Genomic DNA, 57,671 nt, shown 5'->3' with positions numbered 1-57,671 from the left:
TGGCCCACTGATCTTTTACCATGTGTCGAACTAATGTCCGCATGAAGCTTAAGTTACTAGAAAAACCTGCACCTAAACGCTCTAAGTCCATCGCTTGTGAAGCTGGACGCAATATGATTTGACTCATGCTAATACCTCAAAAAACCTATGCTGTGGATGCTTGGGAGAGTTCAAATGTGAACTCCAAAACAAAGGCAGATGTTGGGCTGCTACCTCGGTCCGAAACCCGCCGCACAAAATTCTAACCAGTTACCACCCATTATTTTTTCTACTTCTACCTCATTAAAGCCTTTTTCACGCAGCCCTAACACAATATTCGGGAAATCTGCGCTGGTTTTAAACCAGGATAGAGGTTCAGGCCAAGCCGCATTGTTTGCGGAACCTTCACCATAGTCCATTTGTTTAGTCCAACGGCCATTGCGCATCCATTCTAAAATTGAAATAGGCTGATTAAGACACAAGTCACTACCCATGCCCACCCGATCAATTCCCATTAAATCCACAGTATCTGCAACCATGGTACAAAATTCATCTAAACGACACTTTGGCCCATTTTTAAGATGAAATGGGTACATACTAAACCCAAGCAGACCTTCACTTTCGGCCAAGGCAGACAACACTTTGTTAGATTTGTTCCGCTTGGCAGGCTCAAAAAATGTTGGATTAGCATGGCTGATAACAATCGGGCGCTGTGAAATTTCAATCGCTTGTAGGGTGCTTTCCTCAGCACTATGAGACATATCAATAACCATGCCCACACGATTCATTTCTGCAATAACAACCTTACCAAATCGAGAAATTCCAGAGTCAGTAGCCTCATAACAACCCGCTCCTAAAAGGCTTTGGTTGTTATAGGTTAACTGCATAATACGCACACCAAGCTGGTGAAAAATAGCCACTAGATCAATATCATCCTCAATAGGTGAACAGTTTTGGAACCCGAAAATAATGCCAACCTTGTTTTGAGCATGTGCAGATTGAATGTCTGCTGCAGTGTGAACAGGCATAATCAAGTCGTTATGCATTTCAAACATGCGGTTCCATTGGCCAATATTTTGCAGCGTCTCACGACTAAGCTCATGATAAGCAATAGTCACATGGACAGCACTTAAGCCACCCTCTCGCATCTGCTCAAATACTTCACGGCTCCAATGGCTATATTGTAAGCCATCAATCATCATCATTTTGCTCATTCTTTCCCTTTTCCTATTGCCCATCAGCTGCGCATAAACTTTGCATGAAAATCATCAAAACTTAAGGTTTAAGCCGTTATGATCCGCATAAAAGTAATCAAGCTTTCATGTAAGTGGTCTTCACTTCGGTGTAAAACTCTTCAGCATATTTACCTTGCTCACGAGAACCAAAGCTTGAATTCTTGCGGCCACCAAAAGGTACGTGATAATCAGTCCCCGCAGTCGGTAAGTTGACCATGACACAACCAGTTTTAGCATTACGCTTAAAGTGGGTGGCGTATTTAAGAGAGGTAGTACAAATACCTCCTGTTAAACCGTACTGCGTGTCATTCAATGCTGCCAAGGCTTCGTCATAGTCTGCCACTTTAATAACACAGGCTAGAGGAGCAAATGCTTCGTCTCGGTTAATGCGCATTTGATTCGTGGTATTAATAAATAATGCTGGCGTCATAAAATAACCTTTGCTGTCATCAAACTCACCACCACAAACCAGTAGACCCCCTTCGTCTTGAGCTAGCTTAAAGTACTCTTTATTTTGTGCAAATTGCTTAGCGTCTGCTGCTGGGCCAATAGTTACACCTTCTTCCAGTGCGCCACCAACCTTAAGCTTGACCATACGCTCTTTAACTTTAGCCACAAATTCATCATGTACCCCAGCAGTCACAATCAAACGAGAAGATGCCGTACACTTTTGACCAGAACCTCCAAAAGCACCATTAACGGCGCAATCTGCTGCGTTATCTAAATCTGCATCGTCCAGCACTATCAAGGCATTTTTGCTGCCCATTTCTAGCTGGAACTTGGTGAGATTACTAGCAGCCGCCACCGCTACACGCTTACCTACTGCCAAAGAACCCGTAAATGTGATGGCATCAATAGTCTCTGAAGTAATTAATTTTTCACCTACGCTAGAGCCAGAACCCATTACTAAATTAAATAGGCCTGCAGGAATGTCTTGCTTGGCAATAATTTCAGCAAGCAACACAGCACTGGCTGGGGTTAGGTTAGCTGGTTTCCAGATCACTGCGTTACCGAAGGCCAAGGCAGGGGCAATTTTCCAAGACGCTGTGGCAGTTGGGAAGTTCCAAGGACTAATTACAGCCACGACACCCATAGGCTCACGGCGGACATCGATTTCTACACCCGGACGCACAGAGTCTGCAGTGTCGCCCATTTGGCGCAATACTTCAGCAGCATAATACTGAAAGAACTGACCGGCCCGATAAACTTCACCGCGGCCTTCTGCACGAGGCTTACCTTCTTCACGTGAGAGCACTTCGCCAAGCTCATCACAACGCCCAATCATTTCATCACCAATCGCTTGTAACACACGCTGCTTAGCTTCTAATCCTGTGGCCTGCCACTCAACCTGGGCCACACGGGCAGCTGCAATAGCTTGATCCACTTGTTCAGCTGACGCTTGAGCAAACTCACCAACAATTTCACTATGGTCTGAAGGGTTAATATTTTTAACCGTTGATTCTCCATCTACCCACTGACCAGCGATGTAGTTCTTTTGTACTTGGTTCATGTTAGCTCCTGTTTTGCCTTAACTGGCATACTTTTATATTAGTTAACCGCATTTTAAACCGACAGGCTTGATAATAATAATTAATTAAATGTATTATTTGATAAGTTTAACTAAAAATCGAACTATAGGGTTAATGCCATGCTGCCAGATATAAAAATAGCTCAAATTAACACTTTTTTAACTGTAGCCCAGTGCAAAAATTTTCGCCAGGCGGCAAGCCTCCTTTGTAGGTCTCAGCCAGCTGTGAGTTTGGCCATAAAGCAGCTTGAGCAATCACTTGGAGCAGCTCTATTCAACCCTGAGCGCCATGGAGAACTCAGCGCCTTTGGTATAGCTTTTTTACCGGAGGCAAAAGCCCTTTATAAACATTATGAAACCACCTTACATAATGGTTTGAGTATGGCACAAGGCCAGTCTGGCATTATTAAGTTGGGTGTTTTACCGTCTGTTGCAAAAACTGTACTCACCCATATTCTTCGCGCTTTTCTAGCACAACACCCGCTAGTTCACCTGCAAGTGCAAGATGATAATGGTGATAACTTAAGAGATAAGGTGCTCGATGGACGGATTGACCTAGCCATTAGTAGTATTTGGCAAACCGAACTAGACCTTCACCATACTCACTTATGCGCAGACCGCGTGGGCCTTGTCGCCCGTAAAGCTCATCCGTGGATGCAGATAGGCAATGATATTAATTGGATAGAACTAGGCCAACAAAAACTTATTCGCAATGGCACCACACCACTAGTTGACAATACCCCTGCACAAACGTTTTTATCTGCCCCAATGCAGGTAACCCATATGACTTCACTAATTGCTATGTTGGAAGCAGGTGCAGGTATTACTACGCTGCCATGGATGGCTTTTCCAAAGGACAACGATGAACTTGCATTTAGGCTAATTGAAGAACCACCTATAAGACGTCAGATTGCCCTACTTAGCTCTCGCCATCATCAACAAATGCCAGTAGCTGCTGCCCTAAAAAAAATAATCATCGACACATTTAAGCAACGAGGCAAACATCTTGAAAGCCCCAAGCAGCTAATCACCTAATCACCTTGGTTAAAAGCATGGTGTTTTAGTGCTCACTTAAGCACTCGCTATAGGCAAATAGTCCGGGTGCACCGCCGGTGTGTAAAAACAGAATGCGCTGCGAAATATCAAAATAGCCGTGCCGAACTAGGTCCAACAGCCCTGCAAAAGCTTTACCAGAATAAACTGGATCCAAAAACAGCCCCTCAAGGCTAGCGGCAAGTCGCACGGCTTCGATCATTGGTAATGTTGGGGCTCCATAAGCTAAGCCATAATATTGATCAAAGCAAATCACATGGTCTTCATGTAACTTGGGTTGCTGAAGTAAAGCTTGCACTTCGTGCACTAAAGCCAACACCTTTTGGCATTGCTCACCACTGGAGCGGCTAACAGTAACACCTAACACTGGGATATCTTGCCCAGCTAAAGCTAAGCCTGCCAACAAACCTGCTTGAGTTCCAGCACTGCCCGTAGCTAAAACAATGGCATCAAAGCTGAAGCCCTGCGCCTGTATTTGTTGTGCCAATTCTAAACCACAATTAACGTAACCCATTGCACCAATTGCATTACTGCCGCCTACCGGCACAACATAAGGCTTTTGACCTGAGGCCCTAAGGGTTTGGGCACGCAGAGCCATCACCGCGTTTAAGTCTTGGCCTGCAGTGAGATGATGCACCCTTGCACCAAGTAATTGGTTCAGCAGCACATTGCCAGAGTGGTTGTAGTCTGGCTCTGAAACACCCTCTACATCCTCTAAAAACAGCTCACAACCGAGCCCTACCCGCGCTGCTGCTGCTGCAGTTTGTCGCGCATGGTTTGATTGCAAACCACCAGCAGTCAACAAAGTGGTGGCTCCCTCAAGCTGAGCATCGGCCAGTAAGTATTCTAATTTTCGGGTTTTATTGCCGCCAAAAGCAAGACCGGAGCAATCGTCTCGCTTGACCCATAGCTCAGGGCCTTTGTGCATAGCATTGATTCGTAACATAGGCTCAAGTGGCGTAGGCCAATGGCCCAATTGGATTTTAGGATGCGATAGCTTATGCATGCAAAAGTCCTTTGGGTTTATCCCGCTTGATTACTGGCTATAAGCTAGGTTTCGAATCTGACTTTGGAGTTCATTTAAAAGTCGGTTAGTGTCCCTGCGAAAAGCTCTTACAGATTCAGCAGATTGTTCCATCAAATAAACTCGCTCGTCCATTTCACTAGCATTTTGTTCGATCGCAGTTAACACTCTAGCTTTGCTCTCAAGGATGCCAATTCGATTGGTAATAATATCCAAATCATCATCCGTGGTAGAGCCTTCAATTTGTTGCAATAAAGTTTCCACCGAAGCGGTCAAAGCAGTAAGCTCTCTGGCATATTGTTGTTGACGCAAAGCTTGGCTTAGGTTTGCTTCGCGCTGTTCTGACAAGGTTTCATCTTGCGCCGCTAGATCTTTGGCATGCTGCTGAGCAAGCTGAGCTTGACCAATGTCAGTTTTATGCTGGTCTGACAAGGTTTTATCCTGCGACGCAACCCGCTTTAACACCCCAGATAATTTATCTTGTAACAATTGTAATTTATTTAGCTGATCTTCTACCTGCTGCACTACCAGCTGACCATTTTGACTCGCTTCTTGTATTTGGACTTTCTGCTTAGCAATAGCGGATCGCTGAAGGCTCACTTTCTCATTTTGAGTCTTCAGTTTCTCATTTTGAGTCTTCAGTTTCTCTTGATGTTGCTTTACTGTTGCGGTGTTATTATCAATTGCCTTTTGATTTTCTTCTATCGCTGGGCGGTTGTTACGGTAGGCAACACCCCACAACTTATCAATCTCTGTATCGACGAACTTATTACGCTCTTTAGCCCTATTATCAACAAGCCTTACCTGTGCTTGAACAACAGTACCAGATTTATTTGAGTTAACATCTGTTGCTACTACCAAGGCTTCCAATTCACCAATGCGTTTACGCGCATGATCAAGCTCTCCACGAGACACCATCAAGAGCAGGTCCACATCTGTTAGTTTGTTATAAGACCAATAACCACCACCCAGCACACCAAAAAACATGCTGACAACCAAAACCCATAGAATTCCATTATTCTTTGCTACTATTTGAGGAGAACTAGGCTGCATTGCACGCGGAGACGCAATGGGCCTGCCACTATCCCGACCACCTCGCCTAGAGGAACCATCGGCACCTTCATTATTAGCATTACCACCTGCAAGATTAGTATTACCCCCTACCGAAGCTGAAGAAGACTGTTTTCGAGTCCCTTTAATTTCATCTGAATCGGGCATTAAGCTAGGCAAATCACCGATATCGTCATTTCTTGGCATTTACTGAGTGTCCACATTATTAGCATCAAATTTACAATGCTAAACATAGCACGATATGAAGCGTTTGTTGACACTCAGTTGCTTGCTTTTTCCTAGTAAACCCAAATTTTTTACAAACAACTTATGTTCTAGCGGTATACGCAATTGACACAGCTGAATTTATTAACGTATAATTTAATTAGCTTTATCTAATATAAAAGGTTTAAATCATGCTTGAAGCATTCCCAATACAGCCCCTTATCGGTGGTATTTTAATAGGCATAAGCGCTGCATTGCTGCTGGCGTTTAATGGCCGCATCGCGGGCATTAGTGGCATTCTATACAATTTGTTATTTAACCCACTCAGCAGTTCTGAAAGCGGCTGGCGCATAGCTTTTCTTTTAGGCCTTCTTGGGGGTGGTTATTTGATGCTGCCTGCAGCATTTGAATTACGCAACGGTTATTCACCTATTTTGCTCGTCGTTTCAGGTTTAGCTGTCGGTATAGGCACACGCATAGGCAACGGTTGCACCAGTGGGCATGGGGTCTGTGGCATTGGCTCAATGGCAGGTAGGTCTATTGCTGCTACAGTCACCTTTGTGGCCACAGGCATTATTACAGTCACTGTATTACGCAGTTTTATGGCATAAGGAAGGATCAAACATGCAACGTTTAATTATCGCTCTCATATCTGGCCTTATTTTTGGTGCCGGCCTAGTGATCTCAGAAATGGTAAACCCGGTTAAAGTGCAGAATTTCCTTGACCCATTTGGCAATTGGGACGCAAGCTTAGCCTTCGTTATGGGTGGAGCTGTGGCAGTCACTTTATTCACAACACACTTTATTATGAAACGTAAAACACCCTTATTTTCTGACCGCTTTTACATGGCTGTTAAAACCAGTATTGATCGGCGTTTAATTTTAGGGGCAAGTTTGTTTGGTATTGGTTGGGGACTCAGTGGTTATTGTCCTGGCCCTGGCATCATTAACGCTATGATTAACCCTTCTGAAGCTATGGTATTTTTGCCAGCATTGATTATTGGAGGTTGGATAGGTCAACGCTATTCTGCGTAAATCAAGGCTTAAGGTACGGCGTTACTAGTTATGCTGTAAGCAAAGCATCCATTCGCTGGATACTCCCCATTAGGCCTTTAACAGTATCTTCTAGATCTTTAAAGGCCCCTTCTGCCATCGGAAAAATACCACTTTTGCGAGGCAACTGCCCTTCTGTTTCTGCCAAGTAGCTCAGCCTTGGAATAAAAATCCATTGTAACCATTCGGCAAAGCTCATTAAGTCACAACAAAAAGGTTCAGTGCTCAGCAGGGCTTTTTCAGAGGGCGCAACATCACTCCATAAGCCAATAGTTTGCAATTCTAATTGTAAAATCCCAAGTTCTCGCAGAACATCTTGATGCAAACTGGCCATATAGCAAATATATATAATGTATCGAAGCTTTATTCTACCTTACCGCGGATTCAATGGTTAGCAAATTTTGGCAAATACAGATGATCTAAAGCTGACACTTGTTCTAGGCCCGCCAAATAGCTAAACAGATAAAACCTTAGTTACCTTTGGCTTGCTTGATAATTGCTATTTTTAACCCCAATCACCTGCTTACGGCAGTCTTGTTAAGCACTCAGAAAAATGGCATTATTTCAGCCAAAATTAGAGTGAAGCTTAGTTATGGTGAATCGTTTTAAATCACTTTATGATGCCCAAGGTTTCTTAACTGGAGTGCCTATTATTAAGCCTTCAGAGGCCTTAGCCCACCGCTCTATATTAGAGGCCGTAGAGGCTGAGAGAGGGCCTATGCATTATCAATTTAAAGCCCACACAGCAATGCATTCAACGTATCAACTAGCTATTTTACCTAAGATTCTTAATATTGTTGAGCAACTGATTGGTCCAGATATATTGCTTTATAGCGCAGCTTATATTGTTAAAGAAGCTAATACAAAAAGTCACGTAAGCTGGCACCAAGACCTCACTTATTGGGGATTAGATTCAGCCGCCCAAGTAAGTGTTTGGCTAGCACTGTCTGACGCTAGCGAAGCCAGTGGCTGTATGCATATGATTCCTGGTAGTCACAAACACGGACAACAAAAACACCACAACACACAAGATAACAATAATGTGTTGCTAAGCGGGCAAACTATTAATGACATAGACCCTAATCAAAGCATCGCCGCAAGCCTCAAAGCAGGACAAGCCTCGTTTCATCATGGGTGGACCATTCATTGTTCCCAGCCCAACCTCACTAATGACCGCCGTATTGGCCTTAACATTCAATATATTAGCCCCGCTGTAAAACAACTTAAACAACGACAAGATTCTGCAATGTTAGTAAGGGGCGTTGATCACTATGGCCACTTCCAAACAGACCAACCGGCTCAGAGCAATTTTGATAGCAAGGCATGGCAAAAACAAAAAGCCTTAGATGATAAACTTAAAGGCATCCAAGGCAATACAACCTAATAAAACTGGAGCACAAGCAATGGCCACCGTTAGTTTTACTCAAATGAAACATGGCACTCGCCAAGATTACGCAATGTTGCAAGCCCTAGAGCACTCGTTTTATACCAAAACAGCTCAGCGATTGCATGACGAACTTGAACGTCAAGGCCAAGACAGCATCGATGGCTATCTTATTAGCCGCTTAGAGCACGGTTTGCAGTCTGCTACCAGAGCATGGAGAGACGGTGCAAATGACGATTGGGTAGTAGCCGCTTTGTTACATGATATTGGTGATGGTCTGGCACCACAAAATCATGACCGAATGGCTGCAGAAATCATTCGCCCTTTTGTTAGCGAGGAGGTGACTTGGGTCATTGAGCACCACGGGGCATTTCAAATGATTTACTACGCGCACCATTTAACCGGTTGGAACCCCAACGAGCGCGACCAATACCGTGATCATCCTTATTACCAAACTGCAGTGGATTTTTGCGAACGCTGGGATCAAAATTGTTTTGATCCTAACTATGACAGCCAACAATTAGACTTTTTTGTACCATTTTTAGAACGCGTATTTGCGCGCAAAGCCTATGCTGCAGAATTTATCAAACCTGCTGATAACCAAGGGTTACCTAAAGCATTGGCTGCCTCTTAAGCCATTTCATCTTTAAAGAGGGAACATCCGGGTTAAAAGCGTTGCGCTGCAAAGGCCGATATATCAACGCTACAGGGCTTGTCATCTATAAGCTCACTAATTAACTTACCGGTAATGCCCGATAAGGTGACACCAATATGGCCATGGCCAAAAGCGTAATAGATGTCTGCATCTTTACTTGACTGGCCAATAACGGGCATAGAGTCAGGCATGGAAGGTCTAAAACCAGTCCACTCGCCATCATGGTCTTTTAGTTGTGGCAATAATGTTTTTACGGTGTCTGCAATGAGCTTTAAGCGCCTTGGGTTAGTGGGGTTATTAAGACCAGCTAACTCAACGGTGCCAGCGGCTCTTAAACCATCATTCATAGGCGTCATGTAAAAGCCCACGTCAGCCCAACCGACCGGCCGATTGAGAACCTGCTGTGCGCCCTGATACATTACATGATAGCCCTGCTCCGTATCCAGGGGTAGTTTATCGCCTACCTGCTGTGCCAAAGACTTTGACCAAGCACCTGCAGCCACCACCACTTTATTGCATAACACGCTCGAATCTTGCAACTGCACCTTGAGCTCATTCGCACTAACACGATCAATACCCAGTGCCTTATTGCTAATGATTTTGCCACCATTGGTAATCACTGACTCCCCCATACGCTTTAATAAGTCTAAAGGGCTGAGTAAGTGTTGCGCATTTTCAAAAAATAAACCCCGGGCATAAATCGGCTTTAAATGCGGTTCTAAATCTCCAACTTCAGCCTTCGTTAGTTCTGTCACTGAAATGCCATGACGGCGCCTTAAATCAATGTCAGGCTTTGCTTTAACAAAACCAGCCTCGCTGCCATATAAATATAAAGTGCCGTTTGTGGCGACTAAGTCATGCCCATTAGCAGCCTCAATTAGTGGGGCTAAAGCACTGTGGGAATGACTTAAGAGGACACTTAACTGATGGCCGATTTTTTCCACCTGAGAGGGCCTGCTAGCCCAAGCAAAGCGTAATAACCAAGGTGTAAGCCAGGGTAAATATGACCAGTCAATTGATAAAGGGCTGTTGGGGTTGAATAATAGTTTAGGGATTTGTTTAATGGTGCTGGGCGTACCTACAGGAATATTAGCGTAAGTTGCAATAGTGCACGCATTGCCAAAATAAGCCCCTTCTTCAAATGGTTTTGGGTCTATTAAAGTCACCTTATGACCACTTTTTTGTAACCACATTGCAGTGGCAACACCGACAAAACCGGCACCAATAATAACCACATCTTGAGGCTTTAAACAGGCTTCTTTCATGCTTGTATTGTTCTCGTTAGCGATGGTGTTCAGCCAACACCATCGCAGCGCCGCGCTCGGCAATCATCATGGTTGGCGCTGAGGTATTACCACTGGTCAAGCACGGCATAATAGAGGCGTCCATAACCCGTAAATTGTCCATACCAATAACTTTTAGTGTTGCTGGGTCAACTACTGACATAGAGTCCGTACCCATCTTACACGTACCCACTGGATGATATACAGTAGTGGCGGTATGGCGCAGGTAGTCAAGGATCTGAGCATCGGTTTGAACCTCTTCACCAGGCGCCATTTCTTCACCGCGCAAATGATCAAACTCTGGGGAGGCTAGTATTTCGCGAGCCTTTTTAACACCTTCCACCAACGTTTGCTGATCTTGTTCGTGGGCAAAAAAGTTATAGTCAATCAGCACATTGCGTTTACTACCATCATTGGCTAACTTAACACTGCCACGGCTTATTGGGCGCAGCACACAGGTGAACACCGAATAGCCATGCCCCCACTCAAATTTCTTACCTCTGTGGCTGCGATACAAAGGAGCAAAGTGAAATTGGATATCGGGGTCAGTATCAGCATCTATCGCTAGCGTAGTTTTTGCAAAACCACCGGCCTCTACATAATTGGTTGTCCACCAGCCCTTGCGGCCCAGAAAATATTTAAACGGTGCGGGTAATACATGGGGTAATAACGTTTTAAACGATACACCCATAGAGTCTGCCTTTGAAGACCGGACAGTAACCATGCTATCTATATGATCCTGCAGGTTCTCACCCACACCCGGCACGTGGTGGTGACAGTCAATGCCTAACTGTCGCAACTCCTCTTTATTGCCAATTCCTGAAGCCAATAAAATGCGTGGTGACAAAATGGTACCACCACAAAGAATGACTTCTTTATTACAAGATAACTGCTGTTGCACGCCAGCGCGTTCAACCATTAGGCCCTCTGTCTTGTTACCTGAAATGATGAGATCTAAAGCTTGTGTATGAGTCATAATGGTTAGGTTAGTGCGGTTTTCAATAGGCTTTACAAATGCTGTATAGCTACTCACCCGCTGGCCACGGTCTTGCTTAACGTTATAAATGCCCAACCCCAACTGGGATACGCCGTTAAAGTCTGTATTTTCTGGCAACCCCGCGGCTTTACCAGCCGCTACAAACACCTTGCCTACCTTATTTGCATCCTGCTGTTTAGACACCTGTAACTCGCCATCAAAACCATGATATTCAGCACTTTGACCAATTTGATTAGCCTCCATTTTTTTGAATACAGGCAAAACATCGTCATAGCACCAGCCATCACACCCCAAAGCCGACCAACCATCATAATCATTACGATTACCTCGAATGTAGACCATGCTGTTAATAGCGCTGGAGCCTCCAAGGGCTTTACCACGGTTAACGTCCATCACTCGATTACAGAGGTTTTTCTGCGGTACAGTGACAAAGCTGTAATCATATTTTTTATTGCCGTACAAACCAAAAATGCCCGCTGGAATACTCACCCAAGGGCTTTTCCCATTGCCACCCGCTTCAACCAGGCACACGCTAATGTTGGGGTTGGCGCTAAGTCTGTTAGCCACCACGCAGCCTGCTGAGCCGGCACCTACAATAATGTAATCAAATGTGGTCATACATCTGCCTATAATTTAGTTTTAATATGGTACGATTTAGGCTGAGTTAAAGCGTCAAAACCTAAACTCGATAAGGTGCAGCCTTTACCAGTGTTTTTAACACCCGCCCACGCCAATGCAGGATCAAGATAGTCACATCGGTTAATAAAAAAAGTACCGGTTTCAATTTGATCACCCAGCGCAATACCTGTATCCAGATCTTGGGTAAAAATGGCCGCAGTTAACCCTAAATCACTATCATTCATTAACCCAATGGCTTCTTCATCATTAGCCACTTTCATAATGCCTACCACGGGACCAAAGCTCTCTTCAGTCATCACCCGCATACTATGGTCTACCTGCGTTAGAACTTGAGGCGCCATGTAAGGGCTTCCAGATTGATCCATAGCAAATTCACTGGGTTTGATCTGTGCTACCGCTCCTTGTTGGAGCGCGTCAGCAATTTGCTGACGTACAAAATCAGCAGCAGAAGAACGCACCATAGGCCCAAGAGTAATGGCTGGGTCGTCAGGACGCCCCAAATTAAGCCCTTTGGTTAAAGCAACAAAACCGTCTAGGTACGCGTCATACACCGATTCATGCACGTAAATGCGTTCTAACCCGCAGCAAGACTGCCCAGAATTAAAAAATGCTCCATCTACAGTAGATTCAATCGCATAGTCCAAATCTGCATCAGCGCGAATGTAAGCGGGATCTTTCCCTCCCAACTCTAATCCCACACCAATAAATTGACCTGCAGCAGCCCGTTCAATTTTTCGGCCAGCAGCCACAGAGCCAGTGAAGGCGACATGATTAACCTTACCTGAGGCCACTAAAGTTTCCGTGGAATCATGGTCCATATGTAAGTATTGCAGTACTCCCTCAGGCAAGCCTGCCTGAGTAAAGGCTTGGCAGATTCGCTCAGCACAAAGTGGCGTTTGGCTAGAGTGTTTCAAGATGACACTGTTGCCTGCCAGTAAAGCCGGCACAATTACATTAATCGGCGTGTGTAAAGGAAAGTTCCAAGGGGCGATCACTAAAATAACGCCTACAGGCTCTTTACGGATATAGCGTATAAATCCCTCTTTTTCAGCTTGCTGTATGGGCGCAAGAGTGGTCTCGGCGATAGCAATCATATAGTCTGCCCGTTCAGCAAAACTGTTTACCTCCCCGGCGGCATACTTAATCGGGCGCCCCATTTGCCAGCAAAGCTCTTGAGAGATCTGGTGTTTATTTGACACTAACGCTTGCACAGCCAAAGTGCACAGGGCTTTGCGTTCATCAAGTGACACCTTGCGCCATGCCTTTTGAGCTGTATGAGCTAAGTCTAAGGCAAGGGTAATCTGCTCAGGGTTGGCATAGTCACGTTCAAGGTAAATACTTCCGTCTACGGGTGAAATAGTTTGTTGCGTGTTTAACATTTATATTCTCTGTGAAGCCAACACTAGGTGTTTAGCAAGGTAGGATGCCATTTGCGCGCGCTGTGCCGGTGATGCAATTAGATCATTGCGGATTTCTAGCATGACATTGGCTAAGCCACGGGGTAAGGCATGATGCTTTAATGTGTGGGTGACCCCATCGGTGGCTGCATAAGGCTGATTACGCTGAATATTAAAACGAGTATCCGTTGACACCTGGTGCAAGAACGCATCGGCAAAGCGAGAATCTTTATCATGTAGCACACCAATTTCAACCTGGCGCCGTTGCCCCAAAAACACTGGCGTAAACGAGTGAATAGTAATAATAATAGGCATTTCCATAGATGCTACTTTTTTTGCCACAGCTGCTTCAAAGGGACGATAATAGCCTGTCACTCTGCTTAGCTTATCCGCCTCGCAGAGGCTAGCATTGCCGGGTATAGGCTGGTTTTCTGATGCAAGGGGAATGGCAGTAGGCGATTCTGGTGGACGATTGCAGTCATAAATCAAGCGAGATACTGGTGCTGAAATTAAAGGAGCGTCTAGCAAGATAGCCATCTCCTGTGCCGTTTCTATGGCGCCAGGGTCCCATGCTATATGGCTTTCTAACTGCTGCTGAGTTAAACCCAAAGCATTAAATTTAGCTGGAATAAAGTTGCTCGCATGTTCGCAAATCAATAAAATTTGCGCTTCACTGGTATCATTAAACACGTTTACCATCGCCACTTCTGACACACTCATAAGAAATAAGCCACGCTTATCCCGCTGCCAAACTGAATCACAGAACCGTCCTAAACGCTTGAATTAAGGTGCTATATAAATAATCATTAATGGGTATTTGACGACTCAAAATAGTCTCCAATATAAACTTTATGTATAATATTGTTCTTGATCAAAGCTTCTGTCAATATATTTTCATAATTTATTTCACGATGATATATTCAGTGATAACTTAACTTTACTTAGGGGCGTTTATATGTCAAAAATATCAGTTTCAGAACGACTCGAAACCCAGTTTAACCAACTGACTCGCGCCGAACGCCAACTTGCTGATACCATTTTACGCAACTACCCTGCTTCGGGATTAGGCTCAATAACAAGTATTGCTAAAAAAGCAGGTGTCTCCACCCCAACAGTAGGAAGGCTAGTTCAAAAGCTAGGCTTCAGTGGGTTTGCCGATTATCAGCAACAATTGCACGGCGAAGTGGAGAGCACGCTTTCCAACCCCATTGCCAAACATGACAAATGGACCACTGATGCACCAGAAGAACATATACTGAATCGTTTTACTAATGTGGTGATGGATAACATCCAACAATCTTTAGCTAATATTGACATTCAAACATTTGATAAAAGCTGCCGACTGCTGGCCGACCCTAATCGCTGCGTCTACGTTATTGGTGGACGAATTACCCACGCTTTAGCCGATTATTTTTTCCTTCATATGCAGGTAATTAGGCCTAATATCACCCACATTGAAACTACATCAAATGTTTGGCCACACTACCTATTAAATTTAAAAAAAGGCGACGTTATTGTCATTCTTGATGTAAGGCGCTACGAAAACAACACCTTAAAGCTAGCGGAAATGGCTGCCAAAAAAGGCGCAGAAATTATACTGTTAACAGACCAATGGGTATCCCCAATAGCCCGGCTAACCGATATCGTCTTTAGTGCGCGAATCGTAGCGCCATCGGCATGGGATTCGTCAGTAGGTAGTTTATTACTAATAGAGACAATGATTGCACAAGTACAAGAACTCATATGGCCACAAGCTAAACAGCGCATAGAAGAGCTAGAGTCTCTATTTGACGACACTCGGCTGTTTCGAAAATTTGTTTAACCCCTAGGGTAACACCTCAACGGTATCGCCAATAGCAATTGGCCCAGCCCGAACCACAATAAGATTAATACCAAACCCCACCCCACCCTCCTCTAAACCCCGGTAGGTCGCCAGAGTTCTCAAGGGCTCTTGGTGCTCATGCTTAGTGAGAGAAACAGGGTTAATGGTGGTCAATACACAGCGTTCACAAGGATAGGTTACTTCTAGCTCACATGCACCAATACGAATTCGTTTCCAGTCATCTTCTATATCAGCAATAAGGTTACTGACGACTAAATTAGCACGGAATCGATCCATGCCAATGGCCTCGTTTAGCCGCCCATTTAAGGCCGCTAATGAAGCTGTGGTAGTAAGCAACAATGGTTGTGCGTCTGCAAATGAAGCAGTCTGAATAACCTCACTTGCCTGCAAACTAGCACTATAAACTAACCTGCAGGGTAACCCAAGGTAGTCACTCAGGGCTGCGTCTAACGCAGGGTTTTGTGGCCACGCAGGCATTAATTCCTCAGCCCAGTGTTTAACCAAAACAGGGGTATTAGGCAGAGGAACTAAGGGGATCAAGAAGTCCTGTTGTGGCAATATGACACGTAAATTAGAGCCCTCTATACAACTGAATACATGTAACAACTTGGGGTATTTGCGAGATGTCATCATGGCGTTGTTAGCGTCAATCACCATCCAGTTTCGATCAAAGCCAATACCTGTAGGGAACAAATAACCAGCTTTAATGGATATGGGGTGGGTAGACTTAATGGGGTAGGTATTAATTTCTGATAGGTACATTATGCCTCTCCTTGGGTACCCAATAATATGCAGCATCAAAGCATAAGTCTAGGCGTGAATTATCGCCCATAACTTGCACAAGCACCCAAAGAACAGCCAAGATGGGTATTTTAGGCTAACAGCCGCCAGCGTGTTGGCGCCAATCGCACAATGGTTACGGGGATAGTTCGTATCGATAAATTCGCTTATTGTCACTAGCAGACGAAAACAAGCAGTCAAACCCATTGTTAGATATATTTAACGCTATGCATGAGTTAGTCATTAATTCATAGGTTTGCATGGTATTGCTGCAGTTATCTCGGCCTAAAGATTCAGTCTCGCTAAACAGAAGACGGCTACCCTTTTGTTGCCAAGTATACTGTGCTTGGTAAAGAGCGCACTGACCTGCATCGTCATTAATTTTATAGTGCCCTGCGCCATCCGACTTTAAAGTTTCAGTGCCCACAGCCAGCCACTCACAGCCATCACTAAGCACTTTTAGTTGATAACGACCTGCTCTAATACGCTGGTTTGATAACCCATCTGGCGTAATAACAGAGGTATTAAAATCGAACCGAATACCTTTTTCTTCTGCGGCCATTTGCATTGTTACTTCAGCTTCCGTGCCATACAAGGTTGCAATACTGGTATGTAGTTCAACACAATCACTGGCTTCAGAAACACCTATATTAGCAACTAAGCCTAAGGCTTTATTAGCGACCTCAGCCATTTTTTTATAATTTACAGAAGTGGCAAAAAAACCCTGTTTATTAGGCTTTTCAAATGTCATAAGCCGAGCAGTTTTAGCTGCCGTTGAACCATTAAATATAACCACATGCTGGCCTTTTTGGGCTATTTTTGGGTTTAAGCCCAAGGGTAAGTTTGCTAAATTTAGAGCAACACTTGACCCATCTGAAGGCACTTCAACACCCTCTAACTGAGGCACAAATGAGACCAAACTTGATAATAGCTCAGGGTATTCTGTGGTCACTGAAACAATTGCATCGATAACAAAATGACCATTGGCTAGGGCAGAAAGATCTATGTCGTAAATGGCGCCAGCAACACCACTTACACCTTGCCCGGCTGCGGCAGCTACCATCAATACTGAAAGTTCAGTAGACATTAACTCAGCTTGCATTGCTATGAGTTCCTCACAGTCAAATTGGGCAGACAGTGCCTGCCTTCTAACTTGGCTAATAACTGGCATCAAGGCGCTCATATCCAGGCCAAAAGCAGTTGATAACAGCACATCTTTAGACGATAAAGAGTAACTAGGAAGGCTACCATTAAGCTTTTTAAGGGCACGTGTTAGCGCTTTATTTTGCATTTGCAACAGCATATGGCCGTTAAGCTGCGTACCATTTTTTTGTTGGCGCATGCGGTCATAGCCGAACACTAACTTAGGCACAGACTGAGCCAACGCCAACCAATCACGTCGGCAATCAACAGAAACCCCTGACATCACCTTTTGGCCAGAAAGTGCAAGCAAATCTTCTCCCGCTTTACTACTGCGCGGATCAGTCACAAGTCTTGCCACTTCGTGCACATTAATAAATCCAGCCGTGTAGTTCAAAAAACCTTCAGCCTCTCGCACTGCCGCCATGCCTTGGCTATCTGCAAGAGAGTATGCTTCGGGCAATAGGCCTAACACATCCAAACGTCGCGCTTGAGAAAGCTGCGCAGGCATTAGGGCCACACTTGCTACATTATCGTTTACGGCTAAAGCCAACCACAAATCAAAACCAAGATCTTGCTTGGTTTGTAACACCCAGTAGTTAACCGTGTGGCGTCCCCAAACCTGTGTTTTATGCTCTACGCCAGTTTCCTTACCCGCCTTAGTGAAGGCGTTAATTAACGCAGTGTCATCATTAATAGCCAGTTGTAACACAGGAATTAATCCGTCTAAATAAACTGCACTGGCCAAATTATTATTCAGGCCGTAGTAGCGACGTAAAGCATCATGCCCTTTATTGTGAGCTTCTAAGCTATGCTTTAACAAAGCTACAAGGAAATTAATTTCTTCACTGTACTGGCTAGCGCTCAGCGCTTCCAATTGGTCTTTTAAAAGCTCTAACTCAAGGCTATAAATAGCTAAGCTTTGGGTTACAGCGGCCATTTCTTTGTCAACCAGCCCGTCGACATAGAAGGGTGTATTAGCTGGCGCATTGCGTTGGAAATTAAGCAATACATCGGGGTTAGAGTAAGCCGCAGCGCTTGTCAGCGACAATAACGACCCGCCCAACACCATTACTAACGCCCATAGGCGCATCATAATTCTCATAGGCCACTCCACTACAGTGAAAAATTTAACCTCATAATTAAACCACCTTATCAGAGTAAGCCAGACCAAACTAGATAGACAACCCGCCAACCTTTTAAGGCACCTACCCTACTTGTTGCAAAGTATAGTGGCCTAGTAAGCAGCACACCGCTGTGCTTCACTAGTAGGTTTATACTGGCCCGTGTTATTTAACTTAAAATCTTGCGACTTAACGGCCGTACCGGTTCGATTCTGGCTACTGGAGCAGTATTTCCTTTTTATAAATCAATTAATTACTAGTAAACCTTGTTTGATCTTCTGTCCAGATTTCATATTTTTTTATAAAGTAGACGTATGGTAGGCATGTGGATGGCTAAGAAGAAAACTGATTTGGGCTAACGTTATTAGTGACAAATGAGAATAATTTTCTTTTGATGTTGTGAGGGTAAATGTACACACACCAAATATACGTCATAAACCTATAACACTGAATGCTCACATAGAAACCTAACGCCCGAACAAAAGGCCGAGCGTCAGCGACGTCCAGCCCGTAGGGCGATTTTTAATGCGCTTGTTATGCATTGGCCACACACCCACCTTCTTTTAGTACGCGAATGGTAGATGAGGGATTGTTTTTAAGTGCAGCTACAGGACGTATTGGCCGTGGCACAAAATTACCTGAGCAATTTGGACAGGTATGATTAAGTATACCCTCAGCGCACTCGACGCAAAATGTGCATTCAAAAGTGCAGATTACTGCCTCAGTTGATTCCGGAGGTAAGTCCTTGTCACAGCATTCACAGTTCGGTCGAAGTTCTAACATCGATTTGCCTCCTTCTTAGATGCATAACGCCTCAATAACCGGCGCAGCTTTGCAGCGTCCGGCGCTGAAGGCGCCTAGTTGATTGGCTTGTTATGGGGCTTTGCATTAATTTTGGGCTAATGTTTCAGCCTCCCAGTCTTTGTACGTTTGCTTTGTGCCTTTTACTTTCCAGGCAATTAGACCAGACGTAGACCGACCATTACAGACTGCACCTGCAGCACTTGTGCTTGGGAAAGCATAACTCTGAGTGAACACTTTATGCTTGCCTTGATCTACTAGAATACCTTGTTCAACCAACTTATCATGATATTTCCAGTAGTAAGATTTTTCACTTCGATCTCCGATGTATTCTGCTCTTGCTAGTGAGTCTTTTTGAACAATAAATTCACCTTTTTCTAGAATTGCAGTTGCAACTATTCCTTCCTTTTTGAGCATAAGCTCGAATACTTGGCTATCTTGAGAATCTTGAGACTTAACAGCTTCATTTTGCTTATCTGGTTTTGTATTGCTAGTGAACAAATCAACTCTTATTGCGGGGAGCACCATAAGTAATTGCGAAACAAAAGTTTCCATATTGGCTTGGGCCGCTTCGGAGAGGCTCGGTAAAGATGGGTTTGTACCATTTTCAAGTTTTGTATTTGCAGCTGAAATGCCTTCTTGCACAAGCCTTGATTCAAGATACTGAACGTGAGCCTTGTGTAGATTGTTGGCAGCAGATGTAATTAATACAACTCTTGTCCACCAATCCTTTTTTGCATCATGGCTCTTTATTCGAGCAGCAATACTTTCGCCTTCACCAATGTAAGCTAAAGGCTCTTCATCTTGCTCGCCAAGCAGAATGTATACACCTGTGTGTGAGCTTTCTTTCCGCTTGAGAGCTTCAGACAACCTAGTTCTTGGCGCAACAAGAATGTGGCCAGTCCAGCCAAACACTTCAGCTGTTAGCATCCCGTCGGGCTTCCCATCGATGAAAAATAACTCTAATGTGGTTGCAGTCAATTTATTCTCCTAGTCATCTATTCCAAGACGTAGCGGCAGACTTAGTTTAGCCCAATAACGCCAAGCTCAACTGCGCAGCAATCTGGCGGGCTTTTTGGCACAAAAAGCGTGACAGTTTGCGGAGTCAGATTCCAGCTTTTTGTTATGTGTTTTTGCCATATGCTACCGCGTTCGCTTTGCAATGTCCTTTTACTTCTTTTAACCAAGCATCATACCAATACCAAGTTTTAGCCACGAGAACCCCGAACCCTTTATTGATATTTTTGGCGTCTTTCAATTTCCATAATTGGGTATGTTGATGCTGTTTGAATTTGACAAAACCGTCTTCTTGCATTATCTGGATAATTTTACTTGGTAGGTATTTAGGCTTTTCCTTCTCTTTTATAAGAACATATTCTTTATTTAGCTTTTCGGCTTCAGGAGAGTTTGCAGGAAGGAATTCAATTACCTTATCGGCTTGGCCTTTATGATTCGCAGATTTCGGTATATATAAAACGCGATATGAATACCTCATATCATTATATTCTTCATCTGATATGTCTGAATCAAATCCATTTATGAAAGACGAAATATGCTTAGGTAAGTCCGTGAACTCCTTAAGTTGATTTACATGCTCTTCTTTAAGAGTTGAAAATTGTAAAGAGAATGATAAGTGTTTATCAATACCCAATTTTTCATCAAAAAGCGTTTTAATACTTTCATTAAAATTTAGGCAACAGGCCTGAAATCTAGCACTCAAATAATTGTCAATTCTAGTGGTCATTTGATGTTCTATTTCATGCCTCAAGCCGATTAAGAATTTTAGATTCGATTTCGCTACATTATCTACAGGACAACTAGCATCATTTAGACACCTTTCTAATTCCCAGAACTTGTATGCGCCTCTTTTAGTTTTATCAAATTTCTTTCTTTGACCATGCTGTTCATAATATCTGTATTCAATTTTATTTCCTTTGAAGTAAGCATGTAGTAAATACGTCCATGCGATAATGGACAACACGATATAACTTTCTGATTTAAACTGAATATTAGGATTATTGAAAATTTGTACTGCTGTGAGCATCGCTTCGCGAGACTTTGTAAGAAGCTCTGTTTTGACTGAGCCAACTTTTCTGTTTCTTTTTGTCATATGAACAAATCCATATTGTATCTCTCACACATAACGCCCTGCGTAAACGGTTGATTTGGAGTGCAACGGAAAAGCAATCCGGCAACCGAAGGTTGCGTATTTCATGCCTTGGTTATGTGTTTTTATATAATTCAAAAGTATCCAATTTATCGCTATGTGAAAGTCCTTCAATCCAATCGACATATCCCTTATTGAAGAAACCTTTTCTTTGTTTCCAATAAAGTACAAAGCCAGGAAGGTCTCTCACAGCTATTATTGAGGAGCCTATTGAATCACGAAGTTCTGTATTAAGAGTCCCTTCCTGACTTAAATAAAAACTATTCTGGAATGCTATAAATGCAGAGTGCGTCATCATCATGAACTGAAATTCATCATGTTTGCTTTTAGATTTTCCCGTTGTCAGTATGTCATACCAAAGTTCGCTAATTTGTCGATTACTACCAAGTTCCATATAAAATGATTGGATGGATTGGGTTGCATCTGATGTTGCTGAAGATCTTGCAGCTTTAGAACTATCCTTGATTTGAATAGCAACATATATGAGGGAAATAAAGATAGCGATTGCGCTAGAAATTTCTGCGATTAAAGCAACCTGATTTAATGTCATATTTACACCTTTATTATACTTAATACTGCAAATTTGAAGGACACATAACGCCCAGCTAAGCCGCCGGAACGGAGTTGATTGTTTTGTGCGAGCGTAGCGGAAAAGCACAAAAAAATCACCGCAGTGAAGGTCGGCTTGAGCTGTTTGTTAGAGCTATGCCCTAGGTTAACCATTTTCGTTTTTTGAATTGCATTTATAAGAAACTAAATGCAACCCTCAACACGAAGTATTCGGCCCTCGGTAGAACGATTAAATATTTCGATAAGATCGGATTTTGAACGCTCTTCAATGAAACTATCAGCGGCCTCAACTGACGGAAACTCGATAACAACTAAGTATTGAGGAATATTACTACTTTCTCGAACTACATTTGGCTCTGCGCCTTTTACGATAAACCTTCCGCCATGTTTTCCTATGATCTCGGGAATACGAGAAACGTACTCCATGAACCCTTCCATATCTTTAATATTTACATCTACAACTATATATCCGTGCATTAGCTATTCCTGCTTGGTGCTTTAACGCCTCAATAACCGGCGCAGCTCTGCTGCGTCCGGCGCCGTAGGCGCGAAGTTGATTGATTTGTTATGCGCTTAAACAGAATGAACAAAAACGATCTCCGTAAGGTGAGATTGACACCAACTCCTGAAGTGAGTTATCGGCTCCACCGCCAATTGAGAAAGAACCTTGTGCGGCAGTTAAAAACCCTCGAGACTTGAGGCGACCGATTATTCCAACAATTGCATATTGGTCAACGTTCGGTTTATTTATTGCTCCAACTTGAGTTTGTCGTGTCTGTGTTTTTATGAACGCTAGAATTTCACACTCTAAAAGTGACATATCGCCTAGTGAATCAAGAAAATATTTGCGCTCATCGTAGTTGTTCGAAACAGGACTTTTAAGGGTGTTTTTAAAGTAATTTTTGAAAAATTCTCGCTTCTCCAAAGTGGGCTCAACTTCCACTTTTTCGTGAAGTGACTCCATGAGTGCTTCTAAAGCGACTGAATTTTGTTCATCAACTGGTTTTATTGATTCTTTGATATTTACGATGTCGCCTGCAAGCTCTTGATAAAACGACTCAAGGCGCTTGAAGCGCTTTTCTTGCTTTGTTCCGAAGTACAGGGAGGCCATTGGCCCTCCAACATATGGAACTAATTGCATTCCTGCTTGAAGAACAAGGTCTCTTTTTTCGTTGTTAGTTAATTCTTCCGACATAAATTTCCTTGCGCATAACGCTACATTAAGCGGACAAAAATAGTGGGTTAAAATGTGTAGCGAAGCGAAACCCACTGTTTTTGTTCCATTTAAATGCCTTGTTATGTGTTTGATGAATCGGATTTAAACTTATAAGCACCTAGTCCATAGCAACTACCGATAATGAAGCTAATTAACGATGATACAACCATAAACATCATGCTTTCAGCCAGTTCTGACATATATGTAGAGTCAGAATAAATTACAGCAGGAATACCCAACAAACCTCTAGCTAAAAATACTGTGGCAATCAACGAAAGCACAATTTTCGTAAGTGGGAGCTTCCTTAATACTTTAGCCCCAGAAAAGGCATAAGCAGACCATATGGCAAGTATTATGGCAATTACACCAGTTATAACTGCAGGGTAAATAGAACCTTGCTCATTCATAACTGCCATTTCTTCACCAGCCCCGAAGAAACGATACCAATCAGCCCCACCAACGATAATCGCAACATGCATGATAGATGTAATTGCAGTAAGAACACCCGCTACTTTTAATACTTTCACTGAACAACTCCTAGAACACATAACGCCGCATTAAGCGGACTAAAATTGTGGGTGATACTGTGTAGCGAAGCGGAACATAACCCACTGTTTTAGTTCCGTTTAAATGCCTTGTTATGTTTTTCAACTGTTATTATAAAGTTCCGCTAATTGATAAATTTTTTCTGACTGTTTTATATTATATTTACGAGGGATTGCCCTTATAGCAAAATTTCTAAATGCACGAAAAAATGGGTTTTGTATTTGTGAAATAGATCCAAGTCTCCAACTCATATCTACAATCATGTCAGCTTTAGCTTTTCTTAGACTTTCATATTTTGAAAAAGCGATAGCAGGATCGTATTTACTGATGTAGTGACTGATAATATGAGCATCTTCAATTGCTTGGCATGCTCCTTGACCCATATTAGGAGTAGTGGCATGTGCTGCATCACCCAATAGGCATACATTATTTTTAAACCAAGAAGGGATAGGCTTCAAATCAAGGATTTCACTTTGAAACATTTTATCTAATTCAGTTTTTGATATGACATTACTCACAATAGGATCATAATCTTCAAAATGAGCTAATAAATCACTTTTTTCTAATCGTTTATGGGAACTATGTAAAGCATACCAATAAACTTCATCTCTTGATATTTTGACAAAACCAAACCTAGAGCCTTCTCCCCACATTTCATTCAATTCAGTGTGAAATTTCATAGGTAACATAGTGTTTGATATTCCCCTCCAGCAGGTCTGGTTTGGGTTTCGAATAATACTTTTACTAAACGCTTTATTCCTAATAATAGAATGAATGCCATCGGCGGCTATAACTATATCAAACGTCCTTTCGTCACCATCAGAAAATACAACTTCATTCTTTATTCCCATTTTAAAATCAATAACTTTTTTGTTCAGATGAAGGCAATTAGTTTGGAGTTTGTTGATAAGGAACTCTTGTAATACACCGCGCTGAATTGCAACACTATTAGCATCAAATTTCTTGTCGAAATGCTGGGTATCAATTTTTTTAATAATCTCTAACTTTTCGGTAGTAATATTAATTGACGTTAAAGGGTTACCTAAGTTTGTTATTGACTCTTTTAAACCCAGCTCATCAAAAACTTGCATTGCGTTGTGAGCTAAAATGATGCCAGCACCAATAGGTTTTATTACGGAAGATTGCTCAAAGATTTGAACTGGAACCCCAAGTTTCTCTAGGAACAAAGCGGTTGTAAGTCCTCCTATTCCAGCTCCAATTATTGCAATATTCATTTAATAGTGCCCAACTTCGTAAAAACATAACAGTACATTTATGAGGCCTGCCGGCACTCATAATAATTATTAACCAGCCGCTCTATTATTTTTTCCTACAAAAACACTAACTCACAACCTACTGAAAGTGAAGGCGTTTTGATGTGCATTATTTGAACACTAGGAGCCCCGTTACAAAAAAAGAGCGGTTTGCGCTCCTTATTTTTAAAACAAAGCTATGCTGTATGGAGAGCCAGTTAAAGGTATAAGGCGTTAATTAACTTGTGAAACACCATACCCTAAAGTGATTCATGAGCCACTAATTCAAAGCCTAGAAAGTGCGTTTTTACAGTTACTTTGGGAGTTTTTCTAAATCCCAATAGTGCACGCGGCACTGTTGAGGTGGACGTGACTTTTCCACCATCATCTCTTATGGCTTTGTGTTGCTCTTTCATGGTGTCTAAAGCGTGATTGAGCTGTTTTTTTCACGTAAAACAAGCCCATATTTAAAACTCATAAAATCATGAGCGTCTGCAATCAAACTGCCCATGATGCCTAGCTGGTATTTGTCTATGCAGTCCCATTCTGGGGCCGGGCGTCAGTGCTGATGCTGCAACGGTTGCGTCTTTTAAAGAAGGCGTGGGCGAAAGCATGGCGTTTTTAAGCGATAGCTTTAGCTGCCACGGCCATACTCAAAAAGCTAATTTTACTTTTTTAGAAAAGCCATAGGAAGCCCTTTGGAGGGGTCTTTGGGGGATGTGCTACTAGATGTATTGTAATGTGGGCGCCTAATGCTTAGCTGGTGCTTAGGTGGGGTTTAGGCGCCATGTGGTTAGGTAGGCCTTTGTGTGCCTAGTAATTACATCACTTCAACAATCCGTATCGTTACTCGCTAAGCAGCGGTTCTAATACCATCAATGGCGATATGGGCATTGGTCAAAACCTTCTCTTCATCCCTGCCAATGCTACTACTATTAATAAACGTTACATCGTCAATACCAATAAACCCTAATACATGGCGGATATAACCAGAAACAAAATCAATATCGCTGCCCAATTGAGTACCACCAGAACTCAAAATAATATAGGCCTTTGTATTTTCCAACAAACCCTCAGAGCCGTTTTTACCTTAGCGGAAGGTTCGCTTAGCTCTGACTATTTGATCAATCCACACTTTAAATGCTGCCGGCACACCAAAGTTATAAATGGGTAAACCAATCACAACTACATCAGCACTTTCCAATTCACTGACCAATACATCAGAATAGGATAAAACCGACCGCTGTTGGGTACTGCGCTCACTAATATCAGTGAAGTTGGCATTTATCCATGCTTCATTAATATGTGGCACACCGTCCGCTAAGTCCCGCTCTGTTAGCGCATGTGGTTGTTGCGTTTGAAGTTGCTCAACAAGTCAATCACCCAGTTTACGGCTGTAAGAGCCACTTTTACGCATACTGGCATCAATTCTTAGTAGTTGGTTGGTCATGATATGTTTTCTCTACTGTTTATTTAAACAAAGGTTTGATTCGGTCTTTGTGGTGTAACGCAGGCCTATAAAAGAGGTACACCATAACTATAGCTATTTAAGTGATAAACAGTGCTTTTATAAAAAGACTGTTTCTCTTTTAAGAACAACTAAAGCCCCATTAAATTAATACGCCTAAATCGGTCATAACCAGTGTATAGGTATACTGCAGTAGGGTAGATTTCTTTGCTGTTGCAGTGAATATTGCTCGTATAAGCGATACACACTTTCCCACCATTGCGTTACCTTTTCCCACGATTAAGGAAAACAAACTATTATGGATACCAGCATTAATGAACTAATGTATGCTTGAATAGCATTGTTGAACACGGTAGTAGGCTATGTCTGCATTGGCAGCAATAGGGGTAATAACCAAACTTTTAAAAACAACCAACATCCTATGTGTTCAAGGGACACGATAAAACGGTGTTGGTAAAAAGGTAAAACGTAATGGATTATAAATTATTTTATGCAAGTGAAAGTGCGGCTCAGGGCATTCGTGTCATGTTAGAAGAACTTGGCGTCCACTATGAATTAATTGAGTCTACGACAGACCGGAGCAAACCAAGACCCGCCAAGCAATTAGAGATAAACCCAAATGGCTGGGTACCTGTGCTCATGTATGATGGCACGGGGATGTACGAGTGTGCGGCAATTACCATATTTCTGTGCGACCGACATTCCGAAGCAAATCTTGCGCCAAAGCTTGATGACGTAACTCGTGGGTTGTACTTACAAACTTTGGTGTATTTTTCTAGCTCTGTACAAACTGCGTTTCAAACAACCTATTACCCAGATCGGTTTGTAGACATGCCTGAAGCCGAAGCAAGTGCTCAAAAGCGTGGCATAAGGCGCCTACGGGAAACTTGGCAAGTCATTGATGATCAGATTGGTAACAATGACTGGGTGTTGGGTAAATACTTTAGTGCAGTCGATATATACCTTTTCATGTTAACTACTTGGTTAAGCCCAAACTTAGGGCATCCTGATATCAGCGAATTCCCTAACGTGAAGCGAGTTGCACACGCCACAATGTCTCGCCCAAGCATACAGCGTATTTATGCAGATTGGCTTGCTAAAAATAGTTAAACAATATGACAAAAGTAAATAATGTAACGAAGGTAGCTGAAGGAGTGGAACCAGCCTTGGTGTGCTTCAAATGTACAAACACCCCCTTATTAAAATAAAAAAGCCACCAGGGGTTACCCTTAGTGGCTGTTATTATTGCTTAATATGGTAGGACTAGGCGAATTCGAATCGCCGACCTCATCGATGTCAACGATGCGCTCTAACCAACTGAGCTATAGTCCTAGAAAATTTTTGACCTAGTCGATAAGTCATTGGGGTCGGATGATACAAAGATTTTAGGGCATTGTAAACTGCTTTCCATGTCAAATTGTATGTATTTTTGATCACCCATTTACATCCACAATAAGGCTCAGATACTCCTTTGGTTAAATGGCTGAAGGCTCGTCTAATTTAGTATCAAATTTATAGCGCGTATGCTGAAAATAGACCTTACTAGGGTGCAAAATAGGGTTGGGGAATTCGCTTTGGTTAACAGCATTCGGCCAGCCTTGTGGTTCCAACGCCAGCCCTGATAACGCAGAGTAAGAACGCCCATGTAATGATTTTTTAGCAGCCACGCAGACATGCGCAGCGTCATAAACTTGCAGGCCTGCTTCAGTGCTTAACACCTGCATATGTAAACCAGAAGAGCAGGATTGAAGGTCTGCTAAAGCCCTCATCTTACCAGGCGCCCTTGAAATACAAAAATTGTGATCTAATGGGGCTTGGATAGCCTGATGTTTAACCGGTTTTATTTGCCTATAATCATACCCCGTGTTGCACACATTAGCCTCGTAGCCAAGAGGAATACCACTTAGATCTGTAGGCAAATAGGTTGCTGCAAACACACGTAAAAAATGGTCAGTTAGGGTTAAGGAATTGTCTAAATTAAAGTAATTGTGCAGCGCAAAGTTACACAAGGTTGTTTGATCTGTGCGAGCTTCTATTTGTACATCCAATACATGCGGTTCAATGGTGTAGGTGACTTGCACGTCTAAATTGCCAGGGTAACCCATGTGACCATGAGGAAGGCGGTCTTGTAATACTACTTGGTTGGTCGTTGCAGACACCAGCTGCCAGTTACGAAAACTACTCCCTTTGGGGCCACCATGTAATTGGTGTTGATCATTGTCGGCTTTGGTTAGGTGACGTTTTTGGCCACTGATGGCGCAACGTCCATGGGCAATGCGGTTGGCATTGCGCCCTACTACTGCGCCAAAGTAAGACGCATTACCAATGTAATCAGCTGCGTCGGCGTAACCCAGTACCAGCGGGTAGTCAACGTTTCTTAACCGCAGATCTTGTAAGCATGCGCCAAAGCTGATCACCGTTGCCTGAAGCAAATGATCACCAATGGTTACCGAGACTATGTCACTGCCATCAGGTGCTATTGCACAAGGCTGGACATTCATTGGATCAACACACCCCCTGGCTCCAATAGCTGTTCACTAACTTGGTGGGGTTTATTATCATAGTTAAACCAAAATAGATGGGTTCCAGTGTTACGACAACGAACCCCATCAGGCATTTCTAAGGTAGGTACATGGGCCATGCCACAAACACTTTTTACCACTCGTTGCCAACCGGTTTGGTCTAACCATGCGGCTAAATACAGTTGTTTGTCTTGTTGAACTAACACAGGTTCACCATCCATAGTTTGCTCAATAACGTTAGCATTAGTGTCCAACAATTCCCGATAATTAATAACACAGCCACCTTGATGTAAAGCTATCGGCCTATCTGGGCGCAAGCTTTCACAAGATTGCACGGTCACTTTGAGTGAATCAATGTTTGGTGGTAAGGGCACAGGAATGGCCATATTTTTGGTTTTAGCAGCGCTGCGTGGGCCCCAAACAACATGACCTTTGGCGTGTATTAATATGTCTTTTAAACGCTTAGTCATGTGCATCAAGCCCGGTGCCCATAACACCTTATATTGGTCACAAACCTTCTGAGTTTCTAACGCAGAAGGCGGCAGCACATCCACAGACAATCCCTGCTTGCGCAGTGCTTTATAGCAATCAAATACCAGGTCAAAATAACTTGTATTGGCAGCATGGGGTTGTATTTCCCAAGCCCACTGAGCTGTGTAGTCAAACACTAACGCGATATCTGCTTTGCACTTACTGATTGGAAAATGTTCTATCTCTTGTGCAAGCTGACGGATTTCAGCATAACAGGGCGCTAGGCTAGAGTCCGGACGCAACAACCCAGAATGCATTTGTTCCTGAGCAAAAGGCGCTTGCCTCCAGCGAAAATAACACACCGCTTCAGCTCCGTGAGCCAAGGCTTCCCAGCTCCATAAACGCACCATGCCAGCTAGGGGTGCGGGATTATAAGGCGCCCAGTTCACTGGCCCAGGCTGCTGTTCCATGACCCACCAACGGCCATTACCCAAACCTCGGTATAGGTCGTGATGAAAGGCTTGAAAATCTGGATCGCCTTGGCGATCATATTGGCGTTGGTGCTCACTAGTTGCGTTTACACGGTCTTCTAAAAAACCCAAGGGATAACTGTCCCAAGTGACAAAGTCTAAATTTTGCGCCATAGCAGCATGATCAAAATCTGTAATGCGACCCATGAAATTATGGCTTACAGGGGCCTTAGAAAACGTCTTAATAGCCTCAACTTGAGCTAAGTTAAAATCACACACTTGGTCTGAACTAAAACGTCGATAGGCCATATGGTGAGCTGGATTAGCTTCGGTGACAGTGGCATTGGGTAATTCTATTTGCTCAAAATTATTGTATTGCATAGACCAAAACACATTACCCCAAGCTTCATTAAGCACATCAATATTGGCATAATACTGTTGCAACCAAACGCGAAAACCCCTCTTGGCTGCATCACTGTATGAATAGGTAGTGTCATGACAACCATATTCGTTATCTACTTGCCAAGCCTGTACATAGGGATTGTTGCCATAACGCTTGGCCATTAGCTCAGCCATGCGCACCGATTCTTCACGGTAGCCAAGATGGCTAAAACAGTAATGCCTACGTGAACCAAATTTTCTGGCATCACCACTATTATCTGTTGCTAGCATGTCGGGCCATTTATCAAGCATCCACCTAGGTGGTGCAGCACTGGGCGTGCCAAGCACTACTTTCAGCCCTGCTTGGCCTAACACGTCTATGGCCTCATCTAACCATTGCCAACACAACTCACCCGGTGTTGGTTCTAGCACACCCCATGAAAATTCGGCAATACGAACCCAAGTTAAGCCAAGTTCCACCATCTGGTGTGCATCATTTTGCCACTGTTCTTTGGGCCATTGCTCAGGGTAATAACAGGTCCCTAAAGTTGGTTTGGTAGGCGGCGTTAAATCAGTAGTCATTTTTTAGTTCCACGCAGTACTCAGGCAGGCCTGTTGTTTCTAGGCGAAGAGTAAATGTTACTCCTGCATTTTTATCTTCTTTATCTGCATCGATAGCAGCGCTGGTGGCTAACAATACATCCATATTTACCCCACCAAACGCCGGACAGCTAATTTGCTTAGCAGGAAAAATCACCCGTTTAATTAGTTCACCGGCTGGATTGTAACAAGCCACTTGGCTGGCACCCCATTGAGCATTCCACAGGTTACCATTTCGATCCACAACCGCCCCATCTGGGTTTAGGTTTTGTTTGCGTAAATCAACCCATACACTCGCTTCACTTTTTGGCCAGCCTTGGCTATCCAAGGGCTGGCGCATAATTTGTTGACGAGGTGTGTCAGTGTAATAGGCGCAGGATTTGTTTGGCGCAAAACAAATTGAATTGGTAATGGTCATACCAGTGACAAGCTGTCGCAATTCACCCTGATAAAACCGATAAATAGACCCCAGGCCAAACTCTGCCTGCTTGCCCATAGTGCCAATCCAAAAGCCTCCCCATGGGTCTGCACGGCCATCATTTGAACGTGTTAAAGGGTTGTTAGATTCTAGCTCAATGACTAAGCGTTTAGTGGCAACTTGGCTGCGGGTATCAAAGGTATATAGCCCTGTTTCACTCGCCAATAGCAAGTGGTGATCATCTACCCACCCTGCCGCCGAAACCATTTCATCAAACTGCCAGCTATAGTCACCTTGCGTGTCTTTTGCTAATAATTTATTTTCTATAATATCAAACCAATACCATCGTTCCTGCAAAGGGTGCCATAATGGGCCTTCACCCAATTGGCACACACGCATGTCAAACACATCATCAGGTGCGACGATGGTTTGGGTCATAAGGTGTCATCCCATGCATCTACTAAAACTTTAGCCTTGCTCGCTATTTTTTCAGGGCTATCACCCGGGGAATAAAGGTTTGACGCCAAACCGAAGCCTGCGATACCAGCTCTGCGCCAATGGGCGAAATCATCACTGGCAATACCACCCACTGCGTAGCATCCAACATGGTCTGGTAAAACCGCTTGGATAGCCTTAAACCCATTTACACCGAGTAAAAAAGCTGGAAAAAGTTTCAAAATATCTGCACCACTATTTAAGGCAGCAAAGCATTCTGTAGGTGTTAAAACACCCGGATAAGACATCATGCCTAAGTCTTTAGTTACTTTTATAACATCACTATTACAGTTTGGAGAAACGATAAACTCACCACCATGAGCATAAACTGCCTTCGCATCAGCAACACTAAGTACAGTGCCTGCACCTATAAAAGCCCGGTCTCCCAAAGCCTTATGTAGCTTGGCAATACTCTCTAATGCTTTAGGAGAGTTAAGTGGCACCTCAATTTGATGAATGCCCTCTTGCAATAACTGCTCACCCAAGGCAACCACTTCACTAGGCGTCACACCTCGCAAAATAGCCATCAAGTTTCTCGACATCATTTTATCCTTGTTGTTCGAAGGCGGCGGTCAATCCAGCCAAAGTCATTTGTGTACCATCTAACAAAACCACATCAATATTGACCTGTTCCATGGCTAATTTATACAACGATTGCAGCAGGCTGTCACCTAGTAAAATTACCTTTTTCCCCTGCCACCACTCACGCGTACCTTCCAGTTCACTTCCAATCAGCAAGCCTGATAAGCGTGCCTTACCAAAGTGAGTAGCGCCATTACCTAATATATCTCTAGCCCTTACGGAGAAGAGTTCACTCGTTAATTGAGCCGGGTTATTAATCGCATCTTGCACACCCTGCTTGAAGGCGTCATCACTCCATTGGTCATCAATCACAGAGTGGCGCAACACTGACTGCTTTGACAAGAGGTCAAATAATTCACCTGTCATAAAGGTGCTAAAAGACGCCACTTCCCCCGCTTGGCAAAGCGCCCATTTACTATGGGTGCCAGGTAAACATAGCACCCCTGAAAACTCTTTATGTTGACACAACACACCCGCTATTTGAGTCTCTTCACCACGCATTACATCTGCAGGTTTTAGCTGACATAAGCCCGGCAGCACCCACACCCATAGCTGGCGGTGTTTGGTGGGTACAGCAACAGGCATTTGATACTGCAGTGGGTTATGAGGCACTGTAGAATAGCCTGCATCTAGCCAGCCTTGTTTGGCGCCTACCATGCCACAACAAATCACAGGCAATACCTCACCATCAATTAATAATGACTCAAGACATTCAAACAGTACTTGCTCAAACTCAGCAGGGCTGCTTAAGCTCGCCATGCCTTGATTACTAATATTTTCGGCGATCACTTGACTGTCTTTAGACATTAACCAAATACGTAAATTACTCGTACCCCAATCCACAGCAACCCACGACACGCCTAATGTTTTGTCCCACTTCATTGATCCCATTTCTTGCATTAGCCCGTCACCACTACACCACCGTCTACGACCATGGCTTGGCCTGTCATCATGCGGCTTGCATCTGCGGCTAAAAATAAAGCCGAGCCTACGATGTCTTCAGGTTTAAGATGTACTTTCAAACACTGTTTTTCAAGGTGTTCTGCCATGCTTTCTGGCGAGGCCCACATTTTCAACTGCTTATCAGTCATTACCCAGCCGGGCATTAGCGAATTCACCCGTATTTTTTTTGGCCCCAGTTCTCTAGCCAAAGCTCGTGTTAATCCGTTAATGCCTGCATTGGCAGCCACATAGCCTGGGTAACCTGCATTGCCCATCATATAAGATACTGAAGACACATTAATGATGCTGCCGCCTTTTTCTGCCATCCCTTGAGCTGCTTTTTGAGCCGTAAAAAAATGTGGCCTTAAATTAATATGCTGGCATAAATCCCAAGCTTCAACAGATGTTTGCGCCAAACTATGCCGAGTATCATCACCTGCATTATTGATCACAACGTCTATAACACCGTGGTGTGCTGCCGCTTTATCCATAGCCATCTGTAGTGCACCAACGTCTGTGATATCACAAATAATAGCGAGCGGTGCATTGCTATACTTGGCCGCCATTTGAGCTACAAAATCACTAGCATCAGAACGTTGCACAAAGCTTACTTTGGCACCTTGAGCAAGAAAACCTTCAGTTAAAAAAGCCCCTATACCTGCCCCACCACCGGTAATAAATACACTTTTACCAGCTAAGTCTGGATAAATAGCAGTGCGCTCCATTAGTGGCTCTCCCGGGTAACTGGACGCGTGTCTTTACCCACTAAAAAGTCAAAATCAGCGCCATGTTCTGCCTGCATCACATGATCAATATACAGTTTGGCATACCCCCGTACATACTGTGGTGGTTCTGGCCGCCACTGTGCGCGACGCTTAGCTAATTCAGCTTCATCTACCAGCAATTCCAGTTCACCTTTACTGGCCGACAACCGAATGAGGTCACCTGTTTTAACCAAAGCCAATGTGCCACCCACTTGCGCTTCAGGGCTAACGTGCAACACTACAGTACCAAAGGCAGTGCCGGACATACGGGCATCCGATACCCGCACCATGTCTTTGACACCTTGCGTAATAAGCTTGCCAGGGATGGGCATATTGCCGACTTCTGGCATTCCCGGATAGCCTTTAGGGCCACAGCCTTTAAGCACCAAAATGGAGTCTTTAGTCACCGGTAAGTCTGGATCATCAATAGTGGCTTTAAGCTCTTCTATGGTTTCAAAAACATAGGCTTCACCTTCATGTTCAAGCAATTCTTTGGTTGCTGCAGACGGCTTGATAATAGCGCCATTCTCTGCCAAGTTACCACGTAAAACACGCAAGCCAGCCGCAGGCTTTAGAGGGTCATCAAAGGCATAAATCACATCCCGGTTGTAACACTCTGCCCCCTCATAATAAGTGCTTATATCACGGCCCAAAATAGTATTAGCCGGTTTTAACAAAGTCTTAATTTCTGACATTACTGCTGGCATACCACCGGCATAACAGAAGTCTTCCATTAAGTATTTTCCTGACGGCATGCAATTAACCAACAAGGGCACACTACCCCCTAATTCAAAAGCATCTAAGTCCAGATCAATACCCACTCGCCCTGCAATGGCGAGTAAGTGGATCACTGCGTTACTAGAGCCACCCACAGCCGCATTGGCGCAAATAGCATTTTCAAAGCTTTCCTTAGTCATCACATCAGAGGGCTTTAGGTCTTCTTCAACCATTTCAACAATACGTTTGCCAGTCATATGAGCTAATGCCATGCGCCGAGCGTCTACGGCAGGCAATGCTGCATTGGTAGGCAAGGACATACCCATTGCCTCTACAATAGAAGCCATAGTAGAGGCAGTACCCATGGTCATGCACACTCCTTTAGAGCGGCTCATACCCGTTTCTGCATCCATAAATTCTTTTAAACTTAAGTCTCCAGCGCGAACAGACTCCGAAAATTTCCAAACGTCAGTGCCAGAGCCTATGTCTTTGCCTTTCCACTTGCCATTAAGCATCGGGCCAGAACTAACAACTATGGTCGGTATGTCTACAGAAGCCGCTCCCATTAACTGACCTGGTGTGGTTTTGTCACACCCACCAAGCAACACTACGCCATCAATGCCATAGGCACGAATAGACTCTTCTACGTCCATTGCCAGTAGGTTACGAAACATCATGGCTGTTGGCTTCATCTGGGTTTCACCCAAACTCATCACAGGAAATTCAACTGGAAAACCACCCGCCTCCCATACACCACGCTTCACCCCTTCTGCCAAGTCACGCAAACCAGAGTTGCACGGAGTCAGTTCTGACCACGTATTGCAAATGCCAATAATGGGGCGCCCGTCAAACACATGGTCTGGAAAACCTTGGTTTTTCATCCAACTGCGATGAATAAATCCATCTTTATCAGCGCCCCCATACCAGGCTTGACTGCGTCTTGGCTTTTTCATAATCGCTTTCCTTTTAATACCCACATGGCGTTAGGAAACTGCCAAGGTAGGGTGACACCATAGTTCATTAAATAGCTTCCACTGAGGGTTAGTGTATCCACCTTAATAGCCATCTCGCCCCGCGATAAGTTGACTAATTCGTCACGGTTTACTAAATCAATTTCATAAAGCGCCTGTGCATCCAAACCAGTTAACGGCAATGGTCTAGGGCTTATCTGTTCGCTACTGTCTGCAACTCCAGCAAACACCACAAATTGCTCACCATTGGCAGCCAAGTGTTGCTCTGCTAGAACAGCTTCGTCACCGCTGTCTAGGCGCAAAATATCTGCGGCTAACAACCAACTTCGCTGTTGCTTCCACCACTTCACTACACTAAGCAATTGGCTAGCTTCTGCAGCAGTAAGCTCACGAGGGTCCATTTCCATGCCCATGTGGCGCTGAGCAGCTACCCAAGCCCTAAAGTTCATGCTGTGCACCCTTCCACTGGTATGACAGCAACGAGGGCCAACGTGGCTTCCAGTAATAATGGCGGGTAAAAAAGTAGCGGCGTGATGCTGAATACGCAAACGCTCAAGGGCATCATTACTATCAGATAACCACACCCGTTGTGTGTGTTGTAAAATGCCATAATCAATACGACCACCACCAGAGCTGCAAGATTCAATTTCCACATGAGGAAATACAGATCTAAGGCGCGCTAAAAGATTATAAACAGCTTGAGTTTGGGACACGTCAGCAAATGGCAACACTCTGTTGTGGTCCCATTTAATGTATTCAATTGCGTTATTAGCCAGCATCTGATTCACCTTGTCGTACAGATACTCTTGTACTGGCGCCAAGGCCATGTTCAACACTAATTGCTGGCGTCCGAGGGTTTGGGTGGCATGACCTAAAACCCATTCTGGGTGAGCTCTATACAACTGAGAATTTTCGCTCACCATTTCAGGCTCAAACCACAAACCAAAACCCATGCCCAAAGACTCAATATGGTCAATAAGAGGCGTTAGTCCTTGGGGATACTTTCGTAAATCGAGGTCCCAATCACCCAAAGCAGTGGTGTCATCATCACGTTGCCCAAACCATCCATCATCCAGCACAAAACGCTCGGCACCAAGGCTTGCAGCGCGGCTGGCTAAGTCTTGTAGCAGCTCAACATCATGATCAAAATAGATAGCTTCCCAGCAATTGTAGTGCACAGGCCTAGGCTTTTGCAGCAGGTCACGAGGCAATAATTCTTCACGCACGTATTTTTGTAGGGGCACGCTTACGCCATTTATGCCATGCGCACTAAAGGCAACATATTGCTTAGCGCTCGAAAACGTTTTTGCCATGCCCCGGTAAGAGTGAGACACATGGCCAAACTGCACCTGCCTGCGTCCATCTGGAAGCTGTTCTGCCACCATTTTATGGCCACCAGACCAACCGTAATGCCAAGCATAAACGTCACCTTGGCAATAATTAGCCCCTTGGGATGCTGTCATTAAACCTGGAAAGTGCTCATGACCAGATCGGCCTGTCCGGTTTTCACGCACCAATGCACTAGGGCCAAAGCTGCTTTCAGTGAGCCTAAATTCACCACACCAGCGGCCACCAAACTCCAATGCGCGTGGTGTTTTATCTGCCACTGGCAATACAGGTGCGGCCAACCAATGCACTTGTATGTCATCCACAGATTGGAGATTAGAAGAAAGTTGCCATAGGCCGTCTATGGCAAGGCTGATACTTGCCTTATAGGTTAGCCCTAAATCTACATCATTATAGATAAGCTCTAAAGCTTGTTTGTTATAGCAGGCGTGTTGCAAAGTAAAGCGAGGCATTAAAGCCGTCCCCATAGCATCACTAGCAATCAGTGCTGGCATACCAGAAAAGGCATTACCTTCAACGGGGCACAACGACACTGGCGCATTTTGATCTATCATGCCACCTGTGAGGTCACGCACTTGAGCTTTAACTAACTGATTTACATCCTCATGCTCCGGCAACACTGCACCCCAATAAGCAACAAAAGCCATGTTGTTGTTTATTGCTGCAACCACAATGGTTTGTGCACTATCATCCAAGCGCCAGGTTTGCATTATTTCACTGCACCCAAAGTGAGCCCAGCAATAAAGTGTCGCTGCATTAGGAAGAACATGATTACAGGGGGCATAGCCGCCAAAATAGAGCCTGCAGAAATCAAATGCCAAGAGGAAAGCCATTGGCCATTAAGAGACTTCAAGCCAGCCGTTATAGGCTGTGTGTCTGCTCCTTGCGTAAGCACCGTAGCCCAAAAATAATCGTTCCAAATAAAGGTAAAAATGAGTACTGATAACGCAGCGATAGCAGGCTTCATCAGCGGCAATACCACATACCAAAAAATACGTATTTCACTCACCCCTTCCACACGAGCGGCTTCGATCAACTCAAATGGCAACGCTTTGATAAAATTGCGCATAAACAAGGTGCAAAAACCCGTTTGAAAAGCGATATGAAACAAAGCTAAGCCACTAATGGTGTTATAGATACCTAAGTTAACGGTAAAATCTCGCACAGGCACCATAAGAATTTGAAATGGCACAAAGTTGCCCGCTACAAACAGAAAGAACAGCAGTAAATTGCCTTTAAATTTGTACACAGCTAAAGCAAAGCCAGTCATACAGGATAAGGCCACAGCGCCGATTACTGTGGGGATGGTGACCCTAAAGGAATTAAAAATATACTGCCCAATAGGAGTATTTTCAAATATCGCTGTGTAGTTTTCCAGCATATTAAACGACGTAGGCCAGCCCCAATAGTTACCATTTAATATGTCAGCTTGAGATCGTAAGGAAGTTAATGCTACCGCTAACAAAGGCAGCAGCCAGATGATTAAAGCAATCGGTAAAGCGATTTTATAAAGCGCTCGAGCGGGGGGAGTCGCTTTTTCAATGGGTCTTGGAAACATATTTAGTAGCCTCTCTCATCTCGGTACATTTTATAAAGAAAGCCAACGATATAAATCATCATAATAGCTAACAACACCACAGCAATAGCAGCACCATAGCCCATCCGAAAACCATATTCGGAAAACGCTTGCTCATACATATAAAACGCCAACACGCGGCTAGAGCCCCAGGGGCCTCCGTTGGTCATAATAGAGACTAAATCAAAACTACGTAATGCGCCGATGATGGTTACCACCATGGCTATAAAAGTGGCAGGGCGTAATTGTGGTAAAATGATGTACCACAACAATTTTAATCCCTTGGCATTGTCTAAACGGGCGGCTTCAATTTGCTCGCTATCTACAGCATTTAAGCCCGTTAAATATAAAATCATACAGTAGGCCGTTTGAGGCCATAATCCAGCAATAATAATACCGTAGGTAACCCAATCTTCATCGGCCAATATCGCCATCGGATCTGCACCAAAAAAACCTAACACTTTGTTAAATAAACCGTAGCTTGGGTCATAAAACCAGGAAAACACAAGGCCTACGACTACTTGCGAAATAACAAAGGGAAAAAAGAAAAGAGATTTGTAAATACGAATCCCTCTAACATTTTGATTAAGAAATAAAGCCACGAACAAGCCTGCAGGAATGGCCAGCATATACAGCACTAACCAAATAACATTGTTCTTTATAGAAGTATAAAACGCTTCATCATCCATCAGCTCTACATAGTTTGCGATGCCCACATATTCTTTCTCACCCAAGCCATCCCAAGCATAAAGGCTTATATTGACAGACTGAAAGATTGGAATAACAACATAGACTACAAACATTAGTAGCCCTGGCATCAGAAACAGCACAGGCGCCAAACGCTGCTGATTAATGCGCCAATAGTCTCTCATAGACTTATCCTTAATAGAGTCTTCAACTGCAATAGAAAAAGCCAGCTCCTGTTTAAAAAATTACACTAGCAACACTAGGGTAAACAGAAGCTGGCAGCACGTGATCTATTTACTTATAAACACGAGTACGTACTTTTTCTAAACGTTTAAGAATAGTATCTAGGCGTTCAGGCTTAACCATAAACTCCTGGAAGCCTTCCATACCAGCTGAAGCCATTTCTGCAGGTGCATCACGGTCAAAGAACTGGGCAATACCACCATCGGTATTAGACAGCATCTCGTAGCCAGACTGTAGGAATTTGTCATCAGAAACAGTAGAGCCACTGTTAATAGGTAACTGACCCAAAGTTGCATTCATTTCAGACTGAACGTCTGCACGCGCCAGATACGCCAAGAAACGCTTTGCGTCTACCTTGTTTTTTGCGTTCGCAGGGATATGCATTGTATCAGTAGGTGCTTCTTCGGCCATAGGCACGCTAGAGTCAATCATAGGGAACTGGAAAAAACCTAACTGGTCATCAGTTAAGCCACCGTCACGCAATGGCGCTACAGCGAAGTTACCCATAACATACATGGCAGCTTTGCCTTGTATCATTGGCGCCAAGGCTTCCTGCCAAGAATAAGCTGCATGATTTTCAAGGAAGAAATCTGCATCTATTAATTCTTTCCAATTAGCCATAGTGGCTCTTACACGGTCATCAGTCCAAGACGCTTCACCCTTAGTCAGCGCCATATGGAAATCATAACCGTTGGTACGCAAGTTCAGGTAATCAAATACGCCTGCCGCAGTCCATAAGTACTTAGTACCGATGGTAATAGGCGTAATGCCAGCGGCGTTAAGAGTTTCACCAGCGGCCATAAAGCTAGCCCAGTCTGTAGGCACGGTAATGTTGTTCTGCTCAAATATATCTGTGCGGTAATAAACACCCCAGTTGTAATAAGTGTAAGGCACGCCCCACTTCTTACCATCAATGGTCATTGAAGCCGCTGCAGAAGAGAGGGACTCGTTCAATCCGTTAGCTGCCCAGACATCATCTACTGGCTCAAATAACCCAGCATTTACGTATGGCAACATACGATTACCAGCATACCAGTTGGCCAAGTCGGGTGCGTCTGCGGTAAGGAAGTTACGGATAGAGGTTTTGTAACCTTCATGATCGAATAAATTCCAGGTGACATTCACGTCAGGATTTTCTGCTTCAAAGCCAGCGATTAAATTATCAAAAGCCGCTTTTGGAGCTGGATCAGACGTATCAGTATTGATTACTAATTCGCCCGAAAATGCGTTTACAGACATCATAGAAACTGCAGCAAAAAGAGCAGCTAAAGTTTTTTTATTATGCAACATTGTGGTTCTCCGTTGTTATTAAGTTCCAGATAATGGGATCTGTTTTCAATTATTGCAATGGAATAATAAATATGAGAAGGTGGTTTTGTCAAACACTTTCTCGTTTTATACAGCTTCGAAATCACTATTCTAGGCTGGTATTAATATAATAAAGTCAGATAACATGGTTATCTGTGCTGTAGGCTACATTAAAGACTACATTAGATAGAAATAAAGTGACATTGCCGCATCTTATATGAAGTAAACACAAAAGGGTTACAACCATGTCTAGCGTTTCTTTAATCAATGCCACCAAAAACTACGATGACATCCGTGTTATCCATGGGGTGGACTTACATATTGAAGCGGGAGATTTTTGTGTTTTTGTAGGGCCCTCTGGGTGTGGAAAGTCCACTCTTCTTCGCATGATTGCTGGGTTAGAAGACATTACTTCAGGCAACATTAGTATTGGTGAACGTGATGTTACGACAGCAGACCCCTCGGAGCGCGGTGTGGCTATGGTGTTTCAGACCTATGCGTTGTACCCGCACATGACCGTGCGAGAAAACATGAGCTTTGGGCTTAAAATGAATAAGGTGCCTAAGCTTGAAATTATCAAAAAAGTAGATCACGCTTCTAACATATTACAACTAAACCCGTACCTTGACCGCAAGCCACGTGCGTTGTCAGGTGGCCAGCGCCAGCGCGTTGCCATTGGTCGCGCCATTGTGCGTGGCCCAGAAGTGTTCTTGTTTGATGAGCCACTGTCTAACTTAGACGCCGAATTAAGAGTAGAAATGCGTGTTGAACTTGCTCATCTTCACAAAGAGTTAGGCGCAACCATGATTTATGTCACCCACGATCAAGTAGAAGCCATGACCATGGCTGATAAGATCGTAGTGCTAAGGGCTGGAAAAATTGAACAAGTAGGCTCTCCACTAGAACTATACAACAACCCAGTTAACAAATTTGTTGCTGGCTTCATTGGCTCTCCAGGCATGAACTTTTTAGGCGCTGTTGTAGAAGAAGGCAAAATAAAGGTGCCTGGGTTAAATAATATAGCAGTGCCATCTCGTGCAACGCTTCCTGCAGACGGGACAAAACTGGTGGTTGGTATCCGCCCTCAGCATTTTGTAGAGAGTGAGCATCCCAATCCGTTTAAAGTCGATATTATTGAACATTTGGGCGGCGTATCCTATGTGCACTTGCAAACAAGCACTGGCGAAAAGCTTATTATAGAGCAGCGTGGTAGTGTTCTAGAGCGTGGCGTGGAAACCATTAATCTAGCGTTAGACATAGACGAGGTGATGCTATTTGACACTCAAACAGAGCTACGTGTTCGTTAACATTTCAGCCTAATCAACACGCAAGCGTGTTTATAGTGGTCATCAAGAGGTCCTCTTCAGACCCATTAGTTAACGAACAACAGTAGAGTAGATATCTCTATTATTGAAGGCAGCGTAAATGGGTGTGGTGTATCGCTTATGAAGGTTTTAGAAGCGACTTAAAACAATTGCCAGCTTAAATACAAACTGCTAGCCTACGAAGTCTCATTATATGGAATTTGCATTGATATTGGCGCTTACTATGACCCACACAAGACAAGTGACACCACTATGAACCACGCGCTAAAGGATGGAACCGTAGGCAAGGCCTTACTGATGCTCGATATTATTGCAGATGCCGAGCAGTCTTTGCGTTTCAATAACATTTTAGCATTGAGCCCTTTTCCAAAAGCCACTACCTACCGTTTGTTACAAACTATGACCAGCCAGGCAATGCTCAGCTATGATGCAGAAAGCCAGAAGTATTCCCTGGGTATGCGTTTAGTTCGCCTTGCGCATCATGCTTGGAAACAAGCTTCCTTAGGGCCTATCGCATCGCCTTATTTGAACCAATTGGCTGGTGAAGTAGGCGAAACTGTGCATTTGGCCCAAATTGAAAATGGACAAGTGCTCTTTATAGACAAGCGCCATACGTCACAGCGCTTTGAAACACTAGCCCAAGTTGGGCGTATTGCTCCAGCCCACTGCACTGGAGTGGGCAAGGTGATGCTGGCTTATATGCAACCAGAACGGCAAGACTATGCACTGCAAAGGCAAACTTATATAAAGTTTACCAACACCACAATCACAAACAAAGAGGCTTTACTGGACGAATTAATCACTATTAAACGTGAAGGGGTGGCTTATGACAAAGAAGAACACGAAAACGGCATCATTAGTATCGCCGCACCTATTTTAACGTCATCAGGCCAGGTGATGGGTGCCATCTCAATCGCTACGTCTACCTCTCGGCACACAGTAGAAGATTTAACGCAATATAGGGGCGTTCTCGATACCATCACTAAAGCGGTAAGCACTGAAGCTGAGCTTTATTTGCACCCCACTAGCGGTAGTTAACTAACACCTAACGGCTCATCATCTGTATTTTAAGGTGATGCAACTGATCGCGATAGCGACCTGCTTGCTCAAACTTTAAATTTTTCGACGCTTCATACATCGCATCTTCAGTTTTGCCTATAAGCTTAGCCAGGTGCTTGCTATTGAGCAGCTCACTATCAGTGGTGTAATCTAAATCATCTTGATCTGACTTTTTACCCGACTTACTACCTTTGTTTTTACCAGAGCCTGGCGTGTAGGCACCCTCCATGATGTCTTGCACAGACTTAACCACACCTTTAGGTGTGATGTTATTGATTTTGTTGTGTTCGATCTGCAAATCACGCCTACGATCCGTCTCGTCCATAGCGCGTTGCATGGAGCCAGTAATCTTTTCAGCATACAAAATAGCCCTACCATTTAAGTTTCGTGCAGCTCGGCCTATGGTTTGAATAAGCGAACGCTCTGAACGCAAAAAGCCTTCTTTGTCTGCATCAAGAATAGCCACCAAAGACACTTCAGGCATATCTAAGCCCTCTCGTAAAAGGTTTATGCCTACCAATACGTCAAACTCACCAAGGCGGAGGTCTCGCACTATTTCTACCCGTTCCACAGTATCGATGTCTGAGTGCAAATAGCGCACTCTAATACCGTGCTCATGCAAATAATCTGTTAAGTCTTCAGCCATGCGCTTGGTTAACACAATGGCTAAAACACGCTCATCTTTAGCAGCGCGAATATTGATTTCAGACATCAAGTCATCGACTTGAGATGTGGCTGGACGTATCTCAATAGGCGGATCGATTAAGCCTGTAGGTCTGACCACCTGCTCTACTATGCAGTCGGCATGTTCATTTTCATACACGCTAGGCGTAGCTGACACGAAAATCTTTTGTGGCGCAATGTCTTCCCACTCTTCAAACTTCATGGGCCTGTTATCAAGGGCCGTGGGCAGTCTAAAGCCGTACTGCACCAGTGTTTCTTTGCGCGACCTGTCACCTTTGTACATAGCACCTAGCTGCGGCACGCTCACGTGAGACTCATCCATGACCAACAAAGCCTCTGCTGGCAAATAATCAAATAGCGTAGGTGGTGGCTCGCCAGGCTTACGACCAGACAAGTAGTGTGAATAGTTTTCTATGCCCGAACAAAACCCAAGCTCTCGAATCATTTCTATGTCGTAACGGGTGCGCTGCTCTAATCGCTGCGCTTCTACTAACTTGTCGTTTTCGCGGAAATACTCCAAACGGTCTTTAAGCTCAAGCTCAATCTCGTCAATGGCGCTTAACAAGGTTTCTCTGGGCGTAACATAGTGAGTTTTTGGGTAGATAGTAAGCCGTGGTACTTTGCGCAATACTTGACCGGTGAGAGGATCAAAGTAGCTTAAGCGCTCTATTTCGTCATCAAACAATTCAATGCGTACTGCTTCTTCATCAGATTCTGCAGGAAACACATCAATCACGTCACCACGCACCCGATAAGTGGCACGGTGAAAATCTAAATCATTGCGCTTGTATTGGAGCTCTGCCAAGCGCCGCACTAAATCACGCTGTTCCCACTTGTCACCACGGTTTAGGTGCAGCACCATTTTATGGTAAAGCTCTGGGTCACCCAAACCATAAATGGCAGACACAGTGGCAACAATAATAGTGTCAGACCGTTCTAATAACGCCTTAGTAGCCGACAGGCGCATTTGCTCAATGTGTTCGTTTACAGATGAGTCTTTGTCGATAAAGGTGTCTGATGCTGGCACATAGGCTTCTGGCTGATAGTAGTCGTAGTAAGATACAAAGTATTCTACCGAATTATTAGGGAAGAACTCCTTAAACTCACCATATAACTGCGCTGCCAAGGTTTTGTTATGCACCATAACCAGCGTAGGCCGTTGCACTTTTTCAATCACCTTAGCAATAGTAAACGTTTTGCCTGAGCCAGTCACACCAAGTAATGTTTGCGCAGCTAAGCCAGCATCAACGCCTTCTATCAACTGTTTAATAGCCGTCGGCTGATCACCAGCAGGCTCAAATTTTGACTTCAATTCAAATAGAGGATTCATTATTTATGTCATTTGGATTCATTATCTAGGGCCTAGCGTGATACCCTAACCAGCAAACCCAATAGTATAACGGAGTTATGCCAGTGACGTGGCCTCTTTCGCAACGATTACATTCTTTTACGCCCTCTGCTACGGTGAGCATTAGTAACCTTGCCTCACAAATGAAAGCTGAGGGAGAGGACGTGATCAATCTAGCTGTTGGTGAGCCAGATTTTGATACCCCTAACCACGTTATCGAAGCCGCAATGATGGCTATGAATGCTGGCCAAACACGCTACACCAATGTAGCCGGGACCTTGGCCTTACGCCAGGCTGTGTGTGATAAATACCAACGAGACAACCTGCTCAGCTACCAGATGCAACAGGTTTTAGTGAGTAATGGTGCTAAACAAAGCATCTACAACCTCACTGTTGCCCTCTTAAATGTGGGTGACCAAGTGATTCTGCCAGCACCCTACTGGGTGTCTTATTCGGCCATGGTGACCATGGCTGGCGCCACGTGTGTCACTATACCTTGTCCAGCATCTCAAGCCTTTAAACTGACGGCTACACAACTGGCCGATGCAATTACACCTGCTACTAAATTATTAATACTCAACAGCCCAGGCAACCCCAGTGGTCAAGCCTATAGCCCTAGCGAATTAATGGCTATTGGTAAAGTACTGCGGGTGAATCCACACGTTATCATTGTAAGTGACGATATATACGAACATATTTATTGGGGCCAAGAGCCTTTGGTAAATTTGCTGAATGTATGTCCAGATCTCATTAATCGCTGTGTGTTAGTCAATGGTGTATCCAAAGCTTATGCCATGACGGGCTGGCGAATTGGTTATGCTGTTGGTCCAGAAGCTATTATCGCCGCTATGACCAATGTGCAGGTAGAATCTAGCTCGTGCGCAAGCAGCATTAGTCAAGCAGCCGCCCTAGCCGCCTTAGAGGGTCCTCAGGGTATATTAGCCCCTATGGTCAAGGCATATCAACGCAGGCACAATTATGTTGTTGAGCAGATCAACATGATGCCAGGACTTAAGGCGTTACCTAGCCAAGGGACTTTTTATAGCTTCGTAGATTGCAGTGGGGCAATGGCTCAGCTAAATTACCAGAATGATGTAGACCTATTAAAACACCTATTGGCCAGCACTGGGGTGGCGCTAGTGCCTGGCAGTGCTTTTGGCCTGCCGGATCATTTTCGTCTTTCTTATGCCACAGACATGGCTGTTTTGCAGCTAGCCTGTGGGCGCTTAAAGCAGTTTTTTACGCATTAGACGTCTGCTGCATTTGCCATAATCTAGCATAGTGGCCACCGTGAGTGAGTAACTCTTGATGACTACCCTGCTCCACAAGTTTACCATCATCAATGACCAGAATTCGATCTGCATCCACAATAGTAGATAACCGATGAGCAATCACAATGGTGGTTTTGTTAGCTGATATTTGTGCCAAAGCTTTAAGAATACTTCGCTCAGATTCAGAATCTAGTGCTGAAGTCGCTTCATCAAACAGTAATATTGATGGATTTTTAAGTAACACTCTAGCGATAGCAATACGTTGCTTTTCACCGCCAGATACCTTTAGGCCACGTTCACCTACAATGGTTTGCACGCCTTCAGGAATAGACTCTACAAAAGTGCGCAGAGAAGCCATATCAATGGCTTTCCAAATAGCTTCATCGCTGGCATCTGTGCAGCCATAAGCCACGTTATTCCAGATAGTATCATTAAACAGAACGGTGTCTTGGGGCACTACACCAATAGCTTGCCTTAAGCTGAGTTGCTGAACATCTCTCAAGTCCTGGCCATCAATGCGGATGGCGCCCACACTGATATCATAAAACCGAAATAGCAGCCGCCCAATGGTAGACTTACCAGAGCCACTGGGGCCTACAATGGCCACTTTTTCCCCTGGAGCTACGCTGAAACTAAGTTTTTTTAGAATTTGACGCTGGTTTTGGTAACTAAAATCAACCTGTTCAAACTCTATAGCTGCATGCTGAACATTGATGATGGGGGCATCAGTTTTATCTTGCACTGTGGACTGGCGTTTTAATAGGCCAAACATATTCTCAATGTCAGACAGGGCTCGGCGTATCTCCCGATAAATAAAACCTAAGGCACTTAGTGGCACAAATAACTGTAGCAAATACAAGTTTACCATTACCAAATCACCAATAGTCATGGAACCATCAGCAACGCCTTTAGCTGCCAAATACATCAAACAGGTCACCCCTAAACCAATAATTAAGGCTTGCCCGGAATTAAGCAGTGCTAGGGATAAACGGTTATCTACACGTGCCTGTTCCCAAGCTTGTAGGTTCACATTGTATTGCTCAGCTTCAAAGGCTTCGTTATTAAAATACTTCACTGTTTCGTAATTCAATAAGCTGTCTACTGCACGGGTACTGGACTTGCTATCCAACCGATTGGCTTCTTTTACAAAGCGAGTGCGCCATTCTGTAGTTTTAATGCTAAACACTACATAGACCACTACACAGACTAAAGTGACTGCAGAAAACCAAACGTCAAAGGCTAACAACAAAATGAGCATCACCCCAATTAGCTCAAGAATAGTAGGTAGAATGTTAAACACCATAAAGCGCATCATAAAGTTGATGCCATTAGTACCACGGTCTATGTCACGGGAGATGCCTCCAGTTTGGCGGCTAAGATGAAAATCGAGTTCAAGCTGGTGCAAATGGGCGAACACTTCTAAACCAACTTTACGCATAGCACTTTCGGTCACTCGGCTAAATACTGCGTCACGCAGTTCGCCTAAAAATACTGAACCAAAACGCAGGCCACCATATAGCAGCACAAAACCCAAGGGGATCATTAATAGTTGTTCTGGACTGCCACCATCAAAAGCATCAACGATATGCTTGAAGGTCCAAGGAATGAGAAATGCTACGCCTTTTGAACTCACTAACAAAGCCATAGCAATAATGACCCTTGCCTTATGAATCATAAGATAGGGCCACAAAGTTTTTAAAAGAACTATTAATTCAAGTTCTTTTAGGTTCTTAATCTGATGCTGTCCATAGCCTTGTTTAGCATTACTTTTCAAGACTCTAAGTGCAAAATAGCTTCAATTTCTACCTGAGCACCTTTGGGTAAGGCATTAATGCCAACAGCCGCACGAGCTGGGTATGGCTGGTCAAAATAAGTCGCCATAATTAAATTAATGGTGGGAAAGTTAGCTAGATCAGTCATAGAAATATTCAATTTAACGGCATCTGCAAGGGAACCACCACTGGCTTCGGCTACAGCCTTTAAGTTTTCAAAAACTTGTGTAGCTTGGGCTGCAAAGTCATCACTCACTAGCAACATTGTTTCTGGGTCCAATGGAATTTGTCCAGAAATATAAACTGTATTGTCTACTTTGACAGCTTGTGAATAAGTGCCAATAGCCGCTGGGGCTTTGCCTGTTGATATAATGGTCTTTGCCATGGAATTTACCTTGTATATTGAATGAGATCACCGAAGAGATAATAGCAGGCCAAGACTCACAATGGCCAGACTAGACTGCGTAGAAAGATAACAAAACGAGACGATAATGGCTTATGACCAGAGAGTAGCAAGATCTGCAATAGAATCCACCACTAGATCAGCTTCAGGTTCTAATTCATCCCTAGTGCTAGTGCCTGTAAGCACTCCCACGTTATAACCCGCTGCAGCGCTTTGGCCCATGTGTATATCATGGGTATTGTCACCTACTACCATAACTTGCTCAGGCCTTAACCCCGTCTGTTGGCAAAATCCTAAAACCATAGCTGGGCCGGGCTTACTGCCAAAACCAGAATCATAACCCACGGCATAGTCAAATAAGTGCAAGCAGTCAAAGTGACCAAGAGTCGCTTTTATTCCCGCTTCACTGTCCATCGTCGCTATACCAAGAATCAACCCTAAATCAGCTAATTTTTTTAAGCTAGAATTAAGGTCTTTAACCGCTACACTGTCACCGTAATCAGACGCTGAAAACATGTCATTCAATACTATTTCTACTTGATCAACCGACTTATGAGCCAGTGGTGCCCATACCAAACTAATATCACGGTTGTTGCCTGCTGCTAAAATAGAACCGCCTAACACCCGATTCTCTTCATTGTCATAGCCTGTAGCTTGCAGCATAGCTGAGGCCAGACCTTGGTCTCCATCGGCCACAGCCAGCACTGCAGCTAGAGCACGCGGCACCCAGGTAGCGTGAAAGTCTAATAGAGTACCATCTTTATCAAATACGATACCTTTGATCTTGTTAGCATTGAAGGACCGTTTTACGATGCTCACAAAGGCTTAACCTCTGCATCACTGCCTGCTGCCTCATCCTTAACCACAAGCTTAGGTTCACTAAAACCTCGCCACCTACTGGTTCTTAGTTCACCTTCACGGTTGAGCACCGGGTATGCGATGGCAGTAAAATGAGAATGTAGACGCTTAATGTCTCTCATTAAATCAGTAAACAAAGCATGGGCTACAGGGCTCGCTTTATCCGCTTGCATAGTGCGCTGCTGCTGGCCATCTAAATACTTCTGATGGTTGGTATTAAATTCGTGCTTGGCTTGAATAAGACCTCTAGCACTGCTTACGTCTTCGCTCATCATTACTTGAAATGACATAGGCATCACCTTAAAGATGGCCTTCATACTCGAATCTAGTGCCTCGTTTTCGTATTCAGTAAAATCAATATGTAAATTATTTTTCTTCTTTAGCAATAGGGTCATACTGCGTTCTAAAGTATCGCCAGCATGCTCTATATTAGTTATAAATAATAGTAAATCTTTGCAGCGATGACGTTCATCTTCAGTTAAATCTTGGCCACCTAATTCCAACAGGTAGGCATTAATTTGCTGGTGAAAATCATCAATAATATCATCACTTTGGTGGATTTTTTTCTCGAGAGCATCATAACGCTCAGTCATGCCTAAGTGCACTTCACGCAACATATCCTCTAATAGCTCACCCATTGTAAGGGTATCTCGTACTACGTTAGCCAGGGCTGCTGAGGGCGCAGTATCTTGCACATTTTTAAGGTATTTAGGGCTTGGCAAAGGTGCTAAAGTTTCTCGTGGCAAGCGCGTATCGATCCAACCTGCCAATTTACTCACAATTAGCATACCAAAGGCGGCTACCGTGACATTGAATAAGCAATGCATCAATACCACCTGCCATGCTGGGTCCATACTCACGTAATTAAGCCCAGTATGAATCTCAGCTACCCAGGGTGAAAACGCCATAGCGCCTATTGAACGCAAAAGTAGGTTGCCTAGTGGAGCCACGCGCTTAGCGTTCGTCGACTTACGGGACAAGTACACTGGGATACCAGCGCTACCGATATTGACCCCTAGGATGAGCAGCAAACCCGATTGAACACCAATCACATCTGCACCCACTAGCCCCGCTAACAGCAGCACCATTACTAAGCTAGAGTGCAATAAAAAGGTGAGTAAAGCAGCAAACAAAATAGCTAGCCAAGGTTCCGCAATTAAGCTCTGTAGCATCTCGCTAAAGAGTTCAGAACCTTGCAGCGGCACAGCCTGTTGTCGCAACAAACCTAACGCCAAAAGCATTAAACCTAGACCCATGAGGGCCTCACCAACACCATGTTGGCGTTTATCTTTAGCACGTAATTCCATAAACACACCGATAGCCACTAACAATGGGCTAAGTGCACTAAGGTCGAAGGAAAGAACAAGGGCAACCAGGGTGGTCCCCACATCAGCCCCTAGTAAGAGTGCTAATCCAGCTTCACCTTGAACGCCCAAGGATGCCGCGAGCAAGGCAGACGCCGTACTACTTTGGAGAATAAGCGTAAGCACAACTCCCAAGCCTAACGCAGACCAAACACCAGCAAAGCGATCCCTAATAAAGTATGCAAGCCGACCACCAAAAGCACGTTTCATTCCCTGCTGCACGCGTTTTAAGCCCCAAATAAGCAAGGCTACCCCACCTGCTAAACCAATGAGCAGTTGGGTAATACTGGTGTCTGATACAGGGTCGATATGCGCCTCTTAATAACTAGAATATTGTCCTTGGCGGGGTTGCATTAGTCGCGGCTAGGGTGCCACACTGCAAACTACACTATACAATAACACAAGAACCTAAAAAAACTCATAATTTGAACTATATAGTCATGAAAAATAAAGTTATTTTACTGATTTTAGGCGGTCTAGGTTATTCCTATGCACGAAAGTTAATGGGCCACCTCGAGGGATGGGGCGATTTAGGAGAAGCTAACTTGTGGAAAGGCCAATCTATACTGCCCTCCATGTCCAGCCCCTGCTATGGCAGTATCCACGCAGGGCTTCCACCCCCATACCATGTCATCGCTCAAACAGCCTCCTACCAAGTATTTTGTAACGTATGGGCATTGCTATACCTGAGTGGATGTAACCAAAACCGGTTTGGAGTTAACCTATGACAAGCCCCACCCCTGCAGATCATCATTTTGACTACATCATTATCGGCGCAGGATCTTCTGGCTGTGTATTAGCTAACCGGCTTAGCGCAAACCTAAATTGCGAAGTGCTGTTGCTGGAAGCTGGCCCACGTGACCACCACCCATTGATCCATATGCCTTCTGGCGTTGCACTATTACTTAAGCACAAAAAGCTCAATTGGTGTTACAGGTCTGCACCACAAGAAGCTATGAATGAGCGCCAAATCACTATACCCAGAGGAAAAACCTTAGGTGGCTCCAGCGCAATCAATGGCATGGTTCATATACGTGGCCAACGTGAAGATTATGACGAATGGCGCAGCTTGGGGAATGCTGGTTGGGGCTATGACGATGTATTACCGTTTTTTCGCCAGTCTGAAACAAACTTGGGGGCTAATCTTGACTCAGGTTATCATGGCAGCCACGGCCCATTAACCATAAGTGACCGCTCTAGCACTCATCCTTTAAGTGACCAATTTGTTGAATCTGCAGTCGCTACAGGCATGCTTCATAACCAAGACTTTAATGGCAAGCAACAAGCCGGTGCAGGACGCTACCAAGTTGCCCAAAAAGAGAGCAGGCGATGTAGTGCAGCGGTGGCTTATTTGCATCCTATTGCAGATCGTCCTAATCTAACAGTGATCACAAAAGCCCACGTTAGGCGAATTATCATCAAAGACGGCATAGCCCTGGGAGTAAGCTATCAAGTAGACAACAGAGTAAGCCATGCATTTGCTAGTCAAGAGGTGATTCTGAGTGCTGGTACAGTTGGCTCACCTCAATTACTCATGTTATCGGGTATAGGCCCTGCGGATGAGCTATCTAGGCATAATGTAAAAATGCACCTAGACTTGCCTGGAGTTGGCAAAAACCTACAAGACCACCTTAACATTTCTGTATTAGCCCACACCAAAGAAGCTAATAGCCTTTATGGCGTAGACAAAGGTATGGGTGCTTTAACGACAGGCATACGATATTTTTGGAACAAATCTGGGCCAGGGTCCTCCAACGGCGTCGAATGTGGTGCCTTTACTAGCTCTAGCTTTAGCCCCAAACGGCCCGACATCCAACTTCACGTCATACCCTTAATGATATTTCCCGAACCCGTACCTGAAATAAAAGCCCACGGAGTGACTATTCATGCATGTAATTTACGGCCTACAGACGTAGGCGAAATAACCTTGGCTAGCGCTAATCCTAAACATTCACCGATTATTGATCAGCGCTTTTTGCAAACTCAAGGCAATATTGACCGTATGCGTGAATGTATTTATATCTGCCGAGAAGTACTCGCCAGTGGGCCTTTTTCAGACCTTATTAGCCATGAATATTCACCCGGAAATAAAGTGCTCACCGACGCCCAAATTGGTGATTTTATAAAGGCAACTGCAGAAACTGAATACCACCCAGTGGGCACCTGTTCCATGGGTCAAGGTGAGCTATCCGTGGTAGATGCCACATTACGTGTTCATGGCATTAAAGGTTTACGTGTAGCAGATGCATCTATCATGCCTAAAATCATTAGTGGCAACACCAACGCAACATGCATCATGATTGGCGAAAAAGCATCAGCCATGATCATTGCTGATGCGAGTCGCTAGACTCGATTTTAGTGCTGGCACCCATTACTGAAACTGGCCATAAGCTCAGTTATTGTTGCCATCCAAACCCTTTTTAGGGGGCATTGGGCAGCAACAGCATGAACACTAACAATAGCCTGAAAAAATTCAAATCGTGGCTATTAGATTATTTCAAAGTAACGATCCATCTCCCAATCTGAAACATGCTTTCGATACTCTCGTTCTTCCCACTCACGCGACGCCGCGAAGTGATCCACAAACGCATCACCAAATAATTCACGAGCTGCTTTTGATGCCTTAAGACGCTGAGCAGCGTCCCATAATGTGGTGGCAAGCTTAAGGTAAGCTGGATGTTCCTGATCATATGAATTCCCCTTGACCTGTGCCTCGGGCTCCCATTCATTCATGATCCCGTATAACCCAGATGCTAGGGCTGCTGATAGGGTTAGGTATGGATTACCGTCAGCCGACCCTAAACGGTACTCAACTCGTTGGGATTTTTCACTACCAGGAATAACTCGCAATGCAGTAGTACGATTTTCCACTCCCCAGGTGGCATCAGTAGGCGCCCAAAATCCTGGAATAAGTCGCGTATAGCTATTAATAGTTGGTGCGATCATACACAAAAATTCTGGCATTAACCGCTGCTGGCCTGCTAAGAAATGGCGTTGTATTTTACTCATACAGTGTTGTTTATTGGGATCATAAAAAGCAGATCCTGACCCATCTCTATGACGCAGTGATACATGGATGTGCCCACTTTGGCCAGGGCAGTCAGTCGACCACTTTGCCATAAAAGTTGCCATAAGGCCGTTGCGCTGAGCTAGCACTTTCATAAAGGTCTTAAACAACGCACCTTTATCTGCTGCACTTTCCGCTCCATCCACTGCAATTGCAGCTTCAAGCACACCGGGGCCAGTTTCAGTATGTAGCCCCTCAATTGGAAAATCCATTTTCTCAGACATATCCAAGATCTGCTTATAAAGATCTGCATGCACCGTGTTGCGTAGTACCGAATAACCAAACCAATCAGGCGTTAAAGGTTTCAGGTTTTTAAAGCCCTTTTCACGCACACTTTCAGGCGTTTCTTCAAACATGAAAAACTCATATTCTAAGGCAGCAAAAGCATCAAACCCCATTTCTTCACTTCGTTTAATGACTCTTTTTAGAAGACTACGAGGGCAAATTTCTGCACCTTTTTGGGTGAATTCTCCCATAAAAAGTAACATGTTATCTTCAAAAGGAATATCTCTACAGCTTTCCGGAATAATTCTTACTGGCGCGTCTGGGTATCCTGTGTGCCACCCAGTAAAAGACACATTATCATAGGGTTGGTCCTTAGAGTCCCAGCCAAGAACTACGTCACAGAAGGCAAACCCACTTTTTAGAGAAGAAATGAATTTTTCTTTACTCATATACTTCCCACGCATAACACCATCAATGTCGAAAATACCTACTTTGACATGGGTAAGATTGCGCTCATTAATAATTAATATAGCGTCTTCGTTAGTCTTTACGTCTCTGGCTTTCATGTAACATCCTTGCTATTTTATTGTATTTAAATTCGCTCATTATGTTCATTGGTGTGCGCGGCAGGACCACGCAAGTAATTGTTTGCGAAGTCATACTGCCTCATTATTATTCTTACAATCTTCTTCTGTCAATATATTATCGTAATTATATTTACACTAATTTAAACTGTGTAAATTTATTTACAAAAACATAGGCAGTTAAGGTTTTAAAGTCGTTATTTAAGAGCACTAATGTTTGCTGCCTAACCTAATAAATAATCCTATACCTGCTTTGGCTTTTAAACAATTTTGTTGCGCATCTGATCTAAAAGTAGTGGCCGAACCTCATGGTTTATCGATAGATAGATATCACCCAAAGGTCCAGCCCTATGACGCCAAAGAAGCTTTAGATAAACTCACCAAACAGGGGTATTTTGTAACAAAGATCTGGGTGTGAAAAGTTAATATATAAAACACCGTTTTACCCTAATCTATAAATATTTTGATAGCTACACCCATTACCCAACATGTTGCTCACCAACTCATAGACCGCCACCTAAACCTACCACCTACCCTTAGGCAGCTTGTGTATGCAACTGCATTAGTCTTTAGGGTTAAACCGTTCTGTGGTAACTGTAGCTTCTGCTCTATCACTGTATCGTGCACCATGCACTGTGTGTTGGTTAATCAAATCATTAAGCTTTAACATAATGTCTGAATCTAACTCCAGATTATTAGCCACAATATTTTCTTCTAAGTGTGCCAAGTCTTTAGTGCCTGGAATAGCGATGATGTTAGCACCTTGTGCTAATACCCAGGCCAAGGCAAGCTGCGCAGGAGTGCAGCCTTGGCGCTGTGCTAATTTCACATACGCAGGTAATAACGACAGGTTAGCTGGGTAATTATCGGCATTAAAACGCGGCATAGTTTGGCGCAAGTCATGCTCTGCCATCTGCGAAGTATCGTGTAATTTGTTGGTTAAAAAACCCCTCCCTAAGGGACTAAAGGCAACGTATGCTGCGCCAATATTTTGGCTTGCTTTGAGTACTTCGATTTCAGCATTGCGGGTCCATAGGGAATATTCAGATTGGATAGCACTTATGGGGTGTTCTGCGTGCGCTTTGTGTAAATCAGCAGCACTTATTTCTGAAACGCCTACGGCGCCAATTTTTCCCTCACGCTGTAAGTCAGCCAAGGCGCCAATACTATCCTCAATTGGCACATTAAAGTCACGCCGATGTAAATAATAGAGATCGATGTGCTCAGTTTGTAACCGTTTTAGGCTGGCTTCACAGGTCGCACGAATATACTCAGGCCTGCCGTTGATACTTGGCTGGCTGTCTGGCTTTTGGCCAAAACCACACTTACTCGCCAGAAAAAATTCGTTTCGCCGCTGACTAATAAACTTACCAAGCATCGATTCATTATGTCCATGCCCATACACTGCTGCGGTATCCAGCATGGTATAACCAAGGTCTAACGCTTTATTCAAGAATTTTTCGCTATACTCACTGCTGCTTTTTTCACCATAACCATGGGACAAACTCATGCAGCCAAGGCTAACCCCTGATACTGGGCGTTTGGCAAGTAAACGTGTAAGACCTGGCATGTAATTGATTCCTATATAAAAAAGCAGTTGAAAATATATATATTAACTGCCAGTGTCCAGACTTAGCCGTCATTTGTAAAGCAACTGAGTGTTTTTATAGGGGTTTAAAGGGCTTAGAGCAGACGCGTTACATTAGCAAAGAAAATAAGTACTAGGGTAGACATGAATCACTCATAAGGCCCTGGAAGTTTGTTAATTAGAAACCCCCATCACATTAGTTTGAGCAATCACTCGATCGTCACCCAAAGTTTGTAATACAAACAATAAATCACGCCAACCTTCACAATGACTGGTGCGAAACCTCAACAGGTCTGTTGCATTAGGATCTAACAGTAAAAAATCTGCCTCTTTGCCTACTACAAAATTACCTATTTTGTCGTCTATATCTAAGGCTCTTGCGCCACCTAAGGTGGCAAGGTAAAAGCTTTGCTCTGGGCTAAGGTTGTGGCCATTGAGTTGCTGCATCTTATACCCATCTGCTAAGGTTTGAAGCATATTAAAGCTGGTGCCTCCACCTACGTCTGTGCCCATACCTATTTTAATACCATGTTGCTGCATCTTCTGCATTGGAAATAAACCAGACCCAATAAACATATTAGAAGTTGGACAATGGGCAATTGCAGAATCAGTTTGCGCTAAACGCTCACATTCGCTATCACATAAGTGAAGGCTGTGAGCAAACACACTGCGTTTGCCTAATAAGCTAGCTTGGTCGTATACATCTAAGTAGTTTTTTGCCTTGGGAAAGAGTCTTTTTACCCATTCAATTTCATCAGCATTTTCTGCAAGGTGGGTGTGCAGATACACGCCATCATGTTCTGCCAACAAACGCCCTGCTGCGGCTAACTGCTCATCCGTTGATGTGGGTGCAAACCTTGGTGTAACAGCATACTGAAGACGATCAACACCATGCCAGCGCTGGATAAGTTGCTTACTTTGTTCATAACTTGTTTGCGCAGTATCTAGCACCTTGTCTGGCGCATTGCGATCCATCATCACTTTGCCCGCAATAATGCGCATATTGTGTTTTTGTGCTTCGGTAAACAATGCGTCTACAGACTCTGGGTGCACTGAGCAAAATACCAAGGCTGTAGTGGTGCCATTGGTCAGTAATTGTTCAATAAACACTTTAGACACTGCTGCAGCTTTTACTGGGTCTTTAAAGCTAGACTCAACAGGAAATGTATAGGTGTTTAACCACTCCAATAATTGTGTACCGTAGGCAGCAATCATTTCT

The 57,671-nt window shown here is 44.0% G+C and carries 51 protein-coding genes, 1 tRNA gene and 1 pseudogene (2 of these 53 cut by a window edge); 12 read left to right on the top strand and 41 right to left on the bottom strand.

All coding sequences use genetic code 11. The features are described 5' to 3' along the window. The 3 genes from ABXT60_RS05400 to ABXT60_RS05390 all read right to left on the bottom strand — a co-directional run. On the bottom strand, positions 1 to 127 hold the 5' end (the start) of the coding sequence (locus ABXT60_RS05400) for a hypothetical protein (RefSeq protein WP_443631722.1). It extends 1,574 nt beyond the left edge of the window; the window shows 127 of its 1,701 coding nt (coding positions 1-127); it begins with the start codon at positions 125 to 127; the stop codon falls past the left edge of the window. 82 nt (positions 128 to 209) lie between these two features. Next, positions 210 to 1,193: a membrane dipeptidase gene (locus ABXT60_RS05395; protein WP_443631721.1), complete on the bottom strand. Its 984-nt coding sequence runs from the start codon at positions 1,191 to 1,193 to the stop codon at positions 210 to 212. A gap of 97 nt (positions 1,194 to 1,290) precedes the next feature. Next, positions 1,291 to 2,724, bottom strand: a complete 1,434-nt coding sequence (locus ABXT60_RS05390) for an aldehyde dehydrogenase family protein (protein ID WP_443631720.1) — start codon at positions 2,722 to 2,724, stop codon at positions 1,291 to 1,293. A gap of 138 nt (positions 2,725 to 2,862) precedes the next feature. On the opposite strand from ABXT60_RS05390, the gene ABXT60_RS05385 reads away from it, so the two are divergent. Next, positions 2,863 to 3,777, top strand: a complete 915-nt coding sequence (locus tag ABXT60_RS05385; protein ID WP_443631719.1) for a LysR family transcriptional regulator — start codon at positions 2,863 to 2,865, stop codon at positions 3,775 to 3,777. A gap of 25 nt (positions 3,778 to 3,802) precedes the next feature. On the opposite strand, the gene ABXT60_RS05380 is transcribed toward ABXT60_RS05385, so the two are convergent. Together ABXT60_RS05380 and ABXT60_RS05375 are read right to left on the bottom strand one after the other, a co-directional pair. Beyond that, positions 3,803 to 4,801, bottom strand: a complete 999-nt coding sequence (locus ABXT60_RS05380) for a D-cysteine desulfhydrase (protein WP_443631718.1) — start codon at positions 4,799 to 4,801, stop codon at positions 3,803 to 3,805. A 30-nt stretch (positions 4,802 to 4,831) separates the two neighbouring features. Then, the gene (locus ABXT60_RS05375) at positions 4,832 to 6,076 is read right to left on the bottom strand and encodes a hypothetical protein (RefSeq protein ID WP_443631717.1); all 1,245 of its coding nucleotides are present in this window, start codon (positions 6,074 to 6,076) and stop codon (positions 4,832 to 4,834) included. A gap of 209 nt (positions 6,077 to 6,285) precedes the next feature. Between ABXT60_RS05375 and ABXT60_RS05370 the strand changes: the two genes are divergently transcribed. Together ABXT60_RS05370 and ABXT60_RS05365 are read left to right on the top strand one after the other, a co-directional pair. Next, positions 6,286 to 6,705, top strand: coding sequence for a YeeE/YedE family protein (locus tag ABXT60_RS05370; RefSeq protein WP_443631716.1), 420 nt, complete (start codon positions 6,286 to 6,288; stop codon positions 6,703 to 6,705). A gap of 13 nt (positions 6,706 to 6,718) precedes the next feature. Further along, positions 6,719 to 7,129: a DUF6691 family protein gene (locus ABXT60_RS05365; protein WP_443631715.1), complete on the top strand. Its 411-nt coding sequence runs from the start codon at positions 6,719 to 6,721 to the stop codon at positions 7,127 to 7,129. 28 nt (positions 7,130 to 7,157) lie between these two features. Here ABXT60_RS05365 and ABXT60_RS05360 read toward each other — a convergent pair whose 3' ends face one another. Beyond that, complete coding sequence (locus ABXT60_RS05360) at positions 7,158 to 7,481, bottom strand: YqcC family protein (protein WP_443631714.1); 324 nt, start codon at positions 7,479 to 7,481, stop codon at positions 7,158 to 7,160. A 258-nt stretch (positions 7,482 to 7,739) separates the two neighbouring features. Here ABXT60_RS05360 and ABXT60_RS05355 point away from each other — a divergent pair, with 258 nt between their 5' ends. Continuing rightward, positions 7,740 to 8,531, top strand: coding sequence for a phytanoyl-CoA dioxygenase family protein (locus ABXT60_RS05355; protein WP_443631713.1), 792 nt, complete (start codon positions 7,740 to 7,742; stop codon positions 8,529 to 8,531). Positions 8,532 to 8,550: 19 nt separating this feature from the next. Next, positions 8,551 to 9,165, top strand: a complete 615-nt coding sequence (locus ABXT60_RS05350; RefSeq protein ID WP_443631712.1) for an HD domain-containing protein — start codon at positions 8,551 to 8,553, stop codon at positions 9,163 to 9,165. Positions 9,166 to 9,197: 32 nt separating this feature from the next. On the opposite strand, the gene ABXT60_RS05345 is transcribed toward ABXT60_RS05350, so the two are convergent. Genes ABXT60_RS05345 through ABXT60_RS05330 form a run of 4 tightly spaced genes read right to left on the bottom strand, consistent with a single transcriptional unit; the run spans position 9,198 to position 14,222 of the window. Then, complete coding sequence (locus ABXT60_RS05345) at positions 9,198 to 10,451, bottom strand: NAD(P)/FAD-dependent oxidoreductase (RefSeq protein WP_443631711.1); 1,254 nt, start codon at positions 10,449 to 10,451, stop codon at positions 9,198 to 9,200. Positions 10,452 to 10,467: 16 nt separating this feature from the next. Continuing rightward, on the bottom strand, positions 10,468 to 12,084 hold the full coding sequence (locus ABXT60_RS05340; protein ID WP_443631710.1) for a GMC family oxidoreductase: 1,617 nt from the start codon (positions 12,082 to 12,084) through the stop codon (positions 10,468 to 10,470). Positions 12,085 to 12,092: 8 nt separating this feature from the next. Then, entirely contained in the window at positions 12,093 to 13,484 is a 1,392-nt protein-coding gene (locus tag ABXT60_RS05335; RefSeq protein WP_443631709.1) for an aldehyde dehydrogenase family protein, read from the bottom strand. Continuing rightward, positions 13,485 to 14,222, bottom strand: coding sequence for an N-formylglutamate amidohydrolase (locus tag ABXT60_RS05330; RefSeq protein WP_443631708.1), 738 nt, complete (start codon positions 14,220 to 14,222; stop codon positions 13,485 to 13,487). A 235-nt stretch (positions 14,223 to 14,457) separates the two neighbouring features. Between ABXT60_RS05330 and ABXT60_RS05325 the strand changes: the two genes are divergently transcribed. Beyond that, positions 14,458 to 15,324, top strand: coding sequence for a MurR/RpiR family transcriptional regulator (locus ABXT60_RS05325; protein WP_443631707.1), 867 nt, complete (start codon positions 14,458 to 14,460; stop codon positions 15,322 to 15,324). A 3-nt stretch (positions 15,325 to 15,327) separates the two neighbouring features. Here ABXT60_RS05325 and ABXT60_RS05320 read toward each other — a convergent pair whose 3' ends face one another. The 11 genes and pseudogenes from ABXT60_RS05320 to ABXT60_RS05270 form a co-directional block, all read right to left on the bottom strand. Next, the gene (locus ABXT60_RS05320) at positions 15,328 to 16,107 is read right to left on the bottom strand and encodes an MOSC domain-containing protein (protein WP_443631706.1); all 780 of its coding nucleotides are present in this window, start codon (positions 16,105 to 16,107) and stop codon (positions 15,328 to 15,330) included. 154 nt (positions 16,108 to 16,261) lie between these two features. Next, the gene (locus ABXT60_RS05315) at positions 16,262 to 18,370 is read right to left on the bottom strand and encodes a hypothetical protein (RefSeq protein ID WP_443631705.1); all 2,109 of its coding nucleotides are present in this window, start codon (positions 18,368 to 18,370) and stop codon (positions 16,262 to 16,264) included. A 553-nt stretch (positions 18,371 to 18,923) separates the two neighbouring features. Then, positions 18,924 to 19,172, bottom strand: coding sequence for a DUF1272 domain-containing protein (locus tag ABXT60_RS05310; protein ID WP_443631704.1), 249 nt, complete (start codon positions 19,170 to 19,172; stop codon positions 18,924 to 18,926). A 105-nt stretch (positions 19,173 to 19,277) separates the two neighbouring features. Further along, positions 19,278 to 20,171, bottom strand: coding sequence for a GIY-YIG nuclease family protein (locus ABXT60_RS05305; protein WP_443631703.1), 894 nt, complete (start codon positions 20,169 to 20,171; stop codon positions 19,278 to 19,280). A gap of 142 nt (positions 20,172 to 20,313) precedes the next feature. Beyond that, the gene (locus ABXT60_RS05300) at positions 20,314 to 21,300 is read right to left on the bottom strand and encodes a DUF3644 domain-containing protein (protein ID WP_443631702.1); all 987 of its coding nucleotides are present in this window, start codon (positions 21,298 to 21,300) and stop codon (positions 20,314 to 20,316) included. A gap of 112 nt (positions 21,301 to 21,412) precedes the next feature. Continuing rightward, complete coding sequence (locus tag ABXT60_RS05295) at positions 21,413 to 21,907, bottom strand: hypothetical protein (protein ID WP_443631701.1); 495 nt, start codon at positions 21,905 to 21,907, stop codon at positions 21,413 to 21,415. A gap of 203 nt (positions 21,908 to 22,110) precedes the next feature. Further along, the gene (locus tag ABXT60_RS05290) at positions 22,111 to 22,404 is read right to left on the bottom strand and encodes a DUF1330 domain-containing protein (RefSeq protein ID WP_443631700.1); all 294 of its coding nucleotides are present in this window, start codon (positions 22,402 to 22,404) and stop codon (positions 22,111 to 22,113) included. Positions 22,405 to 22,492: 88 nt separating this feature from the next. Continuing rightward, a complete protein-coding gene (locus ABXT60_RS05285) occupies positions 22,493 to 23,122 on the bottom strand; it encodes a hypothetical protein (RefSeq protein ID WP_443631699.1) in 630 nt (209 codons plus the stop codon). 101 nt (positions 23,123 to 23,223) lie between these two features. Beyond that, entirely contained in the window at positions 23,224 to 23,670 is a 447-nt protein-coding gene (locus tag ABXT60_RS05280) for a hypothetical protein (protein WP_443631698.1), read from the bottom strand. Positions 23,671 to 23,790: 120 nt separating this feature from the next. Further along, entirely contained in the window at positions 23,791 to 24,924 is a 1,134-nt protein-coding gene (locus tag ABXT60_RS05275; protein WP_443631697.1) for an FAD-dependent monooxygenase, read from the bottom strand. Between the two features lie 871 nt (positions 24,925 to 25,795). Continuing rightward, positions 25,796 to 26,305: pseudogene (locus ABXT60_RS05270) on the bottom strand (FMN-dependent NADH-azoreductase); the annotation flags it as partial. Positions 26,306 to 26,881: 576 nt separating this feature from the next. Here ABXT60_RS05270 and ABXT60_RS05265 point away from each other — a divergent pair. Next, positions 26,882 to 27,520 carry a glutathione S-transferase family protein gene (locus tag ABXT60_RS05265; RefSeq protein ID WP_443631696.1) on the top strand — a complete coding sequence of 213 codons (639 nt, stop codon included), beginning with the start codon at positions 26,882 to 26,884 and terminating at the stop codon, positions 27,518 to 27,520. A 145-nt stretch (positions 27,521 to 27,665) separates the two neighbouring features. Here the strand turns inward: ABXT60_RS05265 and ABXT60_RS05260 are convergent. From ABXT60_RS05260 to ABXT60_RS05205, 12 genes are all read right to left on the bottom strand, one after another. Continuing rightward, a tRNA-Val gene (locus ABXT60_RS05260) sits at positions 27,666 to 27,742 on the bottom strand. A gap of 143 nt (positions 27,743 to 27,885) precedes the next feature. After that, positions 27,886 to 28,911: an aldose epimerase family protein gene (locus ABXT60_RS05255; RefSeq protein WP_443631695.1), complete on the bottom strand. Its 1,026-nt coding sequence runs from the start codon at positions 28,909 to 28,911 to the stop codon at positions 27,886 to 27,888. Beyond that, positions 28,908 to 30,836 (bottom strand): beta-galactosidase, encoded by a 1,929-nt coding sequence (locus ABXT60_RS05250; RefSeq protein ID WP_443631694.1) that lies wholly within the window; start codon positions 30,834 to 30,836, stop codon positions 28,908 to 28,910. Before ABXT60_RS05250 ends, ABXT60_RS05255 begins: the two co-directional genes overlap by 4 nt. Then, on the bottom strand, positions 30,826 to 31,710 hold the full coding sequence (locus ABXT60_RS05245; RefSeq protein ID WP_443631693.1) for an SMP-30/gluconolactonase/LRE family protein: 885 nt from the start codon (positions 31,708 to 31,710) through the stop codon (positions 30,826 to 30,828). The genes ABXT60_RS05250 and ABXT60_RS05245 overlap by 11 nt, the downstream gene beginning before the upstream one ends. Beyond that, complete coding sequence (locus ABXT60_RS05240) at positions 31,707 to 32,309, bottom strand: 2-dehydro-3-deoxy-6-phosphogalactonate aldolase (RefSeq protein ID WP_443631692.1); 603 nt, start codon at positions 32,307 to 32,309, stop codon at positions 31,707 to 31,709. The genes ABXT60_RS05245 and ABXT60_RS05240 overlap by 4 nt, the downstream gene beginning before the upstream one ends. Before the next feature lie 4 nt (positions 32,310 to 32,313). Further along, the gene (locus ABXT60_RS05235) at positions 32,314 to 33,249 is read right to left on the bottom strand and encodes a 2-dehydro-3-deoxygalactonokinase (protein WP_443631691.1); all 936 of its coding nucleotides are present in this window, start codon (positions 33,247 to 33,249) and stop codon (positions 32,314 to 32,316) included. Then, entirely contained in the window at positions 33,249 to 34,016 is a 768-nt protein-coding gene (locus ABXT60_RS05230; RefSeq protein WP_443631690.1) for an SDR family NAD(P)-dependent oxidoreductase, read from the bottom strand. Before ABXT60_RS05230 ends, ABXT60_RS05235 begins: the two co-directional genes overlap by 1 nt. After that, positions 34,016 to 35,725, bottom strand: a complete 1,710-nt coding sequence (locus ABXT60_RS05225) for an IlvD/Edd family dehydratase (protein WP_443631689.1) — start codon at positions 35,723 to 35,725, stop codon at positions 34,016 to 34,018. The genes ABXT60_RS05230 and ABXT60_RS05225 overlap by 1 nt, the downstream gene beginning before the upstream one ends. Then, entirely contained in the window at positions 35,722 to 37,800 is a 2,079-nt protein-coding gene (locus ABXT60_RS05220; RefSeq protein ID WP_443631688.1) for an alpha-galactosidase, read from the bottom strand. The genes ABXT60_RS05225 and ABXT60_RS05220 overlap by 4 nt, the downstream gene beginning before the upstream one ends. Next, positions 37,800 to 38,648 carry a carbohydrate ABC transporter permease gene (locus ABXT60_RS05215; RefSeq protein ID WP_443631687.1) on the bottom strand — a complete coding sequence of 283 codons (849 nt, stop codon included), beginning with the start codon at positions 38,646 to 38,648 and terminating at the stop codon, positions 37,800 to 37,802. The genes ABXT60_RS05220 and ABXT60_RS05215 overlap by 1 nt, the downstream gene beginning before the upstream one ends. Before the next feature lie 2 nt (positions 38,649 to 38,650). Continuing rightward, complete coding sequence (locus ABXT60_RS05210) at positions 38,651 to 39,538, bottom strand: carbohydrate ABC transporter permease (RefSeq protein WP_443631686.1); 888 nt, start codon at positions 39,536 to 39,538, stop codon at positions 38,651 to 38,653. Between the two features lie 109 nt (positions 39,539 to 39,647). Beyond that, positions 39,648 to 40,886, bottom strand: coding sequence for an ABC transporter substrate-binding protein (locus ABXT60_RS05205; protein WP_443631685.1), 1,239 nt, complete (start codon positions 40,884 to 40,886; stop codon positions 39,648 to 39,650). Positions 40,887 to 41,149: 263 nt separating this feature from the next. On the opposite strand from ABXT60_RS05205, the gene ABXT60_RS05200 reads away from it, so the two are divergent. Both ABXT60_RS05200 and ABXT60_RS05195 read left to right on the top strand, forming a co-directional pair. Then, the gene (locus tag ABXT60_RS05200; RefSeq protein ID WP_443631684.1) at positions 41,150 to 42,211 is read left to right on the top strand and encodes an ABC transporter ATP-binding protein; all 1,062 of its coding nucleotides are present in this window, start codon (positions 41,150 to 41,152) and stop codon (positions 42,209 to 42,211) included. Positions 42,212 to 42,481: 270 nt separating this feature from the next. Beyond that, positions 42,482 to 43,267 carry an IclR family transcriptional regulator gene (locus ABXT60_RS05195; protein ID WP_443631683.1) on the top strand — a complete coding sequence of 262 codons (786 nt, stop codon included), beginning with the start codon at positions 42,482 to 42,484 and terminating at the stop codon, positions 43,265 to 43,267. Between the two features lie 7 nt (positions 43,268 to 43,274). On the opposite strand, the gene uvrB is transcribed toward ABXT60_RS05195, so the two are convergent. Next, positions 43,275 to 45,302, bottom strand: coding sequence for an excinuclease ABC subunit UvrB (uvrB, locus tag ABXT60_RS05190; RefSeq protein ID WP_443631682.1), 2,028 nt, complete (start codon positions 45,300 to 45,302; stop codon positions 43,275 to 43,277). A gap of 83 nt (positions 45,303 to 45,385) precedes the next feature. Between uvrB and ABXT60_RS05185 the strand changes: the two genes are divergently transcribed. Then, the gene (locus ABXT60_RS05185) at positions 45,386 to 46,570 is read left to right on the top strand and encodes a pyridoxal phosphate-dependent aminotransferase (RefSeq protein WP_443631681.1); all 1,185 of its coding nucleotides are present in this window, start codon (positions 45,386 to 45,388) and stop codon (positions 46,568 to 46,570) included. Here the strand turns inward: ABXT60_RS05185 and ABXT60_RS05180 are convergent. The 4 genes from ABXT60_RS05180 to ABXT60_RS05165 form a co-directional block, all read right to left on the bottom strand. Continuing rightward, positions 46,560 to 48,266: an ABCB family ABC transporter ATP-binding protein/permease gene (locus ABXT60_RS05180; RefSeq protein ID WP_443631680.1), complete on the bottom strand. Its 1,707-nt coding sequence runs from the start codon at positions 48,264 to 48,266 to the stop codon at positions 46,560 to 46,562. The genes ABXT60_RS05185 and ABXT60_RS05180 overlap by 11 nt on opposite strands. 95 nt (positions 48,267 to 48,361) lie before the next feature. Further along, a complete protein-coding gene (locus tag ABXT60_RS05175; protein WP_046485135.1) occupies positions 48,362 to 48,748 on the bottom strand; it encodes a RidA family protein in 387 nt (128 codons plus the stop codon). A gap of 111 nt (positions 48,749 to 48,859) precedes the next feature. Next, the gene (locus ABXT60_RS05170; protein ID WP_443631679.1) at positions 48,860 to 49,585 is read right to left on the bottom strand and encodes an HAD family hydrolase; all 726 of its coding nucleotides are present in this window, start codon (positions 49,583 to 49,585) and stop codon (positions 48,860 to 48,862) included. Next, on the bottom strand, positions 49,582 to 51,234 hold the full coding sequence (locus tag ABXT60_RS05165) for a Na/Pi cotransporter family protein (RefSeq protein ID WP_443631678.1): 1,653 nt from the start codon (positions 51,232 to 51,234) through the stop codon (positions 49,582 to 49,584). Before ABXT60_RS05165 ends, ABXT60_RS05170 begins: the two co-directional genes overlap by 4 nt. Positions 51,235 to 51,428: 194 nt before the next feature. Here ABXT60_RS05165 and ABXT60_RS05160 point away from each other — a divergent pair, with 194 nt between their 5' ends. Together ABXT60_RS05160 and ABXT60_RS05155 are read left to right on the top strand one after the other, a co-directional pair. Next, complete coding sequence (locus tag ABXT60_RS05160; protein WP_443631677.1) at positions 51,429 to 51,716, top strand: hypothetical protein; 288 nt, start codon at positions 51,429 to 51,431, stop codon at positions 51,714 to 51,716. Continuing rightward, positions 51,713 to 53,335 (top strand): GMC family oxidoreductase, encoded by a 1,623-nt coding sequence (locus tag ABXT60_RS05155; protein WP_443631676.1) that lies wholly within the window; start codon positions 51,713 to 51,715, stop codon positions 53,333 to 53,335. The genes ABXT60_RS05160 and ABXT60_RS05155 overlap by 4 nt, the downstream gene beginning before the upstream one ends. Before the next feature lie 140 nt (positions 53,336 to 53,475). Here ABXT60_RS05155 and ABXT60_RS05150 read toward each other — a convergent pair whose 3' ends face one another. From ABXT60_RS05150 to guaD, 3 genes are all read right to left on the bottom strand, one after another. Further along, positions 53,476 to 54,846, bottom strand: a complete 1,371-nt coding sequence (locus tag ABXT60_RS05150) for a glutamine synthetase family protein (protein ID WP_443631675.1) — start codon at positions 54,844 to 54,846, stop codon at positions 53,476 to 53,478. Positions 54,847 to 55,426: 580 nt separating this feature from the next. Beyond that, on the bottom strand, positions 55,427 to 56,434 hold the full coding sequence (locus ABXT60_RS05145; RefSeq protein WP_443631674.1) for an aldo/keto reductase: 1,008 nt from the start codon (positions 56,432 to 56,434) through the stop codon (positions 55,427 to 55,429). Between the two features lie 192 nt (positions 56,435 to 56,626). After that, positions 56,627 to 57,671, bottom strand: partial view of a guanine deaminase gene (gene guaD / locus ABXT60_RS05140; RefSeq protein WP_443631673.1) — the 3' portion only. It continues 245 nt past the right edge of the window; the window shows 1,045 of its 1,290 coding nt (coding positions 246-1,290); its start codon lies off the right edge, out of view; its stop codon occupies positions 56,627 to 56,629.

It is taken from the genome of Candidatus Njordibacter sp. Uisw_056 (assembly GCF_047730085.1).
Lineage (GTDB): Bacteria > Pseudomonadota > Gammaproteobacteria > Pseudomonadales > Balneatricaceae > Njordibacter.
The sequence above is the reverse complement of the archived record's forward strand: the minus strand, read 5'-3'. Positions and strand labels throughout refer to the sequence as shown.

Excerpts from the sequence above, each read along its gene's own strand:
- ABXT60_RS05215 (WP_443631687.1), bottom strand. The coding sequence starts at position 38,648 with ATGTTTCCAAGACCCATTGAAAAAGCGACTCCCCCCGCTCGAGCGCTT.
- ABXT60_RS05240 (WP_443631692.1), bottom strand. The coding sequence starts at position 32,309 with ATGTCGAGAAACTTGATGGCTATTTTGCGAGGTGTGACGCCTAGTGAA.
- ABXT60_RS05230 (WP_443631690.1), bottom strand. The coding sequence starts at position 34,016 with ATGGAGCGCACTGCTATTTATCCAGACTTAGCTGGTAAAAGTGTATTT.
- ABXT60_RS05335 (WP_443631709.1), bottom strand. The coding sequence starts at position 13,484 with ATGTTAAACACGCAACAAACTATTTCACCCGTAGACGGAAGTATTTAC.
- ABXT60_RS05220 (WP_443631688.1), bottom strand. The coding sequence starts at position 37,800 with ATGCAAACCTGGCGCTTGGATGATAGTGCACAAACCATTGTGGTTGCA.
- ABXT60_RS05330 (WP_443631708.1), bottom strand. The coding sequence starts at position 14,222 with ATGAGTGTGTCAGAAGTGGCGATGGTAAACGTGTTTAATGATACCAGT.
- ABXT60_RS05350 (WP_443631712.1), top strand. The coding sequence starts at position 8,551 with ATGGCCACCGTTAGTTTTACTCAAATGAAACATGGCACTCGCCAAGAT.
- ABXT60_RS05150 (WP_443631675.1), bottom strand. The coding sequence starts at position 54,846 with ATGAAAGCCAGAGACGTAAAGACTAACGAAGACGCTATATTAATTATT.
- ABXT60_RS05315 (WP_443631705.1), bottom strand. The coding sequence starts at position 18,370 with ATGAGAATTATGATGCGCCTATGGGCGTTAGTAATGGTGTTGGGCGGG.
- ABXT60_RS05395 (WP_443631721.1), bottom strand. The coding sequence starts at position 1,193 with ATGAGCAAAATGATGATGATTGATGGCTTACAATATAGCCATTGGAGC.
- ABXT60_RS05370 (WP_443631716.1), top strand. The coding sequence starts at position 6,286 with ATGCTTGAAGCATTCCCAATACAGCCCCTTATCGGTGGTATTTTAATA.
- ABXT60_RS05285 (WP_443631699.1), bottom strand. The coding sequence starts at position 23,122 with ATGTCGGAAGAATTAACTAACAACGAAAAAAGAGACCTTGTTCTTCAA.
- uvrB (WP_443631682.1), bottom strand. The coding sequence starts at position 45,302 with ATGAATCCTCTATTTGAATTGAAGTCAAAATTTGAGCCTGCTGGTGAT.
- ABXT60_RS05360 (WP_443631714.1), bottom strand. The coding sequence starts at position 7,481 with ATGGCCAGTTTGCATCAAGATGTTCTGCGAGAACTTGGGATTTTACAA.
- ABXT60_RS05290 (WP_443631700.1), bottom strand. The coding sequence starts at position 22,404 with ATGCACGGATATATAGTTGTAGATGTAAATATTAAAGATATGGAAGGG.
- ABXT60_RS05375 (WP_443631717.1), bottom strand. The coding sequence starts at position 6,076 with ATGCCAAGAAATGACGATATCGGTGATTTGCCTAGCTTAATGCCCGAT.
- ABXT60_RS05175 (WP_046485135.1), bottom strand. The coding sequence starts at position 48,748 with ATGGCAAAGACCATTATATCAACAGGCAAAGCCCCAGCGGCTATTGGC.
- ABXT60_RS05355 (WP_443631713.1), top strand. The coding sequence starts at position 7,740 with ATGGTGAATCGTTTTAAATCACTTTATGATGCCCAAGGTTTCTTAACT.
- ABXT60_RS05235 (WP_443631691.1), bottom strand. The coding sequence starts at position 33,249 with ATGCAAGAAATGGGATCAATGAAGTGGGACAAAACATTAGGCGTGTCG.
- ABXT60_RS05255 (WP_443631695.1), bottom strand. The coding sequence starts at position 28,911 with ATGAATGTCCAGCCTTGTGCAATAGCACCTGATGGCAGTGACATAGTC.
- ABXT60_RS05320 (WP_443631706.1), bottom strand. The coding sequence starts at position 16,107 with ATGTACCTATCAGAAATTAATACCTACCCCATTAAGTCTACCCACCCC.
- ABXT60_RS05205 (WP_443631685.1), bottom strand. The coding sequence starts at position 40,886 with ATGTTGCATAATAAAAAAACTTTAGCTGCTCTTTTTGCTGCAGTTTCT.
- ABXT60_RS05145 (WP_443631674.1), bottom strand. The coding sequence starts at position 56,434 with ATGCCAGGTCTTACACGTTTACTTGCCAAACGCCCAGTATCAGGGGTT.
- ABXT60_RS05160 (WP_443631677.1), top strand. The coding sequence starts at position 51,429 with ATGAAAAATAAAGTTATTTTACTGATTTTAGGCGGTCTAGGTTATTCC.
- ABXT60_RS05295 (WP_443631701.1), bottom strand. The coding sequence starts at position 21,907 with ATGACATTAAATCAGGTTGCTTTAATCGCAGAAATTTCTAGCGCAATC.
- ABXT60_RS05345 (WP_443631711.1), bottom strand. The coding sequence starts at position 10,451 with ATGAAAGAAGCCTGTTTAAAGCCTCAAGATGTGGTTATTATTGGTGCC.
- ABXT60_RS05300 (WP_443631702.1), bottom strand. The coding sequence starts at position 21,300 with ATGACAAAAAGAAACAGAAAAGTTGGCTCAGTCAAAACAGAGCTTCTT.
- ABXT60_RS05390 (WP_443631720.1), bottom strand. The coding sequence starts at position 2,724 with ATGAACCAAGTACAAAAGAACTACATCGCTGGTCAGTGGGTAGATGGA.
- ABXT60_RS05380 (WP_443631718.1), bottom strand. The coding sequence starts at position 4,801 with ATGCATAAGCTATCGCATCCTAAAATCCAATTGGGCCATTGGCCTACG.
- ABXT60_RS05210 (WP_443631686.1), bottom strand. The coding sequence starts at position 39,538 with ATGAGAGACTATTGGCGCATTAATCAGCAGCGTTTGGCGCCTGTGCTG.
- ABXT60_RS05155 (WP_443631676.1), top strand. The coding sequence starts at position 51,713 with ATGACAAGCCCCACCCCTGCAGATCATCATTTTGACTACATCATTATC.
- ABXT60_RS05200 (WP_443631684.1), top strand. The coding sequence starts at position 41,150 with ATGTCTAGCGTTTCTTTAATCAATGCCACCAAAAACTACGATGACATC.
- ABXT60_RS05340 (WP_443631710.1), bottom strand. The coding sequence starts at position 12,084 with ATGACCACATTTGATTACATTATTGTAGGTGCCGGCTCAGCAGGCTGC.
- ABXT60_RS05245 (WP_443631693.1), bottom strand. The coding sequence starts at position 31,710 with ATGACCCAAACCATCGTCGCACCTGATGATGTGTTTGACATGCGTGTG.
- ABXT60_RS05250 (WP_443631694.1), bottom strand. The coding sequence starts at position 30,836 with ATGACTACTGATTTAACGCCGCCTACCAAACCAACTTTAGGGACCTGT.
- ABXT60_RS05325 (WP_443631707.1), top strand. The coding sequence starts at position 14,458 with ATGTCAAAAATATCAGTTTCAGAACGACTCGAAACCCAGTTTAACCAA.
- ABXT60_RS05225 (WP_443631689.1), bottom strand. The coding sequence starts at position 35,725 with ATGAAAAAGCCAAGACGCAGTCAAGCCTGGTATGGGGGCGCTGATAAA.
- ABXT60_RS05385 (WP_443631719.1), top strand. The coding sequence starts at position 2,863 with ATGCTGCCAGATATAAAAATAGCTCAAATTAACACTTTTTTAACTGTA.
- ABXT60_RS05275 (WP_443631697.1), bottom strand. The coding sequence starts at position 24,924 with ATGAATATTGCAATAATTGGAGCTGGAATAGGAGGACTTACAACCGCT.
- ABXT60_RS05180 (WP_443631680.1), bottom strand. The coding sequence starts at position 48,266 with ATGATTCATAAGGCAAGGGTCATTATTGCTATGGCTTTGTTAGTGAGT.
- ABXT60_RS05365 (WP_443631715.1), top strand. The coding sequence starts at position 6,719 with ATGCAACGTTTAATTATCGCTCTCATATCTGGCCTTATTTTTGGTGCC.
- ABXT60_RS05310 (WP_443631704.1), bottom strand. The coding sequence starts at position 19,172 with ATGTTAGAACTTCGACCGAACTGTGAATGCTGTGACAAGGACTTACCT.
- ABXT60_RS05195 (WP_443631683.1), top strand. The coding sequence starts at position 42,482 with ATGAACCACGCGCTAAAGGATGGAACCGTAGGCAAGGCCTTACTGATG.
- ABXT60_RS05265 (WP_443631696.1), top strand. The coding sequence starts at position 26,882 with ATGGATTATAAATTATTTTATGCAAGTGAAAGTGCGGCTCAGGGCATT.